Source organism: Melioribacteraceae bacterium (assembly GCA_035362835.1).
GTDB lineage: Bacteria > Bacteroidota > Ignavibacteria > Ignavibacteriales > Melioribacteraceae > DSXH01.
Genome location: DAOSDY010000001.1, coordinates 922,743 through 980,413, shown reverse-complemented (window position 1 = coordinate 980,413; position 57,671 = coordinate 922,743). Strand labels below are relative to the sequence as shown.

The following is a 57,671-nucleotide window of genomic DNA, read 5'->3' as shown; positions in this document are numbered from 1 at the left end:
TTGAAATGTGATCCCACATTTTAGGATTGATGTTTATGTCTTTTAAAAAGTAAAGTATTTTTTCGATTGTATCGATTTTATTAACCGGATCGATATGAAAACCGTTAATGTTGTTCTGAATTATTTCCAGCGGTCCTCCGTATTTTGTAGCGAATACAGGCAGACCGGAAATCATTGCCTCTAAAACAGTTAATCCGAACCCTTCAAACAATGCCGGCTGAACAAATATTCCTTTCCGGTCGGCAATTAATCTGTAAATTTCCCCCGCTTCATCTTTGTGAAAGAGTTTTCCGATCCATCTTATTTTACCGTGAAGATTGTGCCGGTTTATCAATTCATGCATAAGCCGTATCTGTTCTTTTTCCTCATTGTCGTTAGTTCGGGATTCATCCACCTTACCGGCAACAATAATCAGGTTTGCATATTTCTGAAGTTCTGTGCTTTCGCCAAAGCAATCGACAAGAAATGTCAGGTTTTTTATTCTATCAAGCCGTGCCATTGAAAATATCGGAGTTTTATCCGGGGTGTCGAATTTTCCAACCGTATCTTCGTCTTGAATATTGTTAAAAACCAGATCGTTGAGATAGTTTTGCGTCTCTTTAATTCTTTGATTTGACTTAGAATAGGGGAAATAGATTTTTTCGTTAACACCGGGTGAAACGACATTGAATTTAATATGATGGGGATTAACCCCGTTTTCAACTCTGTATAAACCGGGCATTGTAAAATGCTTGTATGATTCATACTGTCCGATAGAATTTTCGGTACCTGCAATTTCCTGGAAGGACGATGTAATCAAGAAATCGGCAGAATTAATTGCGATAAGATCCGCAGTGAACTGCATAGAGAAGTGATAATATTTTTCAAGATCGTACCAATAAAGAGCGCTGTACAGGTATTTGCTTTTTTCGAGAGCATGAGCAATAGAGCATTGAGTTACCTTAAAGCTTTTTGAAAGCAGGTAAGCAACCAGGTTTCCATCCGAATAGTTGCCTATTATTAAATCGGGTCTTCCGCTAAATTCGGCCATAAGTGCGGGGTAGGAGTCCTCGGCAAATTCTTCGAGGTAAGGCCAAATTTCAAACCGCGAAATCCAATTTTCTGTAACCCGTCTATTATGTTCACGGAATGGAATGCGTAAAATCCATGAGTTTTTTGTGCCGCTGATTTTTTCAATCCGCTTATCGCAGTTTGTATTTTGTGAATTTGGAATTAACCTTGTTAAAACAACAATCTTCGGCATAATATCCAGACCGGATTGTTTGAGAGAATCAATCATTGCTTTCTCTAATGCTTTAACCTGGTCGAGAATATACACAACCTGTCCGCCGGTGTCCGGTAGACCGAGCACTCCTTCCTGGGCAAAATAACCGTGCGGGGATATTATGGCTATCTTAAATATCATAGGAATAGCAGAAATAAACTTTGCAAGCACCTCGTGATCGGGAGAATTTAAAAGCTGATCCAGTATTTTAAGATTGTTAAGAATTTCTTGCGAGTCCTTACCAAGTCCTTTCTCGAATCCGATATCCTGCAGCATATGTTTTATTTCTCCGTAGGGGACAGCTCTGCTGTTCTCAGAAAGCTGACGTATGGCAATGTCAATCTGGTTGTTAAGGTGCCTCGGGTTTTTTATTCTGTCGTTAAGAATCAATTGTTCGCCGTTATGTTTGTGCAGGCGCATAAAATCGAATAATATATCTTTCCATTTTTCAATATTGGTAAACATCTGGCTGGAAAGGAACCGGTTCAAGTATTCAACTCCCGAGCCGATATATTTTGTATCGCGGACTGAAGGAGATTTATCATAAAACGGTTTGAAATTCAAATTCAAGAGATATTTTGCCATATAAGGATTTGCGCGGGACTCTTTGTTTGCTAAATATTCTTTTGCCTCAATTTCTTCTACTAAAAATTCCTCAAGATTAATCTTGTAAAATGATGTTAAAGCAATCTTCTCTCGCACATCCATAAGTATTGTATGATCAAGAGAAACCGTTTCCTGAATTTTTTCTATGAATTTTTTTAATTCGTCTTCTTCCGTGGATTTATTTTCAAAGGTATCGTAAAGCTTTAGAAGTTCGCCGGTTATTAATAATTTTTTTTGTTGACCGGCGACAACTTTCAGAAATCCGATAAATTTGTTGCGGTATTTTTCAGCGATATCGGTTATTAACTTGTACATTAATTGCTCCTTAAGAATTGGTAAAAATTAATTCCTTCAATAATTCCGGCAGCATGAGGTTTTTTGGCAAAATATATTTTTCTTTTTCCGCGAAGTCTTTCTAATTCGGGTGCATGGTTGGCTACTACAATTCCCAGTAATTCGCCGATTAGCATGTCTTCATCATTGCCCGAATCACCAGCAACTAATATGGAATCATGCGGTATATTCCATCGATAACTGAGATATCTTACCGCTCTTCCCTTGCTTGCCCTTGTCGGAAGTATGTCTAAATATTTTCCGTGGCTGATTATTAAATTGGCTTTAATTTTATTTTTAATCAGGGTATTCTGTATAGAATCTATATCAGCCGATTCCTTTTTAATATTATAACTAATTTTATATTTCCTTTGGGTTTCTTCTTCCTGATATTCTAAATAGTCGAAATCTTTTAGTAATAGTACTATCTGTTCGCGTTTCCATTGCTGCGAAATATGAGCATCCCAGCCGGTTCCGTATGTATAACCTTCCTTACTTTTATAATAGATTTCGGATCCTACCGATGAAATAATAATATCCGGAAGTATAAAATCGTTTTCCAGAAGGACCTTTTTTACCGATTCAATAGTTCTTCCGCTCGCGACGCCGAAACCGATTGTATCGTGCATTGAGTTTATGATTTCCTTTAACTCTTTCTCCGATTCCTTATCGCCGAGAATTGTATCGTCAATATCGAAAATGATCAGTTTATTAAAATTGAAGAGTCTCAATCCCGTGCTAATCAAAGCTTTCGGTTCGTCTTTGCTTGCCGTAATTAATTTATCAACTATGTCTATATATTTTCTGGAGTGTGCCTCCCATGTATAAAATTGTTTAATGCGGTTTATTCCGTTTAGGGAATAATTCTCCCACAATTTTTCATTGTTTAGTATTTTCAAAACAGCATTTGAAATATTGCTATGATCATGAACATTCACCAATTCGCCGTTTTTAAGATTGGCTATTATGTCCCGCGGTCCTCCGTCGTCTGTTGCGACAACGGGTATTCCGCTTGATGCTGCTTCAATAAGCGTTAATCCGAATGGTTCGTTGAAAGCCGAATTAACAAAAACGCCACTCGATTCAGCGGCAATTCTGTAAAGTTCAGGTACCTCATGTTCAAAGTCGTGCCTTTTGGGAATAGCCATTTTGCCGTACAAATTGTATTTATCCATCATAAGCAGAATTTCGGTTAACACTTCCCTTTCAATGTCCGGCATTTGTGTTATATCCTTACGGATTCCGGCAAATATTGCAAGGTTAGCTTTTTGCTGAAGCTCTTTATTTTCACCATAAGCTTGTATTAAACCGGAAATATTTTTTCGTTTTTCCGGACGGCATAACGAGAGAATAATCGGTTTGTTCATGTTGGTAAAAAATTTCCATAACTCGTTCCGGATACCGTCGCGTACTTTTTGAGATTCATCATCCCATTCCCGCCTTTCATTAAATGGATAAAATTTTTCGATATCGATACTTGGAGGAATTACTACGAATCGTTCGGGAGTAAAATTATTATATAAACCGTACTGGTCGGTTATTTCCTGGTTTGTGCTTGTAATTATTTTATCGGCATAAAATGTTACAGCTTCCTCGGCCTCAATTCTACGTGAAATTTTGTACCGCTTTTCTATATCTTCAGTTGTCAGACCCTGTTTAATTAGATTATTGCGTTTGTTGATTCCGAGCGAATGACCGGTATGAATGAGAGGTATGCCGAAAAATTTGGTAAGCTCGGTACAAACAAAACCGGCATCAGCATAATGGCTGTGAATTATATCGGGCAGTCTTCCTTTTGATTTTATGTATTTGATTGATTTGTCTACAAACTCTTCGAGATGATTCCACAGCAATTCTTTGCGTATATATTTGCTGCCGCCGCATCCGATTCGTATGATTTTAAGCTTGTTGTTAACGATTTCTTCTTTATAAGAGTAATGAGGTGATACTTCTTTATCGTTGATATATCGTGTTACTATTTCGACACAATCAATATTCTCGTGCAGGCTAATAGATTTTGCGAGTTCTAAAACGTACTTGGTTTGTCCACCGGTATCAGCATCACGTCCAAGCTCAAGGTCGTGCCCGCGTAATAATCCGTGGATGTTGTAAAGCTGAATATAAATACCGTTGTTAGCTGTCATCTTCGTACTCTCTTATATATTTGTTATAAATTGTATCGATAGCTGGCAAGGCGCCCTCTATGCCGCAAATCTCTGAGGCAAACTCGTTTGCAAGTTTGTTGATCTTTCCCAATTCCATTCCTTTTAAATAACCGATGCATAGAATTGAAGCAAAGGCGTCTCCCGCACCAACGGTATCAACAATATTTTTTACATCGGCCTTGTATTTATTAAACTCCTTTCCGTCGTATATCAAAGCCCCTTTGTCACCAATGGTAACACAAATCAAATCAATGTTAAATGAACGGATCAATTGTTCCATTGCTCTGCTGCTTTCCTCATTTAATCCAAATAGCTTTTTAAGCTTTTCGAGTTCGTACTCATTGACTTTTATAACGTTACTCGCGATGAGCACTTTTTCTATCATGCCCCTTGAAAAAAAATCATGACGCAGATTCAGGTCGCAAAAGTATTTTATATTTTTTCCGAAGAGTGATTGTATCGTAGTACGCGATGTTTCACTTCTCTGAGATAAAGTGCCGAAGTATAAAATGTCGGTATCTGTCTCAATCAGTTTTTTTGAATCTTCATCCAACACGAGATAGTCGTAGCTGCATTCTGCTGAAATGTTGAACCCTGGTGTTTTATCCTCGTTAAGTTTTACTGTAACGGTTCCGGTTGGGTTATGCTTATCAATTTTGATATGTTCGATAGGAAATCCTTTTACATTTAGGAGATCAAGTATTTCAATCCCGTTTTCATCGTTGCCTATACTTGATATAAATTTTGCATTGCCGATTATTTTCCACACATGATAAATAAAATTGAATGGGGCTCCGCCCAATCTCTTTTTATCCGGATATACATCCCATAAAATTTCACCAACAGCAGTAATCCTTGGTTTCATAATCATACCTTGCAATAATAATTATGTAGAATAACAGGGTTAAACTTGTTTTTAGCTCACGCATTTTTTATAAAATAAAAATTCTTTTCAAGAATTACCAAGATATACCCGTCATTTCTCGAATGATAATTGATTTTTATAATAAGTCTACTTAAACAGTTTTTATGATTGTTGCTCCGCGATTTATTATAAGAGAAAGGTTATTCAATTTTTTAATTATTCGAAAAGCTGAAACAATAGAAGTGTTTACATCCTGCATGGTATGAAAGTTTTTTGAGTTTATTCAGATAGCACTACGTCTCAACCAGTGAGCCAACATAATTTAATAGTGATCCATCCAGATGATTCGTCTCAATTGAGATAATAAAGAATCTAAGCAATGGCAGTTATGTTGAAGTTCATAAAAAAAGCATCTCCTTAGCAAAACTAAAAGAGATGCTTTCATAAAAGCAAATCGTTGGGATTTAATAAATCAGGAGGGTATCAATTCTTTTCTGAGTTTATTAACATATTCCGCAGCACTGAGGGCGGCTATTGTACCGTCCGCTACAGCTGTTGTAACCTGCCGGTAACGTTTGGCAATCGAATCTCCCGCGGCATATACACCCTTTAAATTGGTTGACATATTCTTATCAACTACTATCTCTCCGTATTGATTCAGATCTAATATCCCGGCAATTTTTTCTGTATTGGGAACATATCCGATAAATATAAATACCCCGTCGATAGTCATTTTAGTAATCTCTCCGGTGTTCTGATTCTGAATTTTAATTCTCTCAAGTTTTTCATCACCGGAAAATTCAATAATCTTCGATTCCATAATAAAGTTTATTTTCGGGTTTTTTCTGGCCTCATCAATATAGTGTTCGAATGCCTGGAAATGATCGAACTGATGGACTATTGTTACCTTGGAAGCATACTTTGTAAGAGAAACCGCCTCTTCAAGCGCGGAATTACCTCCGCCCACAACAACAATTTCCTTATCCTGGAAAAAGTCGCCGTCGCATGTTGCGCAGTATGAAATGCCTTTCCCTTTAAACCGATCTTCTCCCGGGGCTCCTATTGTTCTCGACTTTCCGCCCGTTGCGATTATCACCGCATGAGCGGTATAAACATCCTTATTATTTACTGTAATCTCTTTTATCTCGCCCTGCAGATTCATACCGGTTATTTTAAGGTTGCTCTTAATTGTGCATCCGAATTTCTGTGCCTGACTCTTCATAATTCTAGCAAGTTCGTAACCGCTAATACTTTCAACTCCCGGATAGTTGGCGATTTCGTGAGTGAGTACCATCTGTCCGCCGACAGCTCCTTCGTTAAGTATAAGGGTGTTAACCTTAGCTCTAGAAAGATAAATTCCGGCGGTAAGTCCGGCCGCTCCGGCGCCAATCACAATTACATCGAAATGATTCTGCATCTTAATTTCTCCCGCTCAAGAAAGATTATTTCTTTCCGAATTGTTCGTCAAGAATTTCGGTTATCTGTTCTTTGGACTGGATGGAGCTTGTCGCTTTCACAACTTTTCCATTCTTATAATAAACAACAAAAGGCAATCCCTGGAAGCTCCTGCATTCGGGTAAATTTCTTATAACGCGGGCATCGGGTGTGTCGAATTCCATATCAGCGAATTTCACATTTTTATATTCGCTTTCAAGTTCCTCCATCGACTCATATACCGGAATACACATAGGACCCATTCTTCCGCAGCAAATCATGACATTTTCGTTTTCCTGAAGAAGTTTAGAGTGTTCCTGTTCGGATAATACGTGTGTGAGGTTGGTTCTTAACATAAATTCTCCTGTTTTTGGAAAGTTAGATGAATTGAACAGTAAAAGGATTCGGATTTAGCGGAGGGATTCCGAAGATCTGCAAAACCTGATTTATCGGGGTTTCAATTGAACAAGAAGCGCGCCTATAGCGGCGGTAACCAAACCCGCCAGTTCTTTTATGGTTATTGATTCACCCAGGAAAATCCAGGCAAGTACCGCAATCTGAATGAGCATCGTATTGTTAATAATACTCGATTCCATCGCTGTAAGTTTTCTAAGAGATAAATTCCATATTGTAAACGCAAATGCAGTATTGATCAGCGCAAGCCACAGAAGATATAATATATTTGATGTGCTTATCGGCGGGAGCCCTTGCACAGAAATTCCGATTATTAGAAGCAATACCGCGCCGGTGCCCATGCTTATTACTGTTACAATTAAAGGATGATGTTTTCCTGTCCGGTTAATCTCTCTTCCCAGTATAGACGAACCTGAATTCGCAAGAACTCCGGCAGTCATTACAATCAGTCCAAGAGTCTGATCGCCGGTGAGGGAGACCGGTAAAAAATAAATTATAACACCGGCTAGAAAGAGAAATGAACCGGCCCATTGTCTTGATGAAGGTTTTTCTGAAAGAAATTTGATTCCAAGTATTGCGACTATTATCGGCGAGAAATTTAGCCAGAGAGTTACTGTTACGCTTGGCAAAAGGGAGAGTCCAATGAACTGTGTCCCCTGCGTAGCAGTATAAAAAATAATTCCAAGCGAGAAGAGTTTAAGCCAGGTAATCCGGTCGTAACTCTTAATCTCTTCAATCCGGTCCTTACGGAAAACAAACGGAAGTAAAACAATAAAAGCAATGAAATAGCGCAATCCTGCGAAAGTAAGGGGAGGAATTTCTTTCAGACCCAGCTTAATTATCACAAACGAAGTTGACCATAAAAAGGTTACTAGAAGCGCGAGAAGTAGCGCTGCGGTTCGTGATATTGACCTGTTAAAAATGGTTGCCTCGGACTATTTCCAGAAAAACAGTTTCATTGCATATAAAAAGAGAAACACAGCAAAGATTTTTTTTAACGTCCCTTCCGGAATCGAAAGTGCGTAGAGGGAAGAAATGTAGCTTCCGATCAGGAAGGTTATTATCATAATACCGATCGCTTTAACGTGGACGTGGCCTGCTTTATAGTAATTCATAACAGCCAGAATTCCGATCGGCAGAAGCAGGAAGCCGAGAGAAGTACCGTGAGCATCCTTCTGTGAATAACCGAGGAAAGCTACCAGCAGCGGAATAACAACTATTCCGCCTCCCAGTCCAAGTACGCCGCTTACAAGCCCGGCAATTAAGCCGATTATTAAAAGTATTATTGTTTCGTTCATATTTCCTTTCGATTATTTTGTTACTAAATCCATCAGGATCCATTCATCGGGATCAATAACAAAATCGTTTCTGTTTGTAAGTGTAATTTCGCCTTTCCCGTTTTTCATTTCAACTCTGGAAATCTTATCTCCCGATTTAACTTCAACCGGTAATTCAAAAGGCAGATTGTTTACTGTTTCCCAGCGGAGTACAAGCCTACCTTCTTCAATTGAGTAATGAAGTTTTGGAATGGGGGCGTTCCTTAGATAGACTTCAAAAAACCAGTCCAGCTTTTTACCGGAATATTTTTCGGCAATACTCATCATTTCGTCTGTATCGGCGTTTCTGCATTGTCTGCCGTCCGTAATCCGTTCCATCTCTTCAGTCGGATATGCCCATCTTCTAAGGATTTTGAAAAATGCATCATCGCCGACATAGTAACGGAGTGTATGAACAATCCATGCCCCTTTATTATAAATATCACCGGTATAAGCTTCGCCGCTTGTAAGTTCAGCTCTAGGAGCCACCGGTTTTTTATTTGCAATTCTCTTATACTTTCTTAAATATTCGATATATTCTTTTTTGCCATAAACTTTTTCGAGATAAAGCGGTTGTAAGTAAAGTCCAATTCCTTCGTGAATCCAGAAATCGCTCCAGTCCTTCACTGTCACAAGATTACCGAACCATTCGTGCGAAAATTCGTGGTGGTGAAGCCAGTCGATCGGAAAGCTCGGATCGTCTTTCCATCCGAATCCGTAAGCTATAGCGGTCTGATGTTCCATACCTAAGTGCGGAGTTTCTACAACGGCATATTTATCAGCCCGGAACGGATACGGTCCGCACAACTCCTCATTTACTTTCATGTGCTGCAGGAATTGGACCGAATGTGCTTTGGCTTTCTCATAATTCTCCGGCAGGACCCAGACTGTAAAAGGGATTTTTCCGCCGGCAATACTTGTATAGTCGTATTCAATCGGTTTATACGGACCAAGGTAAAACATGATATTATAATTATTGATAGGATTGGAGACAAACCATCTGGAAGTCTTTGTTCCGTTCTTATTATCGGTTAATGATATAAATCTTCCGCTCGCAATGCATTCAAGATTATCCGGGTAAGTGAACCGGAGAGAAACGGAATCGGGCTCGTCGCCCGGATGATCCTTGCATGGAATCCAGATATCCGCGCCGCCCCCCTGGCATGTGAGTGTAATCCAATCTGTATTATCCTTCGTTTTACGCCAGAGAAATCCGTCGTCCCACGGCGGATTCTTTGCGATACGCGGCGAACCGCTGTATGTTATTGCCAGTGCAAAACTGCTTCCGGCTTTAACCTCCTTATTGAATGTTACAAGAATTTTCCCGGGAGAATAAATATATGATAATGAATTTGTAGGGAGGTTCAGAAGTTCGATATCACTAATTGTAAATGTAGTGTCGAGATCAATAATCATCTCTCTGAAATCTGTAACTGCGGCAGCGGTTAATATAACACTCCCCCCTATAGCTTTTTCTGAAGGATCGATCGTAAGATTAATATCATAATGCTTTACGTCATAGCAGGCCTGGCCGGGGAGAAGTTTTCCTCCGGAATCCTGCGAACCGAATTGCGCAAACAGAAAAGCCGGAATGATCATAAATAAAAATATCTTTTTCATTTTACTCTCAATTCTACTTTTATGAAATTGGACACGTAATTTCTTTAATTAAGTGAACTAAAAATAGAATTCTGAATAAATAATTACCAATCATATTTATAAAAACAGAATAGGAATTTATATGAAGCGCGGATTATTCGTTTCGGTTTTTGGAATTATAGCATTATTCATTGCCGGATGCTCGGATAAATCAAATGAAGTTCCGGTTGTGAATGAAGAAGTGTTCGTCAAGCATGTTGAAGAGATCTCTTCCGATAAATTCCTCGGCAGAAAACCCGCTTCTGCCGGTGAAGAGATTACGATTAATTATCTTGTAGAGGAATTTAGAAAACTCGGCCTGGTACCGATGAACGGAGCCAGCTATCTTCAGCCAATCCCTCTTGTTGAGATTTCCCCTGAATACCCGAAGAAACTTGTAATAAAGGGAACGAACGGCAGTGTCAATCTCGACCACGCCGTAGATTATGTTGCAGTAACTAAAAGGATTGAAGATAAAGTTGAAGTTGATAGTACGGAAATTGTTTTCGCAGGCTACGGTATTGTTGCCCCTGAGTATGGATGGAATGATTATGCGGGGATCGATGTAAAAAATAAAATCGTGATTGTAATGGTTAACGACCCCGGTTATGCAACGGCCGACAAGAATCTTTTCACCGGCAGAAAGATGACGTATTACGGACGTTGGACATATAAATACGAAGAAGCTGCGCGTCAGGGCGCTGCGGGCATTCTGATTATTCACGAGGACGGTGCTGCAAGCTATCCCTGGGCCGTGGTTCAAAACGGCAGGACGGGTCCGCAGCTCGTTATCAACGACGGTAAAAACAATTCCTCCGCATGCAAATTCGAAGGATGGATTACATCCTCGAAAGCAAAGGAGATTTTTGCGCTTGCCGGCTGGAACCTTGATGACGAACTGAAATCTGCCGCGGCAAGAGGATTCAAATCCAAACCGATGCAATTGACTACATCCCTCTCAATGAAAAATAAACTTGAATTTCATAATACACATAATGTGCTCGGTTATATCCCGGGATCAAAGAGACCCGATGAATATGTTTTCTTTATGGGTCACTGGGATCACTTCGGTATTGATACAACTCTGACGGGCGATCAGATTTTTAACGGTGCTGTTGATAACGCAACAGGAGTGGCAGGAATTCTTGCGATTGCTGATGCTGTAAATAAACTGGAAATCAAACCTGAAAGATCAATCGTATTCTTCGCAATTACTCTGGAGGAATTCGGTCTGCTCGGTTCGGATTTTTACGTAAAACATCCGCTGGTCCCTATTAATAAAACCGTAGCTGCGGTTAATATTGATGCGCTGAATATTTTCGGACCGACAAAGAATTTTTCTGCGATTGGTTACGGACTTTCTGAGGTTGATGATTTTATAAATGAAGAAGCAGAAAAAATTAATAAGAAAATTATTCCGGAGTCGTTCCCGGAAGCAGGCTCCTTTTTCCGTTCGGATCATTTTAATTTTGCAAAGGTCGGAATTCCCGCCGTATATATCGGCAGCGGAAACGAGCATATGACAGAACCCGAGGGATTCATGCAGAAGGCCGGAAGCGAATGGATAAAAAATAATTACCACAAAGTTACGGATAATTATGAACCCGATAAATGGAACAGGGAAGGAATGATGGATCAACTTAATTTTGTTTACAGGATCGGTCTGAATATTGCGAATTCCGATCTGTTCCCGAACTGGAATCCGGATACCCCTTACCGGAAAATAAGGGATGCTTCGATTATAAAATAAAGTAGAGTTTAATTTGTCTCACATAAGGCAGGGATGAATAATGAAAAAGAAAAAAACTGTACCCCAGCGTTTTAATCCTTGGCATCATGTCGATTACGGCAAGAACGCACCGGAAATTTTAAATGCAATTATTGAAATTCCGTTCGGATCAAAAACAAAATATGAATTGCATAAAGAAAGCGGACTCTTAAAACTCGATCGTGTTCTTTATTCAGCCGTACATTACCCGGCTAATTACGGATTCATTCCACAAACGTTTTGTGATGATCAGGATCCGCTAGATATACTTGTATTATGTTCGGCGGAGGTTGATCCTCTCTGTATTATCGAAGCGAAAGTAATCGGCCTTATGCGAATGGTTGATGACGACGAGGAGGACGATAAAATCATCTCTGTGGCTAAAAACGATATTTCTCTAAACTATATTGATGATCTGAAGCATCTACCTCCTCACACCACGATTCAGCTTAAGCGTTTCTTCGAGGATTATAAGAAGCTTGAGCATAAACATGTTATTGTAGAGAAATTTCTCGGCAAAAAAGAAGCTTATAAGGTTATCTGGGATTCGATCGAAAGATATAAAATGGAATTCTCACTTTAATTTCTTTTATCCCGGTATTTCCAGAAGAAATACATCGGTAATCCGCTTGCTACGAGTATTAATCCCATCATAGCGTTGCTCGTATCGGATATAATCGTGTTCATTAAAAAGAAGAAAGCGAAAATTACAAAGATGGCCGGTGTGTATGGATATCCCCAGACTTTAAAGACACGTTCTTCATCCTTCATTTTTCTTCTCAGTACAAAAACACCGAATGCACCAAGCATGTAGAACAGCCAGGATGCGAATATTACATAATCTGTGATTGTATCGAATGAACCGGACATTACCAGTATGCACGACCAGATTCCCTGAATGATAAGAGATACGTGCGGAGTGCTGTATTTGGGATGAACTTTCCCGAGACTATGAAAAAAAAGATTTGCCCGCGCCATTGCGTAAGGGACTCTCGCGGTTGCGAGAATGCTTCCATTTAAAGCTCCGAATGTCGATATGATTACGGCAATCGATATAATCATTCCTCCGTTTGAACCGAATATCTTCTCTGCCGCGCTTGCCGCAACGAGAGGCGATTTTGCCATTTCATCTATCGGAAGGACATATAAATATGCCACGTTTATTAGAACATAAACAACCATTACAATTAAAGTGCCGTATATTAATCCTAACGGAACGTTCCGCTTAGCGTTTTTTACCTCTCCTGAAACAAACGTAATATTATTCCAGGCATCGTAAGCCCAGAATGCGCCTGCAAATGCTAATCCGATTAAGCTGAATAAATTTTTAGAAACGGCTTCGGGAATTGTAAAACCGGTATAAATATTCGAAAGGCTTCCGTTGCCGAAGAGAATTATCAGGAAAGTTATTAGCAGAATTGTAATAATTTTTATATATGTAACAATGGTCTGAACTATTCCGCCGAAAAAAACACCCATATAATTGACGACTGTTAAAAATATAGTGCATAATATGGCTACTGCTTTTGTACCGAAATCGACGAATGGATAGATATCTCCTACGAGAGGCATGAAAATAGAAAACTCCTGCCACGATTGCGGCAGCTGAGGATATTTTATAAAGTAACCAAGGTACTCAGCAAAAACATATGCTATTGCCGCCTGGCTTCCTGTTTGAATTACCGAAAGAATCGACCAGCCGTATAAGTAAGCAGTAAAATCACCGTACATTTTCCTGAAGTAGACATACTGGCCGCCGGTGGAATCGATCATTCCGGAGATCTCGGCATTTACAAGGACGGCAATCATCGTAATTAATCCGGCTGCTATCCATACAATTATAAGAAGCTCGGGTGATCCGAGCTGTTCAGCCATAACGGAAGGTTTTCTGAAAATTCCCGAGCCGATCATCGAACCGGCTACAATCATTATCGCTGCTGTAAGTGTGAGTTTCCTTACCAGGTCGCCTTTGGTATTCTTATCATCCATTACAACTCATTAAAATTTGGGGCAAAATAAGCATCTCATCTTAAATGTCAAACCCATTTTTTCGCGTTTTTTAAGGGGTCTGATAAAACTTAACAATTTGTTAACATTGCATTTAAATGAATCGGCTTAAATAATTTGCAATAATTTCTAAATTAACAGCCAGCATTTTGATTTTTTCTTACCGATAAGAACTTAAATTTTATATATAATTCTTTTGGAGTATCCGGGTGGAAACCTATCTTTTTCTTGTAATCATTTTATTTGTTCTGGCTACATCGGACCTGGTTGTTGGTGTTGCTAATGATGCGGTGAATTTTCTTAATTCCTCCTTAGGCTCGAAAGTTGCCCCGCGCCATATCATTCTTATTGTAGCGAGTCTGGGTGTTGTAGTTGGAACTCTCTTCTCCAGCGGTATGATGGAAGTTGCACGCTCCGGATTTTTTAATCCAACTATGTTCACGCTGAACGAGGTGATGGTTATATTCCTGGGAGTTATGTTTACAGACGTACTGCTGCTGGATCTGTTTAACACTTTCGGATTGCCTACTTCAACAACTGTTTCTTTAGTCTCCTCTTTGCTTGGCGGTAGCGTTGTTATGGGCCTGGTGAAACTGGGACAGTCCGGCAGAGGAATTGAGTTCCTCGGTGAATATATAAATACCGGAAGGGCTCTCGGAATTTTCTCTGCGATCCTTTTATCTGTAGTTGTTTCATTTACTGCCGGCGCCATTGTGCAGTATCTTTCACGATTAATATTCACATATAATTTCGAAAAGACACTTAAACGTTACGGTGCTCTATGGGGAGCTGTTGCACTGACATCAATTACATATTTTATTTTTGTTAAGGGAGCCAAAGGAACCACATTTCTTTCTCCGGAAATGATTGAATGGATTGCTACACATACACTCGCCGTACTCGGAATAAGCTTCGTCTTCTGGACGATAATACTTCAGTTATTTCTCTGGTTTACTGAAATAAACATTTTGAAACCGATAGTACTGGTAGGTACATTCTCTCTTGCTCTTGCATTCGCTGCCAACGACCTTGTAAACTTTATCGGCGTTCCACTGGCCGGATTAAGTTCGTATCAAATAGCTTCGCAAAGTTCTGATCCTCTCGGAATTACAATGGATGCTCTTTTAAATCCGGACAAGACAAATTCTGCAATTTTGATTCTTGCCGGTTTAATAATGGTCGCAACTTTGTGGTTTAATAAAAAGGCAAGGACTGTAACTAAAACAGAAATTAATCTGGGCAGGCAGTTCGACGGCTACGAGAAATTTGAATCATCCGCTCTTGCAAGAAACATTGTCCGACTCTCCTTAAACCTGGGACAGTCGATAAAAAAAATAATTCCGGATGGACTTTATTCAAAACTGGAGAAAAGATTCGACACTTCTGGAATCGACCACTCTGTTTACAGCAAGAAAGACCGTCCGGCGTTCGATTTTATTCGAGCAACTGTTAACCTGATGGTTGCCAGCAGCTTAATATCTCTAGGTACAGCCTACAAACTGCCCCTTTCAACAACGTATGTTACATTTATGGTTGCCATGTCCAGTTCATTTGCAGATAAAGCCTGGGGAAGGGAAAGCGCAGTTTACAGAGTAAGCGGTGTATTAACTGTAATTGCGGGCTGGTTCCTCACGGCATTCCTGGCATTTACAAGCACAAGTATTTTAGCTCTTATGATGTATTACGGCGGACTTACGGTCACTATACTTATTGTTGTTGGAGCGATGTTCTTTATTATCCGTTCAAATGTTCTTCATACAAAAAGGGAAAAGAAGTCGGCAAAACTGGAAGCGGCTGCAGGCGAGGATGAAAAAACCGCTCTGCTCGACAGCCTTGTCAACGATGTAAAACAATTCCTTTCTACTGCTCACAATATTTATGACGATGTGTATTCGGGACTTGTAAACGAGAACAGAAAAAAACTTAAAAAAGCCGTTAAAGAAACAAAAGAACTCGACGACCACGGTTCAATTATTATGAGTAAAATTTTGCAGGGTGCTGTAATAATTGAAGATACGTTTTCAAACGAGGATTTGAATCTCGGCAAAACAGTTTCGTCTGTTAGAGAAGTTTCCGCATCGCTTCACGACATCTCAAAATTATGTTATGAACATGTGGATAATAATCATTCCGGACTTTCTAAAGAACAAAGAGAAGATTTTAAGGAATTGAAAAATTTTATTACAGCTGAGTTTGACCTGGTTGCGAGTAAATTTGCTAAGAAGGATCTTTCAAAGCTCGAAGATCTTCAGGAAAAAATTCATGAAATGAAAAAGTCGGTTAAAAAGCTGGACAGGAATCAGATGATCAGGATCAGAAAGGGATCTACAAAGATCCGGACCAACCTTCTTTTCATGAATATTCTTTTTAAGACGGAAAGCATCTCGGAGAATGTTTCCCGGATTATTGATTTTAATAAAGAGCTCCTTAAAAAAGGGCGCTAGTTTAAGTTCATAATTAATTAAAGATATTTGTCAGTCCCTTATTTGGAGAATTGTCCCGATTTTTTAGAATTAACGGAATCGGATAGACCCTAATTCCTTCTTCATATTATAGTTTTCTTTTTATATTTTAGTCACAAACAAAATATGAGACAAAGCTATAATGGAAACACCTGACAAAAAAAATACAGTACATAGTTTTGCTTTCTTCTTATTGATGACGATACTCGGACTGACAGTAGTAGTCAGCCTGGGTTATATGATCTATTCAGTCCTTTTCGGTTAACCGGAAAATTGAGTTTATTTTATAATAAACCGAATAATCCCCAAAATGACATCTAAAGAAACCTCACCATTTAATTTAAAAGAGATTGTTAAAGCCATGGGACTTGTGTTCGGCGATATCGGAACAAGTCCAATTTATACGCTCACGGTTATATTTCTTTTAACCCCGGCGACAAAAGAAAATGTCCTCGGAATTTTATCGCTTGTATTCTGGACACTGGTAATTCTTGTTACTATTCAATATGCAATACTTGCAATGAGTCTAAGCCAGAAAGGTGAAGGCGGTATAATTGTTCTTAAGGAAATTCTTTATAGTTATTTAAAGAAGGGAAGATCAGTTGCGCTCGTTGGATTTTTAGGATATGTGGGTATAGCTCTATTAATGGGTGACGGTGTAATTACGCCGGCAATAAGTATTCTTTCGGCTGTTGAAGGACTTGAACTGATTCCCGGAATCGGGCATATAAATCAGAATACCGTTATCATAATTACCATTGTTATTACTATTTTACTTTTTAGTGTTCAATCTAAAGGAACCGATAAAGTTGCGACCTCGTTCGGACCGATAATGGTTTTTTGGTTTTCTTCACTATTAGTTACAGGTTCGGTTTCCTTATTTAGCAATCTTGAAATAATTTCAGCAATCAGTCCTCATTATGCTGTCGGATTCATGTTCGAAAATGGAATTGCAGCATTTTTCGTTCTTTCGGAAGTAATCCTTTGTGCGACAGGAGGCGAGGCAATTTATGCTGATATGGGACACCTTGGAAGAGAGCCGATAAGACGGGCCTGGTATTTTGTCTTTTTCGCCCTTGTATTCAATTATTTTGGTCAGGGTGCTTATGCATTGGAACACGGATTCAGCATTAATATTTTATTCGAAATGGTAAGAAGTCAGGTGCCGTTTCTTTATGTGCCGTTTTTGATTTTAACATTGATGGCAACGATTATTGCCTCCCAGGCGATGATAAGCGCGATGTTCTCGTTAGTGTATCAGGGAATACGAACACATATTTTCCCTTTAATTAAGGTTAAATATACCTCTACTCATCTTAGGTCTCAGATATATATTGGTGTGGTTAATTGGGGACTTTTAGCAGCAGTTATCTTTATGATTTTTATTTTTAAGGAATCCCACAACCTAGCAGCGGCATACGGGTTGGCTGTTACCGGAACAATGACAATTAGTGCAATTTTAATGCTGTCAATATTTGTTATTCAAAATCATAAGCTCAAGTATATTATTTCCATTTTTAATCTGATTATAAATTTCCTCTTTCTTGCCGCGGTATTCACAAAAATTCCGCATGGCGGCTACTGGTCGATCGTTATAGCTGCAATCCCGTTTCTGACAATAAAGATCTGGACCCTCGGGAACAAAGCCGTTTACCGTTCATTCCGCTCGCTTCCGGTCGATACATATATAGAGAGCTTTAATCAGCTGTATGAAACCGGAAAAGTCCTTCCGGGTACAGCATTGTTCTTTACAAAGGATCTTCATATGATCCCGCCCTATATGGTACACAGTACTATAAGAGGCAATATCATCTATGAACAGAATATTCTGATCTCAATTGCTACGATGGATAAACCTTTCGGCGTGCAGAAACTCTTCGTACCCGAGATTACAGAAGGATTGTCCGGTCTCGAAATTCAGGTCGGTTATATGGAAAAGCTTGATATTACCAGCATACTGAAGGAAGTGGATATCGACTCGAAAGTAATGTTCTATGGCGCGGACGATATACAGGCAAAGAAACCCTGGCTTAAGATATTTGCTTTCATAAAACGCGTTTCCTCCAATTTCGTCCAGTTTCTCGAACTCCCTTATCAGAAACTCCACGGCGTTATTACGCGTATCGAAATATAATTTCACGTTGAAATTATCATAATTTTGTCGTAAGATTAATCAGTCTAAAGTCCGTTTATTTACTTCAAAGGTGAAGTTAATGTCGCGGCATTATCAATATTCTTTCCTGTCTTCCCTCCGCTTACTTATAACAAATCACTCCGTTCCTTTTTCCAGAATAAATTATCAATGAATGGGGAGGAGAAAATGAAAACTGCTATAAGAATTACATTACTATTATCATTGTTGATTTCGGTTCAGGCGATTGCACAGCAGGTAAAATATTGCCAGATGATAGGCAAGAGTGTAAATCAGATAATTAATACGTTCGGTAAGCCGGTACATCAGGATTTAAGCAATCCTGATATGAAATGTATTTTCTACCAGACTAAGACACAAAGAACGACTTTTATTGCTGATAAATCGGGCGTCTACCAGATTCAGGCCGATCTTTCATTCGACACGCAGAAAGATGCAACAAAATCGATCGACGGATTTTTAACCGATTGCGGATCGCAGAATTATCAGATCGATACACTGAATGCCGGAAATTACAATATCAAAACGTCCGGTGTGAAGATGACTCTTAATCTGTTTGAGAACACTTATCTGAAAAAGTATGAAGTGAAATTCAAAGCGGAAAAGAGTGAATCGAAGTAAATGCTGTTATAAATTGGAAGAAATAATTATACATAACTGAAGTATTTTTAGAATTAGAGAAGTTTTAAGTAAACCAGCCGGAGGGGGATTCGAAATGAAGAGAATTGCATTCTTTCTTATTCTGATAATCGCAATAAATTATTCCAGTGCACAGACAGAGAGTAGCAAAGAAGGTGTCGGATCTTTAAAAGGAAAACACAGTTTCGGTTTCAGCATCGGAATGCTCAATCAGAATGAAGTATCGGTTTATAGTGTGAATGTTAAAGCCGAAGCTAATTTCATCGGCGGCATCTTTTACAATTACTGGCTTCGGGATGAATGGGCGCTTGAATTGAGTGCCGGAGTTTTGAATGCAGAGGTTTTCAGCGGTGTAAGCTTTCTCGGTGTAGAACAGAAAGCCGCCACAGTAATACCATTGCTTGCGGGTGTCCGGTATTATCCGCATTTCATAGCATTTGAAGAAAATGTTAGACCCTATATTTCAGTTCTGGTAGGGGCTCATATGGGCCACTCATCATCCAACAAAGTATCTCTCGGTATAATCACAAGCACAGTTACCAAAGTTGAATCTGTATTTGCGGCGAGAACCGCTTTAGGAATAGACGCATTTATTGAAAGCTGGCTGAGGATAGGCCTCTGCGGCGGATATAATTTTGGATCGGATTTTAAGGAAGCTGTTGGGACACGATTGAATTACAGCGGATTTGAGCTTTCAATTAATTTCGGAATTATTCTATAATTCATTTCCCTTAAATACAGATTGATTAATTGAGCTCCGTCATCTCTTCGCTTACAGACCAGAATTGTGTCATCACTGTTCTGTCAACGGCCGTAGGGTGAGGTTTCGAAATATTGCTGTCAATAAAATATTCGCCGCTTACGGATGCCGCTCTTTCTGATGAAGCCAGGTAGACCGAAGTTTCAGCCCCTTTTTTTACTGAAGCACCGGTCATATTAAATCCGGTTTTGAGGAGTTTTGTAGTAATTACTCCCGGGTGAAGAGAATTGGATTTTAGATTTGTTCCCTTCAAACGCGATGCGAGCTCGTTAGAGAATAAGATATTGGCAAGTTTTGATAATGCATAAGTACCGTAACTGCTGAAACTCTTCTCCGAATTCAAATTGCTCCAGTCCAGCTTTGCATTCTGATGGGCTATCGAACTTACATTTATTATTCGTCCGTCATCACTCTTTTTTAACATTTCAAGCAGCAGGTTTGTCAGCAGGAAGTGGGACAGGTGGTTTACGGCAAACGTCATTTCATACTTCTCCGGCGAATAAACAAGCTTGTTCATATAAATGCCGGCATTATTTACAAGAACATCGAGCCGGGAATAATTGGAAATAATCGTATCGGCAAGTTTACGGACGTTATCCAGCGAAGAAAGATCCGCAGCTACTGAAAAAACATTATTACTTCCGGAGATCTTTTTAATCTCGTTCATAACCATGTTTGTCTTAGATTCATTTCTGCCGTGTACGATTACATTAAAACCCTTTTCAGCAAGTTCGATGGCCGTTTGTCTGCCTATGCCGTCTGTTGCGCCGGTTATAAGCACTACTCTGTCTTTCATTTAATTCCTTTCTTAATTACAATCCGGTATTTAAACGCCATCTCGAAGAAGATAAGTTCACAATTAATATCAGTTAATTTTAAGCTCGTCAATAAAAATCCAGCATTTATATCCGGCGCCTTTATGCCAGTCGGGGCAGATTTTCAGACTTTCGGCTGTAACTTTTATATAGCGGGCTTTGACCGGTTCAAATATCGCAGAAAAATTTTTTATCTGAAGAGAAGTGATTTCGGGCGGAAATTCGTTTTCAATTACGGCGATCTTTGAAAAATTAATTCCGTCTGTTGAAATCTCGTAGGTCACTTTTCTCGGCATAAAGATCCATACATTCGGATCATTAAGAGTTGTAAGAGAAAGTGTGCTTATCGTTTTAATTTCTGTCAGATCGAACACGGCTTCGAGGTCTTCGCCTTCAAAACCCTGCCATTCTCCGTTCTGAAAACTTACAGTGCCGTATCTTCCGTCCGTAAGAGCCATATCTCCGCCTCCTGTATAACGGTCGTCGAAAGAGACTTTATATTTGGCCGGGGGGTAAGGAGATTCCGTAAATCGTGAAGAAGCAACGGGACTCTCGCGGCCATCGGGAAGCCGGGCAATCGTTTTAATCGTGAGGCTTTCAGATATGTTAACCGGTTCCTTGTAGACCGAAGATGCCGAATCCGGTTCGCTTCCGTCGAGCGTGTAATGAATTACAGCACCGGGAGTATTGCAGAAAAGTGTTACCGGTTGATTCATATAAAATATTTCGGACGGTGCGGAAATTTGAGGCATCTCTATTTCCACATCTTCCGGTCTCATAGCAAACAATCCTTCTTTGCCGGTTCCCCAGCTGCTATCCGGCGATGGGCTCATTTCAAATTCGATTATTCCGCCGCGGATAATCAGGTCGTGAGTGATAAACGGTTTATTATATTCTGAACCATTCAATCTTGACTTAGTAATGAACATATTCTTTTCAGACTGATTAAGAGTTTTTACAATAAACTGATTACCGTCCTCAAGGCGGATTGTTACTTTATCGAAAACCGGTGAGCCGGTTACATAAATATTCTGTCCGGGCGCAACAGGATAAAAACCGATTGCACTGAAAACATACCATGCCGATAGTTGTCCGCAATCGTCATTTCCGCAGAGGCCGTCGGGCGCGGTTGTATAGAGCCGGTTCATAATATCTCTTATTCTTTCCTGTGCTTTCCATGGGGAGGAAGTATAATTGTAAAGATAAACGGCGTGATGCGACGGTTCATTACCGTGAGCATACTGGCCGATCAAACCGGTAATATCCGGCTGGTGTCTTCCTTCAAGCTTATTTGGTTCGGCAAACATTTGATCTATTTTTGAAACAAGATTTTTTTCACCGCCGTGGAGTTTAATCAATCCTTTTACATCGTGAGGTACAAAGAAATTATACTGCCATGCGGACGCCTCGGTGTAGATCGCGTTCACCTCTCTCGGATTGAACGGTTCAATCCAATCGCCGTTTGAGAGCCTTCCACGGAAAAATCCAGTGGACCCGTCGAATAAGTTCTTATAGAAAAGGGAGCGGGCATTAAACTTTTTAAACTCCTTATCATTCCCCGTAAGCTTTGCGAATTGAGCGATACACCAGTCGTCATAAGCGTATTCGAGAGTTTTGGAAACGGACTCATTCTCTTTATCGGCCGGGATGAATCCGCGCTCGCGGTAGAGTCTTAAACCGTGCTGATCACGTTCCGCGCTTTTGATCATCGCTTCAAGAGCAAGTGAATGATCGAAATCCCTGATCCCTTTCATGTAGGAATCGAATATAACCGGAATTGAATGATAACCGATCATTGTCCAGGTTTCGTTTGATGCAAGCTCCCAGACTGGGAGAAGTCCCCCTTCTTTATATTTAGAAAGAAGGGTCTTGATGAAGTCGAGCGATCTTTTCCTGTCCAGAATTGTAAGCAGCGGATGTTCAGCCCGGAATGTATCCCAGAGAGAAAAAACGGAGTAGTATTCAAAATCATTCGACTGATGAATTTTTCTGTCCATTCCGAAATATCTTCCGTCGACATCGTTGAACAGATTTGGAGTAATGAGTGTGTGGTAAAGTGCTGTATAGAAGATTTTTTTCTGATCCTCCGTGCCGCCCTCAACAATAATTTTCGATAATTCTTTTTTCCATTTATTCTCTGCGTCTTCAAGTGTTTTTTGAAAATTGAAATGAGGAATTTCGGCTTCAAGATTTCTGCGGGCGCCCTCTATATCCACTGCGGAAATACCGATTCTCACAAGAATAACTTCTTTTTCAGTTGTTGAGAAGAGGAGCGCCGCTTTAGTATTTTTTCCAGATAATTCAATTTTCCTGCTGCTTAAATGATCGTTGTCAAAAAGAAATGATTTTCTGAAAGGTTTTGAAAAGACGGCATGAAAATAAAAAGTGTGATCCTTTGCCCAACCGCTCGATCTCCTGTATCCTTCTATCTTATTGTTGTCGATTACTCTGATGAAACCTTCGCTTTCAGAATCGAGCCCGTGCTTCAAATCGATTATAATATTTGATGAATCGGATTCCGGGAATGTGTATTTATGAAATCCGCATCGCTCGGTTGCCGTCAGTTCAACTTTAATTTTGTAATAATCGAGATAAACGGAATAATAACCCGGAGAGGCAGATTCGTTTTTATGACTGAAACGTGATCTGTATCCCTGATCGGGATTCTCCTTGCTTCCGGGGATTGTCTTTATCTGACCGGTCGTCGGCATAAGAAGAATATCGGCATAGTCCGTAGCGCCTGTACCGCTTAAGTGAGTGTGGCTGAATCCCATAATGGAATTATCGGAGTAGTGATATCCGGAACACCAGTCCCAGCCCTCTATTCCGGTGTCCGGACTCAGCTGTACAAGTCCGAATGGTACAGTTGCACCCGGATATGTGTGACCGTGTCCGCCCGTCCCGATAAACGGGTCAACATATTTTAGAAGACTATTCTGAGCCGTTACTAATGAATTTGAAAAACAGAAAAGTGTAAAAAAAGTTATACCTGTAAAAAGGAATCTGTTAATTCTCATTGGATATACCCGGTCTTAATTAAAACTGTTGCGATGATTTTTTTTATTGCTTCTATTCGGATTCAACCAAAATCCTGCCGTTCGTTTTATCGGCAATTAAAATCTTGCTCGATCCGGCTTCAACTACGGTTTTAATCTTAAATCCGTTTAATATTATTTCTCTTTGCGCAGCGGTAGTAGATTCATTTACTAAAACAATGAAGGCCTTATCATTAAAAGCAAGAATGCTTGTTGATACCGGTTCGGCGCTGAAACTATAATCAAATCCGCTTTCATTAAGAATCTTCCTTAGCAATAAAATCAGCGGCTCCTTTTCCTTTGCGAGTTCGATAGGAAGAGGTTCGTGAAAGATATTCCCGGTCGAATATAGACTTTCCCTGCCGCACTTCTTTATAAATTCATTCTGCTGGTTGTCGAATGTAACCGTCATCCCGTTACCGTATTCATCAATCCTGAATTTTTCATATAGAGATACCGGCGTTGACTTTGTTGTTATTCCGGTTTCTAATATCATTTTAGAAAGCTCACCGTATGAATTCCCTTCCAGCGAACCGGTGAAAAGAATCTTTATCCCGCTCCGGGCGGCACTGTTAAGAGCTTCTAAGGCATTGTCGTCCAGGAATTCTGCTGACGGTACTATGATGAGCCGGGAATTCTTTACCCGGTCGTATGTGATCCTGTATTCGGAGAGCAGAAGGGGAGTTATTCCGAAGTGATCGGTTAAAGCCCTTACGATTCTTTTTGTTGAAAGATCGCCGTTCTTCCTTCCCGAAAATATTTTTGTATGAGGAATTAAAACAATTATTTCCGCGGAATCGAAGTCTCTTAGAACTCCGGCGGCTTTTGTAAAAAAGTTTGAAAACTTTCTAACCGTTTCAATTTCTTTTTTCGCGGTGCCGTCCGGACGGAAAATTCCGATTGCCGATTCATTATCGATCGGCATGAAAGGATTTATATTCCAGGCCCACTGAACAATTCCCGCGCCGCGCGATGCAAAACCGAGCGCAAACTTTTTATCGAGAAGGTTTTTAGCGTTCTCCGGCGTCCTCCACAGATTACCGTCAATATCCTCGAGACGCATCAAACCAGTCTCCGAAATCAGATTTGGTTTCTCAGGTACTTTTGTCATAAGCCCGTCCCACATCAGATCGTCATTAAGCCACCAGGTATGAATCGAAGTATAATCGACGGCTGAATAATGAAATTGCTGTGCCGGCCGGTTGCCGGTTCCACCCTCGTCCTGTCCTAAAGTTACAAGTGAATTTGATACAGACTTAATAACCTTGTTTAAGGTATCTGCCCATGCCGTAACCACATCCTGTGTGAAGAGATTGAAATCGAGCGCCTTACGCGGGCGGCGGTCTTCTTTATAGATTCTGTAGCTTAACTCGCTTTCGGATGGAGGCGAATGAATATCCCCGAAAGGATCGCGCCAGAGATTCTGAATTTGCGCGGCTGAATTTTTATGTCTCCTGTTTATCCATCCGGCCCAGGCCTCTTTTTCATATCGATCACCGATTGGTGCATTCTTCCAGATATCGTTGGGAGGCGAATAAGAAGGTTCGTTAATAAGATCGTAATGAATCCATCCTACATTCTTATAACGTGTTGTAATTAATGTGATAAAAGTCTTCTGCCATTCAATGGCGCGGGGATCCAGATAAGGATTGGTGCCTCCGTTAAGCGGAGGAGTAAACGCAAAGAAATTGAGGCAGACAACAATATTATATTTTGCCGCCGTCATAATATATGCATCCAGGGCGCGGAGAAAGGATTCGTCAATTGCTCCTCTATCCAGCATCGATCTGGACCACGAATTCCAGAATCCGGTCCGGATAAAATTGATTCCGGTTTTTTTCATCGTCTCGAAATCTTTATTCCATACGAATGGATTCGGTTCAAGTAAAAATTTTCTATGCACATCCGATGCCATATAAGTCGTACCGATTACGGGAAATATTTCACCGTCCTTCAGCAGCCAGTCTTTTGATGCAGTGATACGCGGTCCTTGCGATGCGAGCTTATCATCCCACACCCAGAATCCGGTTGTTATTATTGATGGATTGTGACCGATGTTCAATGCTTCAATCTCAACAGAATAAAATCCTTCTTTGAATGATTCGGGGCTTCTCAATTCAATCGTGGATGTATGAAAATCAGATGTACCAAATAGTCCGGGATTAATTTGAAGTACTTTTCTGTTCTGAGAGTCTTTCACGGTTACTTTCAGCTTTACCGGATTGTTGTTCAGGTTACCCGGACGGAACAGATTAATCCGAATTAAAGGATTCTCTCCTTTGTTGGTTGACGCAAAGACCGGATTGGCTGTAAATTCAATTGCACCTTCAAGTGCGCGGTCGATCAGTTTTTTTATAAGCTCTTCTGATAGTTGAGCATTGCTTGCCGAGAAGATCCATCTGCCGCCGGCGCTTCTACCCTGAAGACGGTCGATCTCAATGACCGGTGCTGCGAAAGGATATCCGTCGCTATTAATCAGCTGAACCAGCGGGCGGAGTACTGCGTCCCTCGGTCCTGATGAGCCGTCCTCTGCCGGAAACTCCTTTTCGGTTGTAAACCTTACTGTAAATTCGTAAACGGTTGAAATTCTGGCTAATTCATTATTCCGTGAAGAAAAATTGTTTAGACTAATAAACTTTTCGGTTGTGTAGAATTTTTCGGAGTTTAGTTCAATCTTCTCGGCAGGACCAATCAGCAGTCTTCTGGCAAAAGTCTGCTGGGGAATTCCTTTTGTCCATACAGAATCTTTAAAAATAACCGGTTGATTGAATGGAGACCCGCCAATGTAAAGAAGGCTTCCGCCGGATTCAAGAAAAGCGTAAATAGTCTCCCATGCATCAAGGGGAAATGCGGAGCCATAGGGCAGTATCAGCAGATTGTATCTTTCGCTCTTCAACTTGTCGTTAAGAGAGCTGATGCTGTTTAAAATATCATGGTCGTACTGAGCGGAAATTCTTCTCAGCTCCGGTTCGTTGATTGCGGGTATATCTACGGATGGAAAATCCTTTGCTAGAAATAGTGCTATCTTTTTGGTTACTTGCTGCGGATATGCAACAGTAAATAAAATAAAAAATAAGAATAGACCGCTTTTAATTTTTTTCATAGAGAACCGGTTTAATTTATTCACTATTGATTATAGAAAAAGAACGTGTCTGCGGGAATCAGTTTTTTTCTGAATCCAGGACCTTCAAATTCAGCTTTTAGACTCTGACCTCCGAACTTTTCAAAATAAATTATTCTGAAAGGATATAATCCGGTTTTAAGAAAGATCTTACTGCTTACTTCTTTGTCCGAATGCAATCCGTCGTTATCAACAACAACACGGTTGTCGATTAGGAGTTTACTTCCGTCGTCGGATGTAAGATAAAATATGTAATCACCTTCCTTTTCAATATTAATAAAACCGTTCAGATCAAGACCGAAATAATCCTGCCGCGTATTAATTCTATCGATATCTAATTTATAAATTTTACCCTCGCGCACCGGTTCCATTTTCTCAAAATCCGGCAGATTGTCCCACTCACCCTCAAAGTATTTAAAGAGTAAACCGTTCCTGGTTGTATCAACGAAACTGATCTGAACTGTTGCCGTAGGACTGCTTTTTCCGTTTGGGAGAAATGTTTTAGCTTTTAAAAGCTGAGGAGCAGAAAACCTGAGCGGACCTGTATAAGACAATGAATTAGTTTCGGGCTCAGTACCGTCGAGCGTATAATATATAGATCCGTTTCTAACGGGAGAGCTGAGAGTTATTTCCTCGTTCCTGTCGAGTAGGAGTTCCCCGCTCTCGTTTAATGGCGGAGGAATTCTGAAGTTGTAATTCTTCTTGGTCAGAAGATCGTAGTGAGTCGTTATTCTTGAAAAAAAGTCAGCTGCGTTTCTCGATTTTTTTTCGCTCCATACAACTTCGCTTAGCGCACAGAGTCTGGGAAGAAGCATATATTCTACATGATCTGTAGATTCATAACGCTCAGACCACATATTTGCCTGCGCACCCATTATATATTTGGCTTCTTCATCGGTAAGCACTTCGGGAACAGGTTCATAGGAATAAACTTTCTCTATAGGTGTAAAACCACCGAAAGCTATCGGTTCACCGCTCAATCCCTGATAGTGATCGAAATAGCAGTGCGTACCGGGGGACATAACGACATAATGTTTCATCTTAGCAGCGGCAATTCCGCCTTCGGTACCGCGCCAGCTCATAACCGCGGCATTGGGCGCGAGTCCGCCTTCAAGTATTTCATCCCAGCCGATAATTTTACGGCCCCTGGCATTAAGAAATTTTTCAATTCTATGAATAAAATAGCTTTGAAGTTCGTGTTCGTCTTTCAGATTTTCATTCTTAATTCTAGCCTGACACTTTTCACAATTCTCCCATCGTATCTTAGGCACTTCATCACCGCCGATATGTATATACTCGCTCGGGAAGAGCGCTATCACTTCCGAAAGGATGTTTTCAAGGAATTCAAAAGTCCTATCGTTTCCGGCGCAGAAGACGTCTTCGAATACTCCCCAGATTGTTCCAACTTCAAAAGGTCCGCCGGTGCAGGAGAATTCGGGAAAAGCCGTGAGTGCGGCAAGTGCGTGGCCGGGCATTTCAATTTCCGGTACAACGGTAATGTATTTCTGTTTTGCGTATTCAACCACTTCGCGGATCTGGTTCTGTGTAAAGAAACCGCTGTGAGGAATTCCGTCTCCCATAGTCTCTTTTCTTACAGATCCTATTTCTGTAAGTTCGGGATATTTCTTGATTTCGATTCGCCATCCCTGGTCGTCGGTTAAATGCCAGTGGAAAGTGTTTATCTTATACATTGCAAGCACATCGATATATTTTTTAACGAATTCAACAGGGAAGAAATGCCTGCTTACATCAAGATGAACACCGCGCCACTTGAAACGGGGATAGTCCTCTATTGCAACGCTGTTCAACTGAATGGATCCGGTTTTTTCAAGAGGGAATAACTGAATTAAAGTTTGAATTCCATAAAACAAACCCGCACCCGTTTTTCCCTTCAAAACAATTTTATCAGATGAAATGTCAATCTTGTATCCCTCATCCTGCTGAATACCCGGATCAAAAACAAACTCGATTATGTTCGAAGAAACTGTCCCGGATTTAATTACGGGTTTAGCTCCGGTTACAGCCTCGATATTACCCGCCAGGAGTTGAGCCAGCTTAATTACTTCATTGTTCTCTTCGGTGAAAGTTATTGCTGTATTCCTGTCAATAGTAAAAAATCCGTCACCGTTTTCAATTAAAACAGGCTTGGGTATAATTGGAAAAGACTGACTTAAAAATGATACCGGAGCGGATAGTAAAAGAACTAATGATGCAAGAAATATCTTTTTAAATGTGTGCATGGTTAATCCGGATAGTTAATGTTTTTCAATTTTATTAAAACGAAGAGATATTTTTATAATGATGAATATGATCGAGATTAGAAGTATAACCAGATAGATCCAGACCGAGTCCCCGATGTTGTAAGTTCTTTTAATATTTGCCGAGTAGATTTCGCTGAAAACAAATACCATGAACAGGATTGATACAATTCCAATCCAGCTTAAATAATTTCTGATGCTTTCAATAGATTCCTCTCTCCTTGATTTTTCAAGCCAGTAGGATTTATTGGGAAGATTAATCATGTTGTCGGGAATTTTGTTTATCAACACTACAATTATTACAAAAATTGATATCATGATTGAAACGACACTGTAGTAGGTTATCATTAAGGACGATTTACTTGTCCAGCCGTCGGCTTCGCCGGAACCGTTAAAATGAGAGGCAACGAGATCCGGAAGCTGATTAATAAATAACAGCGGCATTGTCAGCGAAATAATTGACGATACAATTAATAAGAGGATTGACAGCCTGTTGATGTTCATAAGACCCGGAAATATATGCACTAAAATCCGCAAAAATACTGTTATTGAAAAGAGCGGGAAATAATTATTCCCTATTCATTATCAATTGCTATTCCGAACTGCTCCAGGTGGTGTTGAAAATGCTTCCTGTGGAATATTTCCCATTCGTCCTTATTCAGATCTCCGAAAGTTGCATTTGTAGTAGTGGCATCGGGATTCAATTCAAAAAATCTGTAATGTTTGTCAACCTCTTGTTTCAAAACCGATAGAGCTTCTTCGATGCTTCCGTATTCAAGAGGAAGAAGGTCTTCTCCTATAAGGGGATTTATGAAGTTTTTCGGAAGAGGCCGGCTGCTCATTAAAAATTTTTTTAGTGTGGAAATTTTTTCTTCCGGATTGAAGCATTCAACAATCAAGCTGCCGTTACCCATTCTAACGGCAAGGATCAGATGTTCTATCATATGCCGGGGAGTCATCTTTCCCCAGAGCGGTTTTGTTTCCGCAGATAGTTTTTCCAGATGTTTTATCAAATTGAGAATTTTATTTTTCATATGCGGGCTTTCTAATAATTAAATTTCTTTTGTCAACCTAATTAATGGAACAAACTAAATCAACCGCCCGCCCCCTCTACTAACCTTTTACAAAGACAGAAAATACAAATCAACTTTTTCCTTGAAGTAGTGTCTATTTATGTTTATCATAACAACCGTAGATTTTATATACAAAATTGTATTAAATAAAAGTCAGTTACTAACAAATCCCGATAATAATATGGGCTCCCAGCAGATATTATTAATATTAGTAGGTGTTATAGTTGTAGGACTCATGATAATTGCAGGAATTTCATTTGCAAATAATTATTATGAGACCTCTAATAGGGACCAGCTCATATCAACATTAAACGATTTATCCCTTCTGGCACAGCAGCACTTTAAAAAACCGGAGGCCCAGGGGGGCGGTGGAGGGACCTATACGGGGTTTTCATTACCCCGTCAGTTCAGAAGAACCACGGCGGGAAATTTCTCTGCAACCGTTCGTTCAAACCGGGTTTCCTTTACGGCAACCGGCAAAGAAATTGGCCGTAACGGAAGAACAGTTGTAAGAGTAACCGCGCGAACAGATAAGAATGGAATAAGAATAACAATTGTGAACTAAATAAAACTTAACTTGGAAAACGAAAACACTAATTATGTTTCATATCTGGTCGAACTGTCGCAATCCGGCAGAAAGAATGCATATTTCGATCTTTGCGAAATCAACCTTAGAAATATTTTCACGGTAGCATACCGGCTCTATCCAGAAGCTGACCGCGCGCAGAAAATTACTCTTAAAACCCTGCTGATTGCGTGGGAGAACATAAAATCATTCGATGTTAAAAATTCATTTGCACTCTGGCTGAAAAGTCTGGCTGTTAAATCCGCAATCCGGGAGCTGAATAAATACGGCGATTCTCTGAAACCCGCTATTGATAAAACGATTTATGCTCACGAGCACGAAAAAATTGAGAACATGATTATTAATCTTCCGAATGAGGATAGGATTATTTTTATACTCCACGACCTGGAAGGATACGATTACGAGGAAATAAAAAATTTCCTGGAAGATAAGTCGGCGGACGAGATAAAATCCCGCCTTCTTGAAATACGCGAAAAATTAATGTCTAAGATGGGTCTATGAACTGCGAAGAAGTTAAAATAAGTCTTCATGATTTTGTTGATGAGCTTCTGGATGAAAACCGAAAGAAGGAGGTCGAATCTCACATTCGGTCCTGTAATTCCTGTTTTGCCAAATATAAAAGAATCCGGAAATTTTATGATAAACTTAAAAATCTTCCTTACACAATTGATCCCCCCGAGGATATAATAAATCAGCTCTCGGAAGAACTACTTAAGAAAGCCGTTGCAGATTCAAGAGCGGAACAGGATCGGCCTAAAGTAAATGTTAAAAAAATTAAACGGGAACAGCTAAAACAGGAAAAGATTTTAAAACAGTCTAGAGGAGTAGTTAGAAAAAGTAAAGTAACAAGATCAATTTTCGCAACCAGGCTTGCAGTACCCGCAGTTTCAAGATTCTCTCTGGATCTTAAAAAAACCTTGTTGACTCTTCTTCCGCTTGTACTTATAGCCGTTGGATATTTCATTTATGATTTTATGCTTATCAATTCACCTTGGAAAGTAAGGACTGTTAGCGGGAATGTTTTAATTAACGGTCAGGTAAGTATGTCCGATCGATGGGAAGAAGGAGAGAGTCTAGTAACGGATCAGAATGCAAAAGCGGTTATAAATGTACCTAATACCGGAAGGATTGAAGTAAGTGAAAATTCCCTGCTCGTACTTAAAAAAGCAAAGGATGGAAGTAATAAAATTAAGCTGGTGAATGGAAATATAAGAATTATTAACAGTAATCCGATGCCAAGTCTCACCATCGAATTAAATAATGCCGATATAATTGATAGAGGCGGCACATTTGAATTATCTGTTGATGAACAATTAATTGCCAGTGTTCAGGTTGAATTCGGATTTATTGAAATCGAACAAAAGGGAAGAGTTTATCTCGTCGATGAAGGATACATTTGTGAGATGCATCCGAATAAGCATCCCGGTACTCCGTACCGTTTTGATGCATCTGATCTGTTGAAAAGTGAAGTGGCCAAATTCGATTATCAGAATGGCGGTGATCAGTCGGTCGAAACTATCATCGGTTCGGCCGGTGAGAGAGATATGCTTACCCTTCTTGCATTAATAACGCGGACATCGGAACCATACCGGTTGCTTCTGTTTAATAAAATCGCTTCTTATTACCCGCCGCCGCCGGATGTTACAAAGGAAGGAATCGGCAAGCTTGACAACAACATGCTCGAAAGCTGGTGGTTTGAAATCGAGTGGCAGATTTAGCAATAAAATTATTCTGTACCAAGTATTGTTCTGTCAAGTACACCGGCTTCGTAATCTCCGCTCTTTATCCTGGCAATTATATAAAGCATCGCTAAACCGATCGGACCGGAAATAAAACCGATTAGAAACCAGTTCTTAGGAAATCGATCGAACTTAATTGCGGCTTTTGAGCAAAGAGTGCCGAATACCAATCCAGTAATAGCTATAAATAATCCCGCCATATTTTTCTCCTTTTTGAATGTAATTATATGAGAAAGGAATCAAAGAAAGGTTAACAAATTGTTAAGTTATTGATAAGAAATTGTTAAGGAGAATTGAAGGCTAAAGGATCCGTTCACAAATAATCATTTTTTCAAAAAAAATTAACAAATATTAAAAGGTACCTTTTTTTGTATAGAAAAATTTTTGGATTTGATTTTTTAACTGACTTAATAATATTTGACCCGTCACTGCGGGAGATCTCTTTCGGGAGAAGAGATGGTTGTGGTGAAGTTAATTCATAAGAAAGGGTTAATAACCGCAATCTCCGGTGCTTGTACGGAGGCCGCAGTGACATTATAATAATAGCAGACTCATCATGAATGCCTGAATAAGCAGGTCCGGAATACCGGTCAACTCACCGATACTCTTAACCCGAAACCACCAGCATTCTTCAATTTTGTTATGAAGTATACCTAAGAGAATCTGTTTATTTTTTTTATAAGCCAGTAATTCATTTCTGCTCATACCGCTTGCAATTTCATCTTTTGTAAAGATCTCAAGATCATTTTTTTCTTCCAGCAATTTTCTCATCATGTCGATTTTAAAATGATCCGATCCAATTATTGATTTTAATTCCAGAATCGATTTACCCGGTATTGAATCGTGTTCTTTTTTAATTGTAATCTGTTTTATTGTATCGATTACAGAAAATTTTTTTGATGAGTCGGTTTTTGTATCGGTTACCTGGGCAAAGAGGGGAGCGGTGATTATGATAACGAATAATAATTTCTTCACACATGAATGAATTTTGTGCTTTTCTTATACTCGTTAAAGGAGGATCTGTTCCGGATGAGAATTAAGAAAGATCCTGAAGGACACCGGTGCGCCTTCAGGATCTATTAAAGATGATTATTTGCCCGAATCGATTTGTTTTAACAATTCGTCCACAGCCGTCTTCAACTGCTCGTCAATCCCCTTGGAAATCCAGTCGATTGAGTTTTCGATTATTATGTCTGGAACTGCAGGACCGAGTTCCTGGTTCATGTCAGTCGCTTTTGTATACCATCCTCTAAGCGGCAATCGAACGAATGAGCCGTCAATTAATCCTTTTCCGCCTGTCGAAATTACCGAGCCGTTAGTCGGGTAGCCAACGAGCTTTCCGATTCCGAGAGTCTTGTAAGCATGAGAAAAGATTTCAGCGTTGGAATAACTCCCCTCGTTGCATAGAGCAATTGAAGGTTTCATCCATGCAGCGAAGACAAGTCTTTCGCCTGTCGGGTAATAATCGCGGAATTTGAGTTTATCCTTTTCCGGATCATTGCTCGCACCGCGCGGAATAGTATATGCATGCTGCTTGTAGTTGAGAACGGTCATCAGATAATCGGTAGTAGAACCGCCGCCGTTGTAGCGGACATCAATAAGCAATCCGTCTTTGCCGTAACCTGCCGCTGTAAGTTCTCTTTCAAAAACTTCAAAGCTCGGAAAATCCATTCCCTGAATATGAATATACCCGAGTCTCCCTTTCGAATATTTATCAACAAGTTTCTTCCTTTCTGCAACCCACTCAGAATACATTAACTGCCTTAAGGAAGCTGCGGGACGTATAACCACTTCTCTTTCTTTACCGTCTTTACCTTTAACTGTAAGAAGAGTTTTTTCATCGACTCTATTATTCAATAACTCGTAGAAGTTTTTCTCCTGATTGTATTCAATTCCATCGACAGATGTTATAATATCGTCGACAAACAATTTGCTTGCCGATTTATCAGCTGGCGAATCAGGTATTATGCGCAGTACTTTCATTCCGTCATTCACGGGTGTCAATTCAACTCCAAGAAGACCGGTTGTTTCTCTCTGTGTTTCAGCACGGTCGGGTGCCATAAATCCCATATGACTGGCATTCAACTCGCCGAGCATATTATTGAACATATCCCTAAGATCATTATTATTTGAAGCAATCAGGCATAAATCACGGTACTTGTCGCGGAGGGCATCCCAGTCATATCCGTGAAATTTCGGATCGTAGAAACCATCTCGGATTGTCCGCCATGCTTCTTCGAAGATCTGAATTCTCTCGGCAGGATAATCGATTTTCATCTTAGCCGAATATGGAAGCGGTTCTGGTTTATCGGCTTTAATATCATGTCTTGTAATAGAACCGCCGGTTTTCATATAGTATAGATATTTTCCTTCCTTATCAATACTGACATTCATCGGGTTGGATCCGCCCTTTGTCATTTCTTTAAGATCCTTACCGTCCCACTTAACACTGTAGAGATCTCTTCCTCTTGCCGTACTGCTTTGAGCTGTATAGAAAAACGTTTCGCCATCCTTTGATATCACAAGATTTCCTTCGTTACCCGGCAGGCTTGTAACCTGAACAATTCTTTCATGAATACGGTCGAAATCGATCCGGATCTCTTTTACTTTCGGTCCCTCTTTCTTTGATTTATCGTCTTTGGATTTGTCATCCGCCGGTTTTGCGGGAGCCGGTTTATCGGCAGCCGGCTCTTTTTCGTCCCAGTCCTGACGCGTTTTCTCCCAGTCGTCTTTCTTCAACCAAACAAACCAAATATCGGTATTTCTGTTATTGCGTTCGGAAGTAAATCCGAGTTTAGAACCGTCGGCACTCCAGAAGGGCTGACCGTCAGATCTCGGGTGCATACTAATATTTACCGGTTTGGAGGAATTATCGGCGGCCTGTATAAATACTTCATCGTTGAAATAGAGATCGTTTAATGAATAGGCAAGCCATTTATCGTCCGGACTCCACATAATGCTATTGGGAACATTCCATCCCGAGTGAAGAACTTTTTCGTTCGATAATCTGCCGTCGGGCGCAATATCGGCAACGATCAGTTCTTTTACGTCCGAAGCACGTATAAAAGCTATCTGTTTTCCGTTATTTGAAATAACCGGCGATAATTCATCTTTACCGGTTTTAGTAATCCGGCTTACAGAATGCTTCAGAGAGGTTACAAGGTTCGGTTGTTTTGGATCAGCCGATCTGATAAGATAAAGTTCAAAATTATTGTCTTCTCTGTCGGAAGTGAAGATCAGTGTTGTATCGCTAAGCCATGCGAAATCGGAATCGCGGTAAGGCGACTCTGATACATTAATGCTTCTCGACTTATCCTTATCAACTTCTTTAACAAATATTTCGCCGCGGATAGAGAATGCAAGCAGCTTGCCGTTTGGCGACACTTCGTAACCAGCCGCGCTGTTGTTGAATGTCTTTAACTCTACCGGATCAAAACGGTCGTCTGCGCTGATTACAACATCAACTTTCCTTGCCGAACCGCCGGAAGTCTTTAATATGAAGAGATTTTTTTCCTGCTCATAGACAATGCTGGATCCGTCGGCAGAGAGTGAAAAATACCTTATCGAATGCTCTTTAACATTAGTAAGCTGTTCGGGTTTGCCTGAAGCTTTTCCGTTGTCGTCAATTTTTAATTTGTAGATATTATAATTGCCTGAAATGGAACTCATGAAGTAGATTGTCCTGCCGTCGCTCCATTGAGGCATAATATCATTTGTTTCAAAGCTGACAATCTTGGAATATGTTTTTGATTTTGTATCGTAGAGCCAGATGTCCCTGTTGGATGGTCCTTTATAATCCTCTCTAAATACAGGATTTATATCGCCGCGAACGAAGGCAAGAAATCTTCCGTCGGGTGAATAAGCCGGATCGAATCCTACAGCATCAAGAATCCGCATTTCGGTTCCGCCTTTTGCAGAGACGGAATAAACCTCCTGAGGCCGTTCGATCTGATTGAATTCCCGGTTGGTGGAGAATAATATGTCACCCTCTTTCGTCCAGCTCGAAATATTATCCGGAGCCGAATGATAAGTTAGACGTTTCGGCATTCCTCCGTCAACCGGCATAACGAATATATCGCTGTTACCATAGCGGTTGCCTGAGAATGCAATGAATTTCCCGTCGTAGGAAAACTTAGGATTGGCTTCGTAAGCCTCATGTATAGTTAATCGTGTGGCTCTTCCCCCGGTTGAAGGGACGGTCCATATATCCCCCTGATATGAGAACGCAATTTTTGAGCCGTCGTTGTTCAATGCCGGAAATCGCAGCAGAAGATCCTCCTGTGCGGAAACTGAGAATGAAAAAAGGAAAAAATAAAAGAAGAATAGACAGAGATAAAGTACTCGTTTCATCGAGACCCCCTTTAGTTAACGGTTCGGCAAAAATAAAATTTATTGGCGTGATGGGCAAAGGGCTCTTTTCGTACATTCTAAGATTGAACTAGGTTTGTAATTAGAAAAAAAGAGATTTATAAGAGTAAACCTTTACAATTATTTCACATACTTCGAAATAAACTCTTCAACCTCCGGAAGACCGCCCTGGTAAACCAGGTATCCATTGCTCGGTTCACGTTCTGTAATCTCGCCTGCGATCGGAGTAAGCATAATATCTTTAACTTTCTGCGGATCGTTTGTCTGGCCGAGAGCCCAGCACAATTTCATATAGGCAACTTCGGGCAGCATATTAGCTGCGGGTATTACGCCGAGTTCCATCATGTCCCGGCCGGTATCGTAAACGTACATCTGAACAAATCCCCATAAAGTCTGCACGGTCATATAAATCGCTATTCCTTTTTCGTGAGCGCGCTTGAGGGACGGATAAAGAGGCTTGTTTACGTGTCCGAGTCCCGTCCCGGCAATTACTATTCCTTTATAATCGTTATCGATAAGTGAATCGATTATATCCGGCATCATGTTGGGATAATAATAAACGATGCTTACCTTTTCTTCGAAAGCTGTATTGATCTTAACATTCCGGTCTTTGCGTCTCCGCTTGTAATCCTGCCTAAGTGGTGTAATCTCCTCGCGGCTAACTTTAGCAATGGGAATATCACCTATTGTGCGGAAAGTGGATCTGTAACTCGAATGCATTTTGCGAACCCGTGTTCCGCGGTGAAGCAATCCGTAATAATCCGATGTGGGTCCGAACATACAAACCATTACTTCGGCTATATCGCTCTCCGCCGCGGTCTTAACGCTGTGCATCAGATTAAGCGCTGCATCTGAGGAAGGCCTGTCGCTCGATCTCTGCGACCCGACCATCACAATAGGCACCGGCGACTCCTGAACCATAAACGAGAGAACAGCGGCAGTGTGATGCATGGTATCTGTACCGTGGCCTATTACAATTCCGTCGATTCCTTTTTCAATTTCCCTGCCAATTGCCTGCGCGGTTCCCATCCACTGATCGGGGCCCATATTCTCGCTGAAGACGCCGTATAATTTTTCGGTTTCGAGGTTGCAGAAGTTAGCAAGTTCCGGAACGGATCCGTAAAGTTCTCCGGGCGAGAATGCGGGTATAACCGCCCCGGTTCTGTAATCGAGACGGGACGCTATAGTACCACCGGTTCCGAGGAGCTTAACATTCGGTTTTGAGGCATCTTTCGGGAAATCCTTTTCGGGAATTTTATAATGAGCTTCCTTCCGTCCTCTAATTTTTATGTCTGTTACATTTTCAGCTGCGACACCAATGTTATAACCAATCGGCATTTTAATTACTATATGAAACTGATCTGCCGTTTCAGAACGGGGCAGAATTATTCCTTTGTAAATTCCTTTTGTCGTTTCAATTTCAACATCACTCCAAACCTGAGCACCGAAATTCTTAAGAGTTGAAAGCGCTTTTCCACGGTAGCCTTTGTAATCTTCAGCCATAGTTTTTCCTCTGCGGTCTTTGCGGAAAACTCTGCGATCTCTGCGTGGAAATCTTTATTGGAGTTCACACGGAGAACGCCTGAGCCGCTAGGACAGGTTTATTATTTTTTCTTTTACGATTTTCCCTTCAACATTTATTCTTACTTTGTTCATCGTTATTCCAAGCAGCAGATCATTTTTTTTCTCTTCATTAAAAAACTTAATCTTCCCGATCTCATTTCTTGATTGGTATATTATTTCATCAAGTTCTGATGATGTAACGGGTTTTGGAAGTAATTCAGGATAAAATTTTCCTTTTAAAATTGATTTCTGCATAACTGTAAAAATACCGTAACGTGAAAGGAGTCCATCCTTGAATGCAAGGAAAATATCCTTCATTATTTCGGGCGTGAGAAGTTTAACATCGTAATTCAATTTTTTTAGTCTTTTCGGAAATTGAATAAGGGCAACAGCAGCGAGCGTTGGATCGATCTTTAACTCGTTAACAAGAATTTTAAAAAGTCCTGAGAATTTCGAAATTGACAATTCATTAATTGTGTCGTCGGGTATTCCGAGATTTTGGTACCATGCTTCGCTTGTCCAGAACTTGTCGGGGAGATTCCCGCGCAATTTTTTAAGCATTGTGTCTGTTATTTTGGTGGGCGGCAGATCGGTGTCGGGATACATTCTGTCGGCACCCGGAAGTATCCTCTCGAATCCGTTCGTACCATCACGCAACGCCTGACGTGTTTCTGAAGGAACGCCTATAGTTGCCTCGCGTGCACGGATAATAATCTCTTTCACCGCCATATCAGTATCCGGTTCATTTCCCCAGACAAGAACAATAGTATCGTTATCCGTAGCGTTTACATTCCGTTTAATATTCTGCCATTCAGCCGAGAGAAGATTATCGCCGCGGCTGTCCGAATGAATTATATTCGGTATTGAAGTAAGACAGGCAATTACACGTACACGGTCGGAGATCTCTTTAGAGAAATATGTATCGGTCTGTGTCTGCCAGTTGAGCAATCCGGCGAAACCTTTAAGGACTACGCATTTGATTTTTAATCCCTGTTCAATTGCGTTTCTTACCGGCTGATAATGTGCCTTCTTAATAATTCTTGTTACGTCGGCTGAAGCCGACTGAAATGTTTCATTTGTAATTCCCCGCTTGTGAAGCTCTTCGCGGAGACGCAGTAAGTTCCACTGACGCATAGCTTCGTTATATGTGAGAATCGGGATTCTCCCGATCTTTGGGACGCCTTTTATTTCGATTCGCGTTCCGCCTTCAACACTCACGTTAACGTCTTCCCGCGCACTTCCAATACCCCGTCTTACTTTATTTGTACTTCTTACAACTTTAGCGCAGATCTTCGCTACCTCGGCAACTTCAGAAGGTGTTCTCATATCCGGACCGGTTACTGTTTCTATTAAAGGCATACCGAGTCTGTCGGTTAAATAAACGCGCGTGTGGCCGGAGTCGGAAACTTCGCGGCAGGAATCCTCTTCAATCGACATCTGTACGATATTAATGGTTCTCCCTTTATATGGAATTTTTCCGTTGAGGGCGAAAATCGCAGTACGTTGAAACCCTGTTGGAATACTTCCGTCCAGATATTGCTTCCGTGCGATATGAAGTTCGTCCACAATGGCGCAGTCGAATAACATTCCGCTTTCAAGTGCTATGTTCAATGCTTCTTCGTTTATTAGGAAAGGAGGAGTATCATCCATTTCGTATGTACAGACTGTATCCCGGTTGATTCTGTAAATTATATCTTTCTTCGTTTTGAATTCCATAAGCGCGGTGCCGTCGTATTCACCCAGTTCCGAAAGCGTAGGGCGCATGTGCCTTAGGATCTCAGCGTGATATTTTGTGCTGTATTGACCGGCGGGGCAGCGGCAGAATAATTTTTTGTCTGTCATTAATTGTTGATGGATCTCGAGACCGGATTTAAAACCGACGGTTTCATAATCCTTATCAGTCATTTCTTCGAACGGTTTGAATAAAAAATCTTTCATAAAATTTTGGCCCCGGGGGATTGGTGGCGGTAAGAATAGAAGTCTTTTTTAATCGGCATATAACAACAAGAAAATTATGGCTAACGAAAACTTATTCAGAGATGCCTAAATAAGCAAACCAAATTAATTCCGAAAGTAAAATGAAAAATGTGCTATTATAATAAATTGCTTGCCAGTTCGGCAAGTTCCGATCTCTCACCCTTTTCCAGATTTACATGAGCATAAAGCTTCTGGCCTTTAAAGTGTTCAATTAAGTAAGAAAGACCATTCGATTGTGAATCGAGGTAAGGGTGATCGATCTGATATATGTCGCCGGTCAATACGATTTTTGCCCCTTCGCCGGCGCGCGTAATAATAGTTTTTATTTCGTGAGGAGTGAGATTCTGAGCTTCATCAACTATGAAATAGATCCTCTGAAGACTTCTTCCCCTTATGTAGCTGAGCGGTTCAATAACCAGTTTTTCTTCTTTAATCATATTGTTGATGAGCTGGTAATTTTTATCCGTCTCGGGGAATTGATCCTGAATTACTTTCAAATTATCCCATAGAGGCTGCATATACGGCGCCAGTTTACTCTCGACATCTCCCGGCAGATAACCGATATCTTTGTTGCTGAGCGGAACTACCGGCCGGGCTATATAGATCTGTCTGTAATTTTTTCTAACCTGAAGTGCGCTTGCAAGAGCGAGGAGAGTTTTACCCGTTCCGGCTTTGCCTGTCATTGAAACAAGCGGAATATCCATATTGCACAACGCATTTACCGCAAAGGTCTGCTCCGCGTTGCGCGGTTTTATTCCGTATACAATCTCTTTATCGATCTTCCTGAATTTGTCAAGATCGTTTGAAAGAACGGTTAAAACCGAGCGGCTGCTGTTCCGCATTATATAATATTTATTAGGGACTGCATCCGTTTTAATTTTTCTGATAATTTGTTTTGCCGGGACTTCGAACGGTGCCTGATACAATTTTTGCAGAATATCGTCGTCGAAATTCTCTGTAACTTCTTTGCCGCTGTAAAGTTCTTCAACATTTGTAACGCGGTCGGTTGTGTAATCTTCCGCAGGAATTCCGAGTGCTTTCGCCTTCATGCGGAGATTTACATCTTTACTGATCAGAATAATTTTCAGCCGGTCCTTATTGTTTTTTGATGCGTCAAGAGCAGCGCTAAGGACACGGTGATCAACGTTATCATCCCTGAAAACATCGTGGATCTCTTTCGATAATCCCTTGGTAATTACGATCCGGACTTTTCCCCGTCCGCGGCCAAGCGAAACGCCGCCGTTGAATATTTCATTACCCGTAATTGAATCTAGTGTGCGGGCGAACTCCCGCGCGTTCAGGTTGATTACCTGATTTCCCCTTTTAAAATGATCCAACTCTTCTATTACTGCAAGAGGAATTATTATGTTGTTTTCCTGGAAATGATGAATACAGGTAGGATCGTGAAGAATTACGTTTGTATCGAGAACAAAAGTTTTTGGATTAGCTTTTCCCATAAAGAACAGTTGTTAGTTGGAGAATTTTTCTCAGTTATCTTGTTTCGAACTTACAAAAAATTTTTTTTAATCGAAATCTATTGTATAGAAATATCCCCGTTAAAACCGGCACTCGATTGGCGAAAAAATTAAAAGTAGATTCCGTAAATGACTTTGAAGCATGTTCAGACTTAATTTACTTGATTGTCTGTGCTAACGGTATTTAAGTCGAGTAAAATATACTTGAGCATAGAAACCGGCAGGAAACCACTCCATCCCGAGAAAAGGCGGTTTTGTAATTTAAATTAGTGTGATTTATCTCAATTCCGGAACACAGGATTGGAATAATTGAATATGATTATTGACATAAATATTTGTAAACGTTACATTTACCATGAATTCAAAGGCAAATGTATAAAATCGGTTGCCTCTCCAGGGTGCTTATAAAATAGATCAAATTCTAAAGGCAAATCAAAATGAGGGTATTGATTTCCTGCCTTCTTTTTATTTTTTCCGCTGCAGCCGTCTATCCGCAGGACAATAATCCGCCGGTACTTGATTCATTTTCATTTACGCCGGATTCGGCTTCTCAAAGCGATAATATAAAAGTTCTATTCAATCTTACTGCTCATGATATTGATAATATAATTGAAAAGATAATTGTCGAGTTTAAGCCTTCCGGCGGCGGGAGCAGCAAATCTCAAACATTCAGCAAGCTGGATCTTCAGTCGGTTGCGCTTCAGGGGGAAATCGATTTTGGAAATAATCCCAAAACAGGATTTTGGTATGCAACTATTTACTTGGAGGATTCAGAAAAAAACAAGACAACAATTACAGAAAGCGACCTTACTGCCAGGGGTATTAACCCAACTTTTAAAATATTTGAAAATACCGCGGCCGATTCAAGCCCGCCTGAATTAAAAAATTTTTCATTCAACCCTGCAGAGATAGATCTTGCATCCGCGGATCATTCAATCGATTTTACAATTGAAGTAACGGATGATCTAAGCGGCGTTGAAGAAGTAACCGTTGAATTTCTTCCACCGGGAAACGGCGGAAGTAAATCGGAAACATTCAGGAAAGTAAACTTACTTACAGCGACACTAACCGGCAGTATCGATTTCGGCAATCAACCATCAACCGGTATCTGGAAGGCATCAATAACTCTGAAGGATGTAGAAGGAAATCAGGTAACGCTATCATCCGAGCAGATAGGAACAAAATTCCCGTCAACATTTGAGATAAAAGAAACAGCAGATAACAATCCTCCGGAGTTGAAAGGATTTGCTTTCAATCCACAGGTAATTGACCTCTCCTCATCGGATCATTCAATCGATTTCACAATTGAAGTAACGGATGATTTGAGCGGAGTAGACGAAGTAACCGTTGAATTTCTTTCACCGGGAAATGGCGGAAGCAAATCGGAAACATTCAGGAAAGTAAACTTACTTACAGCGACACTAACCGGCAGTATCGATTTCGGCAATCAACCATCAACCGGTATCTGGAAGGCATCGATTGCAATTAAGGATGTTGCGGGAAACCAGCTTACGCTTTCATCAGAAGAAATAGCCGATAAATTTCCCTCGACTCTAGAGGTTAAGGAAACGACTGATGTTACGCCACCGGAACTAATAAATTTTTCGTTTTCACCCTCAATCATTGATCTCACCTCTAATGATCATTCGGTCACGTTCTCAATTGAAGCATCCGATGATTTAAGCGGCGTTGAAGAAGTAACTGTTGAATTCCTCCCGCCCGGAAACGGCGGAAGTAAATCGGAAACATTCAGGAAAGTAAACTTACTTACAGCGACACTGACCGGCAGCATTGATTTCGGTAATAATCCCGCTATCGGAACTTGGAAAGCAAGCATTTCTGTTAAAGATGCCACAGGCAACGAATCCGTTTTTAATCCTGAATCGCTTTCATCAAAGAGTTTACCGTCCTCGCTTGAAATTATAAAAACCAAAGACTCGACACCGCCGGATCTGGTTGAATTTACAATTTCTCCGGAAGTTGTTGAGCTGAGCAGTTCCAACACTTCTGTAAATTATAAAATATCTGTGACGGACGATCTAAGCGGAATAAGTGAAGTAAGCATAATTATTATTCCGAACGGTAGCGGAGGAAACACGGTTGAAAAAATTACTAAGATTAACAGTCTTGCTGCAGAACTTTACGGCAAAATTGATTTTAAGAACAGTAAAGAAGGGAAATATTATATTGAAGTGCAGCTTGAGGATAATGAACGAAACCTGAAAACATATTCAAGCAAAGATCTTACGGACGCCGGTTTTATATCTGAAATTATCCTGACAAACTCGAAAGACAGTGAGCCACCGAAGCTTGTAAAATTCGATTATACTGTAAACCCGCAGAACTCTAATAATGATCTTTTCATTATCAATTATGAGATCAAAGTTACAGATAATCTGAGCGGAATCGACGAAGTAAAAATTATGCTCGATCCTTCCGATAAGAACGGCGGAAAGTTTATCAGGTTCAATAATGTCGGATCCAGCATTTTTGAGTACAAAGGAAGTTACGAGTTAAAAAACCCGAAGCCTGGCGAGTGGACTGTAAGTATCTCTATTACCGATAAAGAAAGAAATGAAATCATTCTTAGTCCGGCCGACCTGCTTAAAGCCGGAATTAATTCAACATTTTTAATTGCCGGCGCTAAACAGCTCGTTCTTGTTTCACCCTCATCTGGCGAGAATATCGAGATCCCTGGAAATTTTGATATCGTTTGGGAAAGTACGGGCTTGGAAAAGATAAATATAGATTACTCAACCGACGATGGAGCAGCCTGGAAAACACTCAACAGTAATCTTGCCACTCTAAACAGGAGGCAAAACTGGGCGCCAGCCTTTACAAGATCTCTTCGTGTTTTGCTTCGTATTTCCGATTCTGAGGATGCCGGCTTATCAGATACACATTCTTTCAATTTAGTATATAAGACTACGACTTCAGTGAGCGATGAACAGGAAATTCCTGCCGGCGATTTTCTCTTTCAGAATTATCCGAATCCTTTTAATCCCTCAACACAGATTGTATATACTTTGAAACAGGAATCTAATGTTATTTTGAGCATCTATAATATGATCGGGGAAAAAGTTGCCGAGCTTGTAAATGCTTTTCAGCGTCCCGGTAAGTACTCGGTCGATTTTGACGGAAACGGATTAACAAGCGGATTTTATTTCTATCAACTTAAAACCTCTACTTTTATTCAATCCCGCAAAATGCTTCTTCTCAAATAAAAACCGGTAATTGTTTAATCTTTTTAACCGGGTAATTTTTTTCACTATCTAGCTTAAAAAAGTACTGATCGAAATTATGTATCAGAATTCGTAATTTCAGATCAGTTTTATTGGTTGTCATGAATGTGAGTAAAAATTTTGAATAGATTTTAAGAATCAATTCGGGGAATAGAAATGCCAATTCAAACAATTAATCCGGCGACCGGGAAAATCGAAAAAACATTCAATGCATTTACAAATGATGAAATCCGGAATTCGATCGATGAATCTCACCAAGCCTTTCTCGGCTGGAGCAGAGTAGAATTTTCTGAAAGAAAAAAACTGATGAAGAACGCAGCAGAAGTAATGCGTTCCAAGAGAGACGAATATGCTTTTATTATTACAACGGAAATGGGAAAGCCTGTAAAACAATCGATTTCCGAAGTTGAAAAATGTGCCTGGGTATGCGACTATTATGCCGAGAATGCAGAGACAATTCTAAAAAAGGAAATTGTTTCTACTGATGCATCCGAGAGTTATATTGAATTCAATCCGTTAGGTGTAATACTGGCGGTAATGCCCTGGAATTTTCCGTTCTGGCAGGTTTTCAGGTTTGCCGCTCCCTCTTTAATGGCAGGAAATGTCGGACTGCTTAAACATTCTTCGAACGTGCCTATGTGTGCTCTGGCAATAGAACAGATCTTTTTAAATGCAGGTTTTCCGAAAAATGTTTTCAAATCTCTTCTGATCGGTTCGGAACCGGTAAAAGAAATTATTAGAAATCCTAAGATTAAAGCTGCTACACTAACCGGAAGCGAACCGGCCGGCCGAAAAATAGCAGAAGCCTGCGGAAAGGAACTTAAGAAAACTGTGCTTGAGCTGGGAGGAAGCGATCCGTTTATTATACTCGATGATGCCGATCTGGATATGGCCGCTGAAACCGCAGTTACTGCCAGATTAATTAATAACGGCCAAAGTTGTATTGCCGCAAAGAGATTTATTGCGGTTGAAAAAATTTATGATCTGTTCCGTGAAAAATTTGTGAAGTCGATGGAGAGTGTTAAAGTTGGCGAACCGATGGATGAAACGACAGACCTCGGTCCGATAGCCCGCGAGGACCTGCTTTATGAACTTGATGCACAGGTAAAAGATTCTATTGCCAAAGGAGCTTCTCTTCTTACCGGCGGGAAAATTCTTCCCGGAAGAGGATTTTATTATGCACCAACTATTCTCGATAATCTCTCTAAAGGAATGCCGGCATACGACGATGAAATCTTCGGTCCGGTTGCTTCACTTATAAAGGCCTCTAATGACCAAGACGCAGTTCGCATTGCGAATGATTCTGATTTTGGCCTTGGGGCATCCCTCTGGACTTCGGACAGGAACAGGGCAAGAAAGATTGCTTCAGAAATTGAAACCGGTTCAGTGTTTGTAAACGGTATGGTTAAGTCGGATCCGCGTCTGCCTTTCGGTGGAATTAAAAATTCCGGTTACGGAAGAGAACTCTCTCATTACGGAATAAAAGAGTTTGTGAATATTAAATCGGTCTGGATAAAATAAAAACCGGTTCCAGATTATTTGCGGTTAAGAATAATCGATGTACTGATAAATAGATTTATAAAATATAATTTGTATAAGTGCAGTTTATGAATAATCCGGGAAATTTAATAAGATGCAGCTGGGCAGGCAGCGATCCGCTCTATTGCAAATATCACGATGAAGAGTGGGGGATTCCGGTGCACGATGACAGAAAACTGTTTGAAATGTTAATTCTGGAAGGTGCGCAGGCCGGATTAAGCTGGATCACCATTCTGCGCAAGCGCGATAACTACCGCAAAGCTTTTGGCAATTTCGATCCACATATTGTTGCCAGATATAATTCTAAAAAAGTAAAAGAACTCATCAAAAACGAGGGGATTGTTAGGAATCGACTTAAAATCGAATCGGCCGTCCATAATGCCAAAATTTTTCTTGAAATTAAAAAATCCTTCGGTTCTTTCGATAATTATATCTGGCAGTTTGTTGATTTTAAGCCGGTGAGAAATAATTGGAAACGTGTAAGTGAAATACCGGCTAAAACAGAAGTATCGGATCGGATGAGCAAGGATTTGAAGAAACGCGGATTCAAATTTGTTGGATCTACAATTTGTTATGCATTTATGCAGGCGGTTGGTATGGTTGATGACCATACGTCAGACTGTTTTAAATATAGAAACCGGAATAACGCATAAAATCCAATCTATAAAAATCTTTCACGTAAAAGTGCTGCTTTATCAAACTAGAATTTTTCATTCATGTAAACTTTACAATTCATTTTAAATTAAACTTTCTTCACTCCACCTCGATAATTAGTCAGAAGTTATTTTGCGGGGTAGCAGAATTGAATCCCCGCCTTCGATTAAAAACTATAAATGGGGGGGAGCCTTGAAAAAGGTGCTTGTAATCTATTTAATAATATTTATAACCGGTTGTAGTTATGAGAATCCGGTTGAACCGGACAGTAACATAAACTATTCCGGTGAGTATCAGACAAATCTTGAAGAGACCAACACCGTAATTTTATACATGTATCATGACGGGAAAATCTCCATTTCGGGTTCAGGTAACTGGAACGGATTAACATTCATTTTTACCGGGACGGTTATGAACAAGCATGCGGTATTGAATTTTTCTCTGAAGAAGACAAATATTGGCGACCTGGAAGGATCGATTGACGGATTCTTTGATGTTCACGGGAAATTTCTGGCCGGCGGATATACTTTAAGGAATGAATATAATATTCTTCAAAACTCAATCAGTTTTAAACTGGTTTCGAAAGTAGTTTCTCTTAATAAGTAATTCATTCCAAGAGTTTTAATTTCATAATAAAAAAATCAGACGGCAGCCTTGTAAAATCAATGCGGTAATGCCGCCAACCATTACATTATTTTATAATTAGTTATCCGGTTATCTGAAAAAATTCAAAGTGGTGTGACGAAAATTAAAACGATAATAAAAAGTGTTTACATTAGTCACTTATCTTGCTAAGTTGTTTTAGAGCTTATACTATTTATGATATTGATCGGGTGTATTTTTATCAGACAGTATAATTTAATTCATTTTTAATTTTTTTTAGAAAGCAGTTACTACTTTCCTATCCGACAAAACCTATTTTAATAAATCAGCCATAAGAGGGAAGAATGTCGGCAAAGGCTTTGTACTTTGTTCACATCTTTTTCTTGGTTGTATCGGCAGGCATTTCTCAAACCAACGTTCAGGGCACTATCAACGCAAATACTACTTGGATTTTATCCAATAGTCCTTATAATCTAACCGGGTCTCTTACTATAAGAGACGGAGCAACTCTTACTATTGAAAACGGTGTTGAAGTAAGGTTCACAACCTCATCTTATATCACGGTCGGTTCAAGCTCTTCATCCCGGGGATACCTGAATGCTTCAGGTACTACATTTACTGGTTTACTTTCGGGTGACGCCAGGATTTATTTCAAATCAAATTCAAGTCAGGGCACTTTCAATAATTGTTCATTTAATAATACTTATCTCTGGATAGAGAAGAGTGAAGTTACACTCAACACATCAGTTTTTAGTAATTGCGTCTATCCTGTTGTTCTGGAAGACGGAGGCCGACTGACCCACAGCAGTATGACTTTTGAATCGAGCAATACGAATTATGGAATTCAATTCAAAGGTACACTATCAACGGATTATACGATGACCAATAACGGTTTTCCCTATTTTATTGATAATCTGACGGTCAACAGCGGTGCGACATTCGCAATTGAAAACGGTGTCGAAGCGAAGCTGACTTCTTCCACGGCAATTACCGTGGGGTCCAGTACATCTTCAAGAGGGACATTAAATATTTCGGGTGCACTCATTAAGGGAGCTTTAACTTCGGATTCAAAGATATATTTTAAAAGCGGAGCGAGTTCAGGGACTGTAAACAATTCGAATTTTGACAACGCATATCTGCTTGTTGAAAACAGCGAAATAGATGTTTCAAAAACCAAGTTTGCAAGCGTTATTAATCCGATTATGCTTGAAGACGGCGGTACCGTTAATGTTTCTGATATAACTTATGATGCAAATGTTCTTTATCCGGGACTCGGATTGCAGGGAAGCTTAAAAACCGATTATACACTCACTAAAGCATTATCTCCGTTTTATATAAACAATCTTACAGTCCGCGACAATTCAACGCTCACGATAGAATCACAAACCGAAGTATATTTCACTTCAACAACCGGTATCACCGCAGGTTATAGTGCAACTTTAAAAGGGACCATAATCGCAAACGATGTTCGCTTTACAGGGTTAACCAGCGGAGATGCATCAATTCAAATCAAATACAATTCTGCTTCCCGGTTAACAAATTGCTCTTTCAATAATTGTTTTATAAACATAGACAATTCTTTGCCGGAGATAAGTAATTCCCGTTTTACACAATGTACATATGCAATCACAACGAGGAATAATGCCAATCCCGTTCTCCTCAATAATGATTTTTATAACAACTCATTTGCAATAAAAAACTACAGTGCTGCCGGGATAACCGCCGAGAATAATTTCTGGGGCGATCAGTCGGGACCCACGCATACCGACAATCCGAACGGTTTTGGTCAGAAGGCTGAAGGACTTATTGATTTTCAGCCGTTTGCCGCAACTCCGTTTAACGGTACAATAATGCCAGCAACCGTTATCTCAAACATTGATTTTAACGATGTGGTTGTCGGTGCCTATTCTGAACAGACAATAAAATTTATCACAAGCAACGGCAGCATTGATCTCTTTATAAGCAAGATTGAAACAGACAACCCTTCATTTACGATCAGTTCCTCGACAAGTTATTGGGTAGCAAAAGCCGAGACAATATCAGTAAAAATTAAATTCATGCCTCAGAATCAGGGAGCTGTAAACGCCAATCTTATCATTCATATAAATAAGCAGGGGAGTACGCCGCTGGTTATTCCATTAACCGGCAGAGGTGTGTCGCCTTTGCTTGCAACTCCGCTTCAGTTAAACTTCGGTCAGGTCGATTTGAAGAATAATAAAACACTGTCGCTGAGTATTAAGAACAGATCCACCAGAACAGTCACGATTGATTCAATTAAAATAACAAACGGGAAATTCTCTTTTGTCCTCGGCGTGAGCAGCAGTATGCTTCAGTACGATGAACTTTACGGTACACCCTTGGAAGATATATCTGCGAATACTCTGGAAACAGCGTCCCTCTTTTCACTATCAGCCGGTAAAACGAAAGAACTGGTTGTTACTTTTAAACCGGTTAATAGAGTAGTGGAAAACGGAATTCTTGAAATATATTATAACACGAATAAAAAAGATGAGATCGGTTTAACGGGAGAGGGATTTGCTTCTCCGTTGTCTGTCAGAATTCCGAGTCTGAACTATCAGAATTTCCCCTTTCTCTTTTTAAATGTAGCAGTCGATACATTTAATGTAAGCATTCCAACATTAATCCAGAATAATTTTGAAGTATATGAGAACGGAATACCTCAGACAGATAATTTTTCCGTATCGCCTCCCGGCGAAGGTGCCGGCTCAAGATTGACCGATATAATTTTCATAATGGATAACAGCGGCAGCATGGGAGACGAACAGGCGGCGGTTTCAAACAATGTGATTAATTTTGTTAACAGTCTGGCGAATTCCGGTGTCGATTATGCACTCGGTCTCTGCAGGTACGGTTCATCGGCAAGTTCCGGAAGTCCTATCGTAGAAGATAATGGCATACTTACGTCCGACCCTAATTATTTTAAGGATAACATCTGGATCAGAAATGTTACAACAGGTGGAACCGAACCCGGTTACTATGCAATAAAACAATCGGCCGCGTCATTCGCTTTCCGGCCCGGTGCGCAGAAAATATTTATAATTATTACAGACGAAAATCCTGCGCAGGGTACAGTCACGATCGATGAAGCAATCTCTGCGTGCGTTGAAAACGGAATAACACTATTTGCATTAACAAACGGAACGCTTGTAAGTAAATTTACACCGATTACAAACGCAACAAACGGGGAGATTTATGATATAAGAGCGGACTTTGCACAGATACTGGATTTTATTTCAAATATCATATCAACAAATTATCTGGTTCAGTACAAATCATCCGATCCCCTGGCTAATAATTCCAACAGAGAAGTAGTGGTTCTAGTCAATTATCAAGCTTCAACAGCATCGGATACAGTCTATTATAATCCGGGTTCGATACCGAAAATTCAGAGAACCGATTCAACACTGGCTTACCATACTCAGGCATGGGTCGAAGGAACATCATTTAATATAACAGTCATTGTTACAGACGAAATTGAGCCGTTCGTACAATCCGTTAATCTATTTTATAAAGCGACAAATCAGAATTTTTTCGCAAGCATTGCAATGAATAAGCTGACAGGTAATAAATATGGCGTCACAATTCCGGTTGCTTCGGTAAGGGCACCGGGAGTTGATTATTATATAACGGCTTCGGACGGAAATATTACCGCATCGGATCCGAAAATGAATCCGTCTCAGAATCCGTACCAGCTGGCGATACTTCCGAATGTAGCCCCTGATATTCAGCACGATATTGTTGAGGCTGCTGCAAAAAACAATCAGATAAATATCAATGCGGATGTAACTGATAATACAAATAATGTTGCCGATGTTAAACTCTATTACAGAAAGTCCGGTCAGATTAATTATCAGCTTGCAGGGATGAATCTTACTCCGCCAAACACATATTCGGGTATAATACCACAGGCTTTTGTTACCGCTACGGATTTAGAATATTTTATAAAAGCAACGGATGATTTCGGATTAAGCACTCTTCACGGAACTGTATCGGCGCCTCACAGGATTACAATTGTCGCGTTAAATGTCCCTGCTCAAATCGATACTCTCGCAAAAGGTCCTTCAATAAAAGATGTTCAGGTTCCTGCGAACGGTGCCGGGTATTGTTATTTCAAACTAACCTCAAACGGTAGTAATGTGTTTTCTAATTCAACAGTTAAGGCACTGCTCTCTTCTCCTACAAGAGCTGTTAATGTTGAAGGGATCTTCCTGAAACCTGGCGTATTCCGGCTGGATCTTCCCGGATTTCTTTTTATCGATTCATTAATGACGTATATCCTTGGTAATGGTATAACCGTAAGCGATACATTCTATACTTTTAATGCTGCGCCATTTCAGATTCGTGTAAAGAAGATACCGTCGCCATTCCAGAGAACGTGGACAATTTTTGCCGGAGGAAGCGCCGGAGTTAGCGGTACGGCCGCTTCAATTGGCGTGGGCGTTTCGGCTTCTGCCGCAAAATTATCTGTTAAGGGAGAAGCGGGCGGCGGACTCGATATTCAGCTCGATCAGGATGACAATATTTTCCTCGACAGGCGACTTGAACTCGGAGTTAGTGCCGAAGTTCAGATTCCAAATGCAAATCTGGCTGTTGCTTCGGCAACTGTTGCTACAACATCTGCTACCGTAAAAACTTTTTTCGGTCAGAAGTTCGGATTTACCCAACTCGGTTTATCGCAGGATAAAATTAAAATGGCGCAGTCCGGATTTATGCTCGAGACCATGGCGATTGCAGGAATCGGATTGTCTCCCGGTGTCGGAGCCGTACTGGCCGCAATAGTGGAAACAATTAATGCTACAGGCGGGGTGATAACTACATTCGACGATGCTCTTGTAAAAAATTATCAGGGTCTTGGACTGGAGGGGAATCTTGGTGCAGGATTCAAATCTCAGTTTGCCGGTGTTGAAATCAATGCCCTCAATCCATCCATTGGCTCTGCAATGAATCTAAAATTCAATACTTTTTATGATCACCCTTCTGTGACCGACAATACCAAAGGATCCGTTGAATTTAGTCAGGCCTTCAATTTCAATTTTTCTGCTCTCGACTTTGGATTAAAGTCGAAAGATAAATTTGACCTGGGTGGCGGTAATTTTAGCCTGTTCGACGCAGGTGCGGGAGCTGAATTTTCCGCTGAAGTAAAACTCGATCCGTCTTTCGGATTTAATGGGCTCGGATTAACCTTTAAAGGCGGAGGCGGATTAAACCTCTTCAATGCATCAAGAAATACTTATTACAGCACTACTATCGGTCTTCCCAAAGAACTCTACCAGTCGATTGTTTCGTCGGGCAGTTCGATAATCGGACTTTTTACAAAGAACCGCGGCGTTCCGATTGGAACAGGTATTGTGAACGATGCTATTCAGACTTTTAAAAGCGTATACAGCAATATTACTTCTGTACCTATTGAAATTACCACCTCCGAAATTCAGGGGAATGGTTATGCTCTCAATTTCGGAATTGATCTAGACGTGGCATTTCTGATTGGTGTCGGTGTCTCTTTCGGAATCAACGGTAAATTCTACGACGAAATTATCTATCCCAGAAAGTATTCAAAAGTATATCTGAACGGCGAAAACTACCTAGTTTATACTAATAATTATTCAGATGTAATGAAGAGTAAGGAGTTCACAGGTGTGTTGGGAGATCTTTTCTCCGGTGTACTTCCTCTTATAAAACAGTCATTTCTAAATATTATTAATACACTGGAAACACTTGTAATTGCAGGAAGAAATTTTATTATTAATGTTGCGTCGACTGCGGGCAACACAATTGGTACTATTGTCGGAACCGCAACATCCGGAGGAACCTGGATTGCCTCAACTATTTCATCTAATCTGCCGGGATTTTATCAGGCGGAACCGTTTCAGCCTCCGCAATTTAAAAAGTTCAGCCGTTCAAAATCTGTGTATCATTCATCAGGTCCGGCAAACAGTAATCGCTTCACTCTCTACGAATCCAATCTTGTAATTACAAGTGATATAATGAATGTGGCATTCAAGAAGGATGGCGAAACAGTATTACAGGATACTATGGCGAATCCGTTTACGGTCAAGATGATTATCTATCCGGAGGATATGGCAAGATTTGATTTTTCTATGAACGATTCATCCAAAGTAAAAATCTATTTTTATGATAAGGATCTTCTTAACTGGGTTTATATAGGCGGAGAAGTAAAGGAAGACACTGTAATTGCGCAATCTAACCGCCTTGGCGAGTATGCGCTCGGAATTGAACTTACAAGCATTTCGGATAATGAAGCACCGGAAATAATTGATTACGGACCGGTTCAGAGCTCTGTGTGGAGCTCCTTTCCGGAAGTATATGCGGTAATAAGAGAAAATAAATTCGGCTCGGGTTTGGATCTGCTTAGGACTAAAATGCTGATTAACGAAACTGAAGTAGATTACCTGTTCGATCCGGGAAATTCCAGAATCTATATTCAGACTACGGGAGAAATGATCGACAGGATAGCAACAAACCGGGTTGAAATAACGGTCTATGACATCGCCGGAAATTTTTCAAAGATCAATTTCGATTTCAGAGCCAACATCACTTCTCTTAATGATGAAATACCAGAATACAAATATCAGCTGCACCAGAATTATCCTAATCCATTTAATCCGGTTACGCAAATCAGGTTCTCTGTTGCGCGCAGGGGAAAAGTTGAAATAAATATCTACGATGTAAAAGGCAGTCTTGTAAAAAAATTATTTAACGGCGAACTTGATGCCGGAGATCATTCCGTTGAATGGGACGGAACAAATAATCTGGAATACAAAGTTTCAAGCGGGGTCTATTTTTATCAGCTTAAAGCGGATAATTTTAATGTTGTGAAAAAGATGCAGCTAATCAAGTGAAAGATTTTTATTAAGATTATATTAGGAACGCAAAAATTATTATTGAAGAATGATTCTGGGTCTCGTACGTCATTTCAAAGTCGACTTCTATCCCACTAAGAAGATTTATTCTGCAGGAGAATTCTCTGCCGCTATGGCAAGGTATGAAGCCTCGCCAGTAATAAAAAACGGACTAAAATTCTCAACCTGGGATTGGGATAAATGTTATTGCAGCACAATCCCGCGGGCTATTGAAACTGCAGAAGAAATTTATAACGGTGAAAAGATTTTCACCGATCTTATTGTTGAAGTACCTGTAGCACCTTTCACTGATAGAAGAATTAAACTCCCCTCATTTTTATGGCATCTTGGTGGAAGAATTGCATGGTATAAAAATCATTCTTCTCAGCCGGAAGGACGTATCGATACACTTCAGAGGATAAGTCAGTTTATCAAGGAAGTGGAAAGTTGCCGGAATAGTAAAATCCTGGTGGTTACTCACGGTTTTTTTATGAGGGTGTTTGTTGAACAACTGATTAAAAATGGTTTTAAAGGAAATATTGACGTAAGACCGGAAAACGGTAAACTCTATCAATTTACGAGATGAAATACCACTATAAATAATTAACGCTACTAGAAGTCAAATTGACTGGATTTTGATTCCCATCATAAATCTATCTCAATCCCGGGAAATTACTTGCGATTAGATTAAATTAATTTTAGATTAAAACAGGACACCACCTATTATTATGTTCTGCCGGTTAGTCTATCCATATTTATAATTTAAAGAAAGGGTTGATATGATTTCCAAAATTTATAAAACCCTGCTTCTTTCCCTTTTATTAACCTCTACTTCCCTTTCCCAATCAAATTTTATAATAGAGGTAAACAAAATCGCAAATAATTTTTATTCTCCCTCTGTTCCGAACGGATTGTTTACAGTTACATATACTCCTGGAAATCAGGGTGTTTTTTTAAGTGTAGGAGCTCAAAATGATGCTGCCGGACTATTTGATATTATTGTGTCAAATATGTACCTGCCCTCTAATTCAGAAACAAATTCACCTTCAACTTTTTCTACACCGTTCGATTTTTCTTTAATCGCACCACCTCCGTATAATCCACCTGCAAGCTTAATACTTTACATTCACATACTGAACGGTACCGGATTCTATCCATTCGATCCCTCTACATGGGCTGATACAAAAACAGTGGCGGTGACAGTAGTAAATTATAATGCAAGCGGTTCGATTGTTCCGGAAGAACAGAGTATTGAGATAAAATCCGTTACCCGACCGGGCCATACTGTCGGAGATTCGCGCTCTGATTACAGGCATCGTAAAGATGCACCAAACCTTGATCTTGATGATTCGGCTAATGGCGATACAGAATCTTTTGCCGGAGATTTAAATGCGTGTGTTCCAACCGCAACAGCAAATAGTCTGAAATGGATGGAGGCGACTTACACTGATTTTAATTTACCTCAGGATATGAATTTGAGGAAGACTATGGAAAAACTGAGCGGCTTGATGAAACGCGAAAAGAATGAAGGAACATATACTGATAAAATGATAATTGGCAAGCTCGATTTTATGGAGGAATACAATCTTCCTGTTGAGGTTAAATTTCAGGCTTATTATGTAAACGGCAATCTGAGCAGTACTTCCGGTAATTCCATTGCAAGGAATTTTAATCCGAAACCGGTTAAACCGCCTACATGGGAGTTTCTGAAAAAAATGATGAAGGACGGAGAAGATGTAGAAATGAATTTTACTTGGAAAGACCCGGCTGATAATAAGTGGTATGCTCACAGCGTTAATGTGACCGGGATTAATGAGTTTGCGAGTGGTGTGAAAAAGATTGCCTTTAAACACGATAGAGACCAGGATGCTTCCGGTGGTTTGATAGAAGAAATTCATCAAATATCGATTGATGCCGATGGCTGGATGAGGTTCGGAACTTCAAACGAAAACTTTATACGCGATGTAGTTGTTGAAAGCCCAGTTGTGCAGGAAGGACGCGAAACCGCTGCATGGCTAAACGAATTGTTCCTTAATTCCGGTTCGAATAAAATATCATTTACTTACTCGGCAAATCAGTTCATTGAAGTCGCATTGAAAAGTACCGTAAGCGACCTTAATAATTATACAGTTACAATATACAACGGCAATTCCGGCGAGGTCTACCGTGAATATACTCTGGATCAATTTACGCCCGGCAATACAGCGGATGGTTTCAAAACATATTTCAAAGAATTCACTTCAGGCGAATTGTTGCAGCCGCCTGCTGGAATTGCAGTGAGTTATACTGGAACAGTAATCCAGAATCAGTTTATTAGTTACGGAGGAATTTTTGAAGCTGTCGGGGGCGATGCTCACGGACTGACAAGCGTAAACATCGGAAATCTTCCAAATAATTTTTCAGCACAATTGAGCGGCAGCAGCAACCGTTACTCAGGTTTCGGATGGACCTATGGCGAGCCTTCCGCAGGGCTAATAAACAGCGATCAGTCGTTTACAACCTCACCTCTGAATAAACCGGAGCCAGTTATTCCTCAAGACCTCCAGAAAAATCTCTCCGGACAGATTACTTTCCAATGGAATAAAGTTGACGGTGCAACGCATTATGAATTGCAGGCATCTACCGATCCGTTCTTTTTAAGCGGCATCCTGATTAACGAAACGGATCTGCAGGATACAACTGTCGAAAAAGAAATAACTCTTAAAGGTGAAAGAATTTTCTGGAGGGTTCGTGCAAAGAACGCGACACAAAAAGGCGCCTACTCATTGGTACGATACTTCTCAACTAAATTAAATACACCTGCTGATTTCAGAGTGCAGCTGACACAGGACAATAAATCGAAACTGGACTGGACAGATAATTCCGAGAACGAAACGGGATTTGTTATTGAGAGAAAAGATGGAAGTTTAAACAGCAGCA

The 57,671-nt window shown here is 40.3% G+C and carries 38 protein-coding genes (2 of these 38 cut by a window edge); 17 read left to right on the top strand and 21 right to left on the bottom strand.

Going from position 1 to position 57,671, the window contains the following annotated elements; genetic code table 11:
- The 8 genes from PLZ15_04070 to PLZ15_04035 form a co-directional block, all read right to left on the bottom strand.
- Positions 1–2,185 carry the 5' portion of a sucrose synthase gene (locus PLZ15_04070; protein ID HOI28914.1) on the bottom strand. Its footprint begins 203 nt before the window's first position, so 2,185 of the gene's 2,388 nt are visible here — the first part of the coding sequence; its start codon is at positions 2,183–2,185; its stop codon lies off the left edge, out of view.
- A complete protein-coding gene (locus tag PLZ15_04065) occupies positions 2,185–4,347 on the bottom strand; it encodes an HAD-IIB family hydrolase (GenBank protein HOI28913.1) in 2,163 nt (720 codons plus the stop codon). The genes PLZ15_04070 and PLZ15_04065 overlap by 1 nt, the downstream gene beginning before the upstream one ends.
- Positions 4,337–5,233: a PfkB family carbohydrate kinase gene (locus PLZ15_04060; protein HOI28912.1), complete on the bottom strand. Its 897-nt coding sequence runs from the start codon at positions 5,231–5,233 to the stop codon at positions 4,337–4,339. The genes PLZ15_04065 and PLZ15_04060 overlap by 11 nt, the downstream gene beginning before the upstream one ends.
- Before the next feature lie 472 nt (positions 5,234–5,705).
- Positions 5,706–6,650: a thioredoxin-disulfide reductase gene (trxB, locus tag PLZ15_04055; protein ID HOI28911.1), complete on the bottom strand. Its 945-nt coding sequence runs from the start codon at positions 6,648–6,650 to the stop codon at positions 5,706–5,708.
- Positions 6,651–6,675: 25 nt separating this feature from the next.
- A complete protein-coding gene (locus PLZ15_04050) occupies positions 6,676–7,023 on the bottom strand; it encodes a thioredoxin family protein (GenBank protein ID HOI28910.1) in 348 nt (115 codons plus the stop codon).
- A gap of 90 nt (positions 7,024–7,113) precedes the next feature.
- Positions 7,114–7,989 (bottom strand): DMT family transporter, encoded by an 876-nt coding sequence (locus PLZ15_04045; GenBank protein ID HOI28909.1) that lies wholly within the window; start codon positions 7,987–7,989, stop codon positions 7,114–7,116.
- Positions 7,990–8,016: 27 nt separating this feature from the next.
- Positions 8,017–8,379, bottom strand: a complete 363-nt coding sequence (locus PLZ15_04040; protein ID HOI28908.1) for a sulfite exporter TauE/SafE family protein — start codon at positions 8,377–8,379, stop codon at positions 8,017–8,019.
- 12 nt (positions 8,380–8,391) lie between these two features.
- Complete coding sequence (locus PLZ15_04035; protein HOI28907.1) at positions 8,392–10,017, bottom strand: M1 family metallopeptidase; 1,626 nt, start codon at positions 10,015–10,017, stop codon at positions 8,392–8,394.
- Positions 10,018–10,138: 121 nt separating this feature from the next.
- On the opposite strand from PLZ15_04035, the gene PLZ15_04030 reads away from it, so the two are divergent.
- Together PLZ15_04030 and PLZ15_04025 are read left to right on the top strand one after the other, a co-directional pair.
- A complete protein-coding gene (locus PLZ15_04030; protein HOI28906.1) occupies positions 10,139–11,785 on the top strand; it encodes a M28 family metallopeptidase in 1,647 nt (548 codons plus the stop codon).
- A 40-nt stretch (positions 11,786–11,825) separates the two neighbouring features.
- On the top strand, positions 11,826–12,386 hold the full coding sequence (locus PLZ15_04025; GenBank protein HOI28905.1) for an inorganic diphosphatase: 561 nt from the start codon (positions 11,826–11,828) through the stop codon (positions 12,384–12,386).
- Here the strand turns inward: PLZ15_04025 and PLZ15_04020 are convergent.
- Positions 12,383–13,792, bottom strand: a complete 1,410-nt coding sequence (locus PLZ15_04020; protein HOI28904.1) for an amino acid permease — start codon at positions 13,790–13,792, stop codon at positions 12,383–12,385. The genes PLZ15_04025 and PLZ15_04020 overlap by 4 nt on opposite strands.
- A gap of 227 nt (positions 13,793–14,019) precedes the next feature.
- On the opposite strand from PLZ15_04020, the gene PLZ15_04015 reads away from it, so the two are divergent.
- The 5 genes from PLZ15_04015 to PLZ15_03995 all read left to right on the top strand — a co-directional run bounded on the left by PLZ15_04015 (position 14,020) and on the right by PLZ15_03995 (position 19,784).
- A complete protein-coding gene (locus PLZ15_04015) occupies positions 14,020–16,254 on the top strand; it encodes an inorganic phosphate transporter (protein HOI28903.1) in 2,235 nt (744 codons plus the stop codon).
- Positions 16,255–16,414: 160 nt separating this feature from the next.
- Positions 16,415–16,537, top strand: coding sequence for a hypothetical protein (locus PLZ15_04010; GenBank protein HOI28902.1), 123 nt, complete (start codon positions 16,415–16,417; stop codon positions 16,535–16,537).
- A 45-nt stretch (positions 16,538–16,582) separates the two neighbouring features.
- Entirely contained in the window at positions 16,583–18,406 is a 1,824-nt protein-coding gene (locus PLZ15_04005; protein ID HOI28901.1) for a KUP/HAK/KT family potassium transporter, read from the top strand.
- Positions 18,407–18,592: 186 nt separating this feature from the next.
- Positions 18,593–19,045, top strand: coding sequence for a hypothetical protein (locus PLZ15_04000; GenBank protein HOI28900.1), 453 nt, complete (start codon positions 18,593–18,595; stop codon positions 19,043–19,045).
- A gap of 94 nt (positions 19,046–19,139) precedes the next feature.
- Positions 19,140–19,784: an OmpW family outer membrane protein gene (locus tag PLZ15_03995; GenBank protein HOI28899.1), complete on the top strand. Its 645-nt coding sequence runs from the start codon at positions 19,140–19,142 to the stop codon at positions 19,782–19,784.
- A gap of 25 nt (positions 19,785–19,809) precedes the next feature.
- Here PLZ15_03995 and PLZ15_03990 read toward each other — a convergent pair whose 3' ends face one another.
- From PLZ15_03990 to PLZ15_03965, 6 genes are all read right to left on the bottom strand, one after another.
- The gene (locus PLZ15_03990) at positions 19,810–20,619 is read right to left on the bottom strand and encodes an SDR family oxidoreductase (GenBank protein ID HOI28898.1); all 810 of its coding nucleotides are present in this window, start codon (positions 20,617–20,619) and stop codon (positions 19,810–19,812) included.
- 69 nt (positions 20,620–20,688) lie between these two features.
- Positions 20,689–23,655 carry a GH92 family glycosyl hydrolase gene (locus PLZ15_03985; GenBank protein HOI28897.1) on the bottom strand — a complete coding sequence of 989 codons (2,967 nt, stop codon included), beginning with the start codon at positions 23,653–23,655 and terminating at the stop codon, positions 20,689–20,691.
- 52 nt (positions 23,656–23,707) lie between these two features.
- Entirely contained in the window at positions 23,708–26,776 is a 3,069-nt protein-coding gene (locus tag PLZ15_03980; GenBank protein HOI28896.1) for a cellulase family glycosylhydrolase, read from the bottom strand.
- 23 nt (positions 26,777–26,799) lie between these two features.
- A complete protein-coding gene (locus PLZ15_03975; GenBank protein HOI28895.1) occupies positions 26,800–29,034 on the bottom strand; it encodes a family 20 glycosylhydrolase in 2,235 nt (744 codons plus the stop codon).
- A 15-nt stretch (positions 29,035–29,049) separates the two neighbouring features.
- Positions 29,050–29,556, bottom strand: a complete 507-nt coding sequence (locus PLZ15_03970; GenBank protein HOI28894.1) for a DUF1648 domain-containing protein — start codon at positions 29,554–29,556, stop codon at positions 29,050–29,052.
- Positions 29,557–29,627: 71 nt separating this feature from the next.
- Positions 29,628–30,086 carry a hypothetical protein gene (locus PLZ15_03965; GenBank protein HOI28893.1) on the bottom strand — a complete coding sequence of 153 codons (459 nt, stop codon included), beginning with the start codon at positions 30,084–30,086 and terminating at the stop codon, positions 29,628–29,630.
- 139 nt (positions 30,087–30,225) lie between these two features.
- On the opposite strand from PLZ15_03965, the gene PLZ15_03960 reads away from it, so the two are divergent.
- The 3 genes from PLZ15_03960 to PLZ15_03950 are packed head-to-tail and all read left to right on the top strand — an operon-like array spanning position 30,226 to position 32,429.
- A complete protein-coding gene (locus PLZ15_03960; GenBank protein ID HOI28892.1) occupies positions 30,226–30,690 on the top strand; it encodes a hypothetical protein in 465 nt (154 codons plus the stop codon).
- Positions 30,691–30,702: 12 nt separating this feature from the next.
- Positions 30,703–31,212 (top strand): sigma factor-like helix-turn-helix DNA-binding protein, encoded by a 510-nt coding sequence (locus tag PLZ15_03955; protein HOI28891.1) that lies wholly within the window; start codon positions 30,703–30,705, stop codon positions 31,210–31,212.
- Complete coding sequence (locus PLZ15_03950; protein HOI28890.1) at positions 31,209–32,429, top strand: FecR domain-containing protein; 1,221 nt, start codon at positions 31,209–31,211, stop codon at positions 32,427–32,429. Before PLZ15_03955 ends, PLZ15_03950 begins: the two co-directional genes overlap by 4 nt.
- Before the next feature lie 8 nt (positions 32,430–32,437).
- Here PLZ15_03950 and PLZ15_03945 read toward each other — a convergent pair whose 3' ends face one another.
- The 6 genes from PLZ15_03945 to PLZ15_03920 form a co-directional block, all read right to left on the bottom strand.
- A complete protein-coding gene (locus PLZ15_03945) occupies positions 32,438–32,650 on the bottom strand; it encodes a hypothetical protein (GenBank protein ID HOI28889.1) in 213 nt (70 codons plus the stop codon).
- Positions 32,651–32,984: 334 nt separating this feature from the next.
- Positions 32,985–33,425, bottom strand: a complete 441-nt coding sequence (locus tag PLZ15_03940; GenBank protein HOI28888.1) for a hypothetical protein — start codon at positions 33,423–33,425, stop codon at positions 32,985–32,987.
- 114 nt (positions 33,426–33,539) lie between these two features.
- On the bottom strand, positions 33,540–36,800 hold the full coding sequence (locus tag PLZ15_03935) for a S41 family peptidase (GenBank protein HOI28887.1): 3,261 nt from the start codon (positions 36,798–36,800) through the stop codon (positions 33,540–33,542).
- A gap of 138 nt (positions 36,801–36,938) precedes the next feature.
- A complete protein-coding gene (gene gatD / locus PLZ15_03930) occupies positions 36,939–38,321 on the bottom strand; it encodes a Glu-tRNA(Gln) amidotransferase subunit GatD (GenBank protein HOI28886.1) in 1,383 nt (460 codons plus the stop codon).
- 87 nt (positions 38,322–38,408) lie between these two features.
- Positions 38,409–40,319 (bottom strand): Glu-tRNA(Gln) amidotransferase subunit GatE, encoded by a 1,911-nt coding sequence (gene gatE / locus PLZ15_03925; GenBank protein HOI28885.1) that lies wholly within the window; start codon positions 40,317–40,319, stop codon positions 38,409–38,411.
- Between the two features lie 155 nt (positions 40,320–40,474).
- The gene (locus PLZ15_03920; GenBank protein HOI28884.1) at positions 40,475–41,815 is read right to left on the bottom strand and encodes a PhoH family protein; all 1,341 of its coding nucleotides are present in this window, start codon (positions 41,813–41,815) and stop codon (positions 40,475–40,477) included.
- 455 nt (positions 41,816–42,270) lie between these two features.
- Here PLZ15_03920 and PLZ15_03915 point away from each other — a divergent pair, with 455 nt between their 5' ends.
- The 7 genes from PLZ15_03915 to PLZ15_03885 all read left to right on the top strand — a co-directional run.
- Positions 42,271–45,057, top strand: a complete 2,787-nt coding sequence (locus tag PLZ15_03915) for a T9SS type A sorting domain-containing protein (protein ID HOI28883.1) — start codon at positions 42,271–42,273, stop codon at positions 45,055–45,057.
- 174 nt (positions 45,058–45,231) lie between these two features.
- The gene (locus PLZ15_03910) at positions 45,232–46,596 is read left to right on the top strand and encodes an NAD-dependent succinate-semialdehyde dehydrogenase (protein ID HOI28882.1); all 1,365 of its coding nucleotides are present in this window, start codon (positions 45,232–45,234) and stop codon (positions 46,594–46,596) included.
- Positions 46,597–46,682: 86 nt separating this feature from the next.
- A complete protein-coding gene (locus PLZ15_03905) occupies positions 46,683–47,267 on the top strand; it encodes a DNA-3-methyladenine glycosylase I (GenBank protein HOI28881.1) in 585 nt (194 codons plus the stop codon).
- A gap of 193 nt (positions 47,268–47,460) precedes the next feature.
- On the top strand, positions 47,461–47,874 hold the full coding sequence (locus tag PLZ15_03900) for a hypothetical protein (protein ID HOI28880.1): 414 nt from the start codon (positions 47,461–47,463) through the stop codon (positions 47,872–47,874).
- Positions 47,875–48,215: 341 nt separating this feature from the next.
- Entirely contained in the window at positions 48,216–54,752 is a 6,537-nt protein-coding gene (locus PLZ15_03895) for a FlgD immunoglobulin-like domain containing protein (GenBank protein ID HOI28879.1), read from the top strand.
- A gap of 49 nt (positions 54,753–54,801) precedes the next feature.
- On the top strand, positions 54,802–55,338 hold the full coding sequence (locus PLZ15_03890; GenBank protein HOI28878.1) for a histidine phosphatase family protein: 537 nt from the start codon (positions 54,802–54,804) through the stop codon (positions 55,336–55,338).
- Between the two features lie 193 nt (positions 55,339–55,531).
- Positions 55,532–57,671: the 5' portion of a T9SS type A sorting domain-containing protein gene (locus PLZ15_03885; protein HOI28877.1), read on the top strand. It continues 440 nt past the right edge of the window; the window shows 2,140 of its 2,580 coding nt (coding positions 1–2,140); the start codon lies at positions 55,532–55,534; its stop codon lies beyond the right edge, outside the window.

What these genes read in the sequence shown, in the direction of transcription:
- PLZ15_03985 (HOI28897.1), bottom strand. Translation starts at nt 23,655, where the DNA reads ATGAGAATTAACAGATTCCTTTTTACAGGTATAACTTTTTTTACACTT.
- PLZ15_04040 (HOI28908.1), bottom strand. Translation starts at nt 8,379, where the DNA reads ATGAACGAAACAATAATACTTTTAATAATCGGCTTAATTGCCGGGCTT.
- PLZ15_03945 (HOI28889.1), bottom strand. Translation starts at nt 32,650, where the DNA reads ATGGCGGGATTATTTATAGCTATTACTGGATTGGTATTCGGCACTCTT.
- PLZ15_03890 (HOI28878.1), top strand. Translation starts at nt 54,802, where the DNA reads ATGATTCTGGGTCTCGTACGTCATTTCAAAGTCGACTTCTATCCCACT.
- PLZ15_03990 (HOI28898.1), bottom strand. Translation starts at nt 20,619, where the DNA reads ATGAAAGACAGAGTAGTGCTTATAACCGGCGCAACAGACGGCATAGGC.
- gatE (HOI28885.1), bottom strand. Translation starts at nt 40,319, where the DNA reads ATGAAAGATTTTTTATTCAAACCGTTCGAAGAAATGACTGATAAGGAT.
- PLZ15_03895 (HOI28879.1), top strand. Translation starts at nt 48,216, where the DNA reads ATGTCGGCAAAGGCTTTGTACTTTGTTCACATCTTTTTCTTGGTTGTA.
- PLZ15_03975 (HOI28895.1), bottom strand. Translation starts at nt 29,034, where the DNA reads ATGCACACATTTAAAAAGATATTTCTTGCATCATTAGTTCTTTTACTA.
- PLZ15_04060 (HOI28912.1), bottom strand. Translation starts at nt 5,233, where the DNA reads ATGAAACCAAGGATTACTGCTGTTGGTGAAATTTTATGGGATGTATAT.
- PLZ15_04005 (HOI28901.1), top strand. Translation starts at nt 16,583, where the DNA reads ATGACATCTAAAGAAACCTCACCATTTAATTTAAAAGAGATTGTTAAA.
- trxB (HOI28911.1), bottom strand. Translation starts at nt 6,650, where the DNA reads ATGCAGAATCATTTCGATGTAATTGTGATTGGCGCCGGAGCGGCCGGA.
- PLZ15_03910 (HOI28882.1), top strand. Translation starts at nt 45,232, where the DNA reads ATGCCAATTCAAACAATTAATCCGGCGACCGGGAAAATCGAAAAAACA.
- PLZ15_03995 (HOI28899.1), top strand. Translation starts at nt 19,140, where the DNA reads ATGAAGAGAATTGCATTCTTTCTTATTCTGATAATCGCAATAAATTAT.
- PLZ15_03960 (HOI28892.1), top strand. Translation starts at nt 30,226, where the DNA reads ATGTTTATCATAACAACCGTAGATTTTATATACAAAATTGTATTAAAT.
- PLZ15_04065 (HOI28913.1), bottom strand. Translation starts at nt 4,347, where the DNA reads ATGACAGCTAACAACGGTATTTATATTCAGCTTTACAACATCCACGGA.
- PLZ15_04020 (HOI28904.1), bottom strand. Translation starts at nt 13,792, where the DNA reads ATGGATGATAAGAATACCAAAGGCGACCTGGTAAGGAAACTCACACTT.
- PLZ15_04010 (HOI28902.1), top strand. Translation starts at nt 16,415, where the DNA reads ATGGAAACACCTGACAAAAAAAATACAGTACATAGTTTTGCTTTCTTC.
- PLZ15_04035 (HOI28907.1), bottom strand. Translation starts at nt 10,017, where the DNA reads ATGAAAAAGATATTTTTATTTATGATCATTCCGGCTTTTCTGTTTGCG.
- PLZ15_04050 (HOI28910.1), bottom strand. Translation starts at nt 7,023, where the DNA reads ATGTTAAGAACCAACCTCACACACGTATTATCCGAACAGGAACACTCT.
- PLZ15_04025 (HOI28905.1), top strand. Translation starts at nt 11,826, where the DNA reads ATGAAAAAGAAAAAAACTGTACCCCAGCGTTTTAATCCTTGGCATCAT.
- PLZ15_03905 (HOI28881.1), top strand. Translation starts at nt 46,683, where the DNA reads ATGAATAATCCGGGAAATTTAATAAGATGCAGCTGGGCAGGCAGCGAT.
- PLZ15_03980 (HOI28896.1), bottom strand. Translation starts at nt 26,776, where the DNA reads ATGAAAAAAATTAAAAGCGGTCTATTCTTATTTTTTATTTTATTTACT.
- PLZ15_03920 (HOI28884.1), bottom strand. Translation starts at nt 41,815, where the DNA reads ATGGGAAAAGCTAATCCAAAAACTTTTGTTCTCGATACAAACGTAATT.
- PLZ15_04030 (HOI28906.1), top strand. Translation starts at nt 10,139, where the DNA reads ATGAAGCGCGGATTATTCGTTTCGGTTTTTGGAATTATAGCATTATTC.
- PLZ15_03935 (HOI28887.1), bottom strand. Translation starts at nt 36,800, where the DNA reads ATGAAACGAGTACTTTATCTCTGTCTATTCTTCTTTTATTTTTTCCTT.
- PLZ15_03965 (HOI28893.1), bottom strand. Translation starts at nt 30,086, where the DNA reads ATGAAAAATAAAATTCTCAATTTGATAAAACATCTGGAAAAACTATCT.
- PLZ15_03915 (HOI28883.1), top strand. Translation starts at nt 42,271, where the DNA reads ATGAGGGTATTGATTTCCTGCCTTCTTTTTATTTTTTCCGCTGCAGCC.
- PLZ15_03970 (HOI28894.1), bottom strand. Translation starts at nt 29,556, where the DNA reads ATGAACATCAACAGGCTGTCAATCCTCTTATTAATTGTATCGTCAATT.
- PLZ15_04000 (HOI28900.1), top strand. Translation starts at nt 18,593, where the DNA reads ATGAAAACTGCTATAAGAATTACATTACTATTATCATTGTTGATTTCG.
- gatD (HOI28886.1), bottom strand. Translation starts at nt 38,321, where the DNA reads ATGGCTGAAGATTACAAAGGCTACCGTGGAAAAGCGCTTTCAACTCTT.
- PLZ15_03950 (HOI28890.1), top strand. Translation starts at nt 31,209, where the DNA reads ATGAACTGCGAAGAAGTTAAAATAAGTCTTCATGATTTTGTTGATGAG.